The 57,671-nt window shown below is 67.0% G+C and carries 40 protein-coding genes, 1 tRNA gene and 1 pseudogene; 18 read left to right on the top strand and 24 right to left on the bottom strand.

Annotation, left to right across the window (positions count from 1 at the left end):
* Positions 1-369 precede the first annotated feature (369 nt).
* Together AC5P1C_RS32650 and AC5P1C_RS32645 are read left to right on the top strand one after the other, a co-directional pair.
* Positions 370-750, top strand: coding sequence for an MmcQ/YjbR family DNA-binding protein (locus AC5P1C_RS32650; protein ID WP_493869564.1), 381 nt, complete (start codon positions 370-372; stop codon positions 748-750).
* A gap of 273 nt (positions 751-1,023) precedes the next feature.
* Positions 1,024-2,397, top strand: coding sequence for an MFS transporter (locus AC5P1C_RS32645; RefSeq protein ID WP_493869595.1), 1,374 nt, complete (start codon positions 1,024-1,026; stop codon positions 2,395-2,397).
* Here AC5P1C_RS32645 and AC5P1C_RS32640 read toward each other — a convergent pair.
* Both AC5P1C_RS32640 and AC5P1C_RS32635 read right to left on the bottom strand, forming a co-directional pair.
* A complete protein-coding gene (locus AC5P1C_RS32640) occupies positions 2,363-3,277 on the bottom strand; it encodes a transketolase family protein (RefSeq protein ID WP_493869563.1) in 915 nt (304 codons plus the stop codon). The genes AC5P1C_RS32645 and AC5P1C_RS32640 overlap by 35 nt on opposite strands.
* Positions 3,278-3,364: 87 nt before the next feature.
* Positions 3,365-4,093: a thiamine pyrophosphate-binding protein gene (locus tag AC5P1C_RS32635; RefSeq protein ID WP_493869562.1), complete on the bottom strand. Its 729-nt coding sequence runs from the start codon at positions 4,091-4,093 to the stop codon at positions 3,365-3,367.
* A gap of 131 nt (positions 4,094-4,224) precedes the next feature.
* On the opposite strand from AC5P1C_RS32635, the gene AC5P1C_RS32630 reads away from it, so the two are divergent.
* Positions 4,225-4,301: transfer RNA gene (locus AC5P1C_RS32630), tRNA-Pro, on the top strand.
* A 363-nt stretch (positions 4,302-4,664) separates the two neighbouring features.
* Here AC5P1C_RS32630 and AC5P1C_RS32625 read toward each other — a convergent pair.
* The 3 genes and pseudogenes from AC5P1C_RS32625 to AC5P1C_RS32615 all read right to left on the bottom strand — a co-directional run.
* Positions 4,665-5,657 (bottom strand): annotated as a pseudogene (locus tag AC5P1C_RS32625) (tyrosine-type recombinase/integrase); the annotation flags it as partial.
* Between the two features lie 301 nt (positions 5,658-5,958).
* On the bottom strand, positions 5,959-6,195 hold the full coding sequence (locus AC5P1C_RS32620) for an integrase core domain-containing protein (RefSeq protein WP_493869561.1): 237 nt from the start codon (positions 6,193-6,195) through the stop codon (positions 5,959-5,961).
* Between the two features lie 269 nt (positions 6,196-6,464).
* Positions 6,465-7,127 (bottom strand): hypothetical protein, encoded by a 663-nt coding sequence (locus tag AC5P1C_RS32615; RefSeq protein WP_493869560.1) that lies wholly within the window; start codon positions 7,125-7,127, stop codon positions 6,465-6,467.
* Positions 7,128-7,263: 136 nt separating this feature from the next.
* Here AC5P1C_RS32615 and AC5P1C_RS32610 point away from each other — a divergent pair, with 136 nt between their 5' ends.
* Entirely contained in the window at positions 7,264-7,611 is a 348-nt protein-coding gene (locus tag AC5P1C_RS32610; protein ID WP_493869559.1) for a hypothetical protein, read from the top strand.
* 199 nt (positions 7,612-7,810) lie between these two features.
* Positions 7,811-8,602 (top strand): SAVMC3_10250 family protein, encoded by a 792-nt coding sequence (locus tag AC5P1C_RS32605; protein ID WP_493869558.1) that lies wholly within the window; start codon positions 7,811-7,813, stop codon positions 8,600-8,602.
* A 159-nt stretch (positions 8,603-8,761) separates the two neighbouring features.
* Here AC5P1C_RS32605 and AC5P1C_RS32600 read toward each other — a convergent pair whose 3' ends face one another.
* The 5 genes from AC5P1C_RS32600 to AC5P1C_RS32580 form a co-directional block, all read right to left on the bottom strand.
* Complete coding sequence (locus tag AC5P1C_RS32600) at positions 8,762-9,370, bottom strand: hypothetical protein (protein WP_493869557.1); 609 nt, start codon at positions 9,368-9,370, stop codon at positions 8,762-8,764.
* Positions 9,371-9,829: 459 nt separating this feature from the next.
* The gene (locus tag AC5P1C_RS32595; RefSeq protein ID WP_493869556.1) at positions 9,830-11,173 is read right to left on the bottom strand and encodes a hypothetical protein; all 1,344 of its coding nucleotides are present in this window, start codon (positions 11,171-11,173) and stop codon (positions 9,830-9,832) included.
* 83 nt (positions 11,174-11,256) lie between these two features.
* Positions 11,257-12,099, bottom strand: a complete 843-nt coding sequence (locus AC5P1C_RS32590; RefSeq protein WP_493869555.1) for a hypothetical protein — start codon at positions 12,097-12,099, stop codon at positions 11,257-11,259.
* A complete protein-coding gene (locus tag AC5P1C_RS32585; protein WP_493869554.1) occupies positions 12,096-16,667 on the bottom strand; it encodes a PDDEXK-like endonuclease domain-containing protein in 4,572 nt (1,523 codons plus the stop codon). The genes AC5P1C_RS32590 and AC5P1C_RS32585 overlap by 4 nt, the downstream gene beginning before the upstream one ends.
* 452 nt (positions 16,668-17,119) lie before the next feature.
* Positions 17,120-19,030, bottom strand: coding sequence for a TerD family protein (locus AC5P1C_RS32580; protein WP_493869553.1), 1,911 nt, complete (start codon positions 19,028-19,030; stop codon positions 17,120-17,122).
* 328 nt (positions 19,031-19,358) lie between these two features.
* Here AC5P1C_RS32580 and AC5P1C_RS32575 point away from each other — a divergent pair, with 328 nt between their 5' ends.
* Both AC5P1C_RS32575 and AC5P1C_RS32570 read left to right on the top strand, forming a co-directional pair.
* A complete protein-coding gene (locus AC5P1C_RS32575; RefSeq protein ID WP_493869552.1) occupies positions 19,359-20,219 on the top strand; it encodes a hypothetical protein in 861 nt (286 codons plus the stop codon).
* A gap of 976 nt (positions 20,220-21,195) precedes the next feature.
* The gene (locus tag AC5P1C_RS32570; RefSeq protein ID WP_493869551.1) at positions 21,196-21,777 is read left to right on the top strand and encodes a hypothetical protein; all 582 of its coding nucleotides are present in this window, start codon (positions 21,196-21,198) and stop codon (positions 21,775-21,777) included.
* An 880-nt stretch (positions 21,778-22,657) separates the two neighbouring features.
* On the opposite strand, the gene AC5P1C_RS32565 is transcribed toward AC5P1C_RS32570, so the two are convergent.
* The 3 genes from AC5P1C_RS32565 to AC5P1C_RS32555 all read right to left on the bottom strand — a co-directional run bounded on the left by AC5P1C_RS32565 (position 22,658) and on the right by AC5P1C_RS32555 (position 25,788).
* Complete coding sequence (locus AC5P1C_RS32565) at positions 22,658-23,101, bottom strand: site-specific integrase (protein WP_493869594.1); 444 nt, start codon at positions 23,099-23,101, stop codon at positions 22,658-22,660.
* 964 nt (positions 23,102-24,065) lie between these two features.
* Positions 24,066-24,473: a DUF6193 family natural product biosynthesis protein gene (locus tag AC5P1C_RS32560; RefSeq protein WP_493869550.1), complete on the bottom strand. Its 408-nt coding sequence runs from the start codon at positions 24,471-24,473 to the stop codon at positions 24,066-24,068.
* Between the two features lie 151 nt (positions 24,474-24,624).
* Complete coding sequence (locus tag AC5P1C_RS32555) at positions 24,625-25,788, bottom strand: hypothetical protein (RefSeq protein ID WP_493869549.1); 1,164 nt, start codon at positions 25,786-25,788, stop codon at positions 24,625-24,627.
* A gap of 1,854 nt (positions 25,789-27,642) precedes the next feature.
* Here AC5P1C_RS32555 and AC5P1C_RS32550 point away from each other — a divergent pair.
* Together AC5P1C_RS32550 and AC5P1C_RS32545 are read left to right on the top strand one after the other, a co-directional pair.
* The gene (locus AC5P1C_RS32550) at positions 27,643-28,722 is read left to right on the top strand and encodes a tetratricopeptide repeat protein (protein WP_493869548.1); all 1,080 of its coding nucleotides are present in this window, start codon (positions 27,643-27,645) and stop codon (positions 28,720-28,722) included.
* A gap of 222 nt (positions 28,723-28,944) precedes the next feature.
* A complete protein-coding gene (locus AC5P1C_RS32545; RefSeq protein ID WP_493869547.1) occupies positions 28,945-29,154 on the top strand; it encodes a hypothetical protein in 210 nt (69 codons plus the stop codon).
* A 332-nt stretch (positions 29,155-29,486) separates the two neighbouring features.
* Here AC5P1C_RS32545 and AC5P1C_RS32540 read toward each other — a convergent pair whose 3' ends face one another.
* On the bottom strand, positions 29,487-33,254 hold the full coding sequence (locus tag AC5P1C_RS32540) for an NACHT domain-containing protein (RefSeq protein WP_493869546.1): 3,768 nt from the start codon (positions 33,252-33,254) through the stop codon (positions 29,487-29,489).
* 175 nt (positions 33,255-33,429) lie between these two features.
* On the opposite strand from AC5P1C_RS32540, the gene AC5P1C_RS32535 reads away from it, so the two are divergent.
* Entirely contained in the window at positions 33,430-33,594 is a 165-nt protein-coding gene (locus AC5P1C_RS32535; protein WP_493869545.1) for a hypothetical protein, read from the top strand.
* A gap of 868 nt (positions 33,595-34,462) precedes the next feature.
* Here the strand turns inward: AC5P1C_RS32535 and AC5P1C_RS32530 are convergent.
* Positions 34,463-35,386, bottom strand: a complete 924-nt coding sequence (locus tag AC5P1C_RS32530) for a LysR family transcriptional regulator (RefSeq protein ID WP_493869593.1) — start codon at positions 35,384-35,386, stop codon at positions 34,463-34,465.
* A 118-nt stretch (positions 35,387-35,504) separates the two neighbouring features.
* On the opposite strand from AC5P1C_RS32530, the gene AC5P1C_RS32525 reads away from it, so the two are divergent.
* Together AC5P1C_RS32525 and AC5P1C_RS32520 are read left to right on the top strand one after the other, a co-directional pair.
* Positions 35,505-36,332, top strand: coding sequence for an inositol monophosphatase family protein (locus AC5P1C_RS32525; protein ID WP_493869544.1), 828 nt, complete (start codon positions 35,505-35,507; stop codon positions 36,330-36,332).
* A gap of 82 nt (positions 36,333-36,414) precedes the next feature.
* Entirely contained in the window at positions 36,415-37,038 is a 624-nt protein-coding gene (locus AC5P1C_RS32520; RefSeq protein ID WP_493869543.1) for an NAD(P)-dependent oxidoreductase, read from the top strand.
* Positions 37,039-37,306: 268 nt separating this feature from the next.
* Here the strand turns inward: AC5P1C_RS32520 and AC5P1C_RS32515 are convergent, their stop codons facing one another.
* The 4 genes from AC5P1C_RS32515 to AC5P1C_RS32500 all read right to left on the bottom strand — a co-directional run bounded on the left by AC5P1C_RS32515 (position 37,307) and on the right by AC5P1C_RS32500 (position 40,432).
* A complete protein-coding gene (locus tag AC5P1C_RS32515; RefSeq protein ID WP_493869542.1) occupies positions 37,307-37,678 on the bottom strand; it encodes a MerR family transcriptional regulator in 372 nt (123 codons plus the stop codon).
* 285 nt (positions 37,679-37,963) lie between these two features.
* On the bottom strand, positions 37,964-38,236 hold the full coding sequence (locus AC5P1C_RS32510; RefSeq protein ID WP_493869541.1) for a hypothetical protein: 273 nt from the start codon (positions 38,234-38,236) through the stop codon (positions 37,964-37,966).
* A gap of 107 nt (positions 38,237-38,343) precedes the next feature.
* A complete protein-coding gene (locus tag AC5P1C_RS32505) occupies positions 38,344-39,000 on the bottom strand; it encodes a TMEM175 family protein (RefSeq protein ID WP_493869540.1) in 657 nt (218 codons plus the stop codon).
* Between the two features lie 502 nt (positions 39,001-39,502).
* Entirely contained in the window at positions 39,503-40,432 is a 930-nt protein-coding gene (locus AC5P1C_RS32500; RefSeq protein WP_493869539.1) for an alcohol dehydrogenase catalytic domain-containing protein, read from the bottom strand.
* A gap of 364 nt (positions 40,433-40,796) precedes the next feature.
* On the opposite strand from AC5P1C_RS32500, the gene AC5P1C_RS32495 reads away from it, so the two are divergent.
* Positions 40,797-41,201 (top strand): hypothetical protein, encoded by a 405-nt coding sequence (locus AC5P1C_RS32495; protein WP_493869538.1) that lies wholly within the window; start codon positions 40,797-40,799, stop codon positions 41,199-41,201.
* Positions 41,202-41,575: 374 nt separating this feature from the next.
* On the opposite strand, the gene AC5P1C_RS32490 is transcribed toward AC5P1C_RS32495, so the two are convergent.
* The 5 genes from AC5P1C_RS32490 to AC5P1C_RS32470 form a co-directional block, all read right to left on the bottom strand.
* Positions 41,576-42,193 (bottom strand): SGNH/GDSL hydrolase family protein, encoded by a 618-nt coding sequence (locus tag AC5P1C_RS32490; RefSeq protein ID WP_493869537.1) that lies wholly within the window; start codon positions 42,191-42,193, stop codon positions 41,576-41,578.
* A 293-nt stretch (positions 42,194-42,486) separates the two neighbouring features.
* Entirely contained in the window at positions 42,487-43,827 is a 1,341-nt protein-coding gene (locus AC5P1C_RS32485) for a glycoside hydrolase family 99 protein (protein WP_493869536.1), read from the bottom strand.
* 111 nt (positions 43,828-43,938) lie between these two features.
* Positions 43,939-44,685, bottom strand: coding sequence for an SGNH/GDSL hydrolase family protein (locus tag AC5P1C_RS32480; protein ID WP_493869535.1), 747 nt, complete (start codon positions 44,683-44,685; stop codon positions 43,939-43,941).
* Positions 44,686-44,975: 290 nt separating this feature from the next.
* Positions 44,976-46,817: a heparinase II/III domain-containing protein gene (locus AC5P1C_RS32475; protein WP_493869534.1), complete on the bottom strand. Its 1,842-nt coding sequence runs from the start codon at positions 46,815-46,817 to the stop codon at positions 44,976-44,978.
* A 201-nt stretch (positions 46,818-47,018) separates the two neighbouring features.
* The gene (locus tag AC5P1C_RS32470; protein ID WP_493869533.1) at positions 47,019-49,250 is read right to left on the bottom strand and encodes an ROK family transcriptional regulator; all 2,232 of its coding nucleotides are present in this window, start codon (positions 49,248-49,250) and stop codon (positions 47,019-47,021) included.
* 286 nt (positions 49,251-49,536) lie between these two features.
* Here AC5P1C_RS32470 and AC5P1C_RS32465 point away from each other — a divergent pair, with 286 nt between their 5' ends.
* From AC5P1C_RS32465 to AC5P1C_RS32445, 5 genes are all read left to right on the top strand, one after another.
* Complete coding sequence (locus AC5P1C_RS32465) at positions 49,537-50,505, top strand: ABC transporter permease (RefSeq protein ID WP_493869532.1); 969 nt, start codon at positions 49,537-49,539, stop codon at positions 50,503-50,505.
* The gene (locus tag AC5P1C_RS32460; RefSeq protein WP_493869531.1) at positions 50,502-51,431 is read left to right on the top strand and encodes a carbohydrate ABC transporter permease; all 930 of its coding nucleotides are present in this window, start codon (positions 50,502-50,504) and stop codon (positions 51,429-51,431) included. Before AC5P1C_RS32465 ends, AC5P1C_RS32460 begins: the two co-directional genes overlap by 4 nt.
* Before the next feature lie 64 nt (positions 51,432-51,495).
* Positions 51,496-53,121 (top strand): ABC transporter substrate-binding protein, encoded by a 1,626-nt coding sequence (locus tag AC5P1C_RS32455; protein WP_493869530.1) that lies wholly within the window; start codon positions 51,496-51,498, stop codon positions 53,119-53,121.
* Positions 53,122-53,186: 65 nt separating this feature from the next.
* The gene (locus AC5P1C_RS32450) at positions 53,187-56,306 is read left to right on the top strand and encodes an alpha-mannosidase (RefSeq protein WP_493869529.1); all 3,120 of its coding nucleotides are present in this window, start codon (positions 53,187-53,189) and stop codon (positions 56,304-56,306) included.
* A gap of 67 nt (positions 56,307-56,373) precedes the next feature.
* Positions 56,374-57,671 (top strand): glycoside hydrolase family 38 N-terminal domain-containing protein (locus AC5P1C_RS32445; protein ID WP_493869528.1); only part of this gene is annotated, 1,298 nt, incomplete at its 3' end.

Raw genomic sequence — 57,671 nt, 5'->3', positions numbered from 1 at the left:
TGGGGGTGAGACCGATGGCATTCACCGAGATAGTCGTAGCCGTGATCACGACCGGGCCTGCCTATATCGCGGTCTGGTTGACCGCACGCAGGGCGCAGGGCGAACCGGCACAACCGCGGACTTGTGTGCAGCATGCCGTCTGTGAGCAGTGCGAGGGTCGAACCACGACGGACGCCATGTCGGGCCACCCGACGATCTGGGCTCTCGCGACCTGATCCCTCCTCCTTGCCGTACCGCGGCGGGCCCGCCACCTCCGGGGTGGCGGGCCCGCCGTGTCGGCGCATCGCCATGTCGCTGTGTCGATGTGTGGCTGTGTCGGGAGCGGTGTCCGGGGTGCCGCTGTCAGCGGCGTTGGCTACCGTTCTCGGCATGTCTCGAGCTCATGCCAAGGCCCAGGTCACGGGCGACGATGTACGCCGAATCGCGCTGGCCCTGCCGGATACGACGGAGAAGATCGCCTGGAGCATGCCCACCTTCCGGGTGGCCGGAAAGATGTTCGCCACGCTCCCGGAGGACGAGACGTCCATCGCCGTGCGGTGCCCGAAGGAGGAGCGCGACGAGTTGGTCCTCGCCGAGCCGGACAAGTTCTGGATCGCCGACCACGAGGCGATGTTCGCCTGGGTGCGCGCACGGCTCTCGGCCCTGGACACGGCCGAGCTGAAGGACATTCTCGCCGACTCCTGGCGCCAGGCCGCCCCGACCCGACTCCTCGACGCCTACCCGGAGTTGGGCCTCCCGCCGTCGAGCTAGGTGGCGCCGGGAAGACGAGCCAGGCGGCATCGGGAAGACGAGCCAGGCGGCGCACACAAACGGATCGGCCGCTGTCAGTGCCCCGTGGCATGATCCAGGCAGGGGTGGAGGGCGCGGGCTCGCGGGACGACGGGCCGGGCGCTGCCGCCAGGGGAGGGGACTGGGGTGCCGTCAGGGGACGGGGTGGACGAGGGCGCCGGGCATGGGCGCGCGGGGCTTCCGGCGGCGGAAGGGCGGGGCGAGCGCTTCGCGCCCGGCCGCAAGGCCAAGCGGATGGCCGGAGAGCGCAAGGGCATCTGGTCGCGGGACTTCGGGTTCTTCTTCGGCGCGCGGACCGTGGCCAAGCTCGGCGACACCATGCTGCCCGTCGCGCTCGCCGCGGGACTGCTCCAACACGGGCACGGAGCGGGTGCGGTCGGTCTCGCGATGGCCGCCACTACGGTCTGCTTCGCGGGCCTGGTGATATTCGGCGGGGTCTTCGCCGACCGGTTCAGCACTCGACTGCTCATGATCGGCGCGGACGTGGTCCGGCTCGGGACGCAATCGGTCGCGGCGGTCCTCTTCTTCACCGGCCACGTCGTCCTCTGGCAGATCTGCGTGATCGGCGCGGTCAACGGCGCGGCGGGCGCCCTCTTCCAGCCCGGCGTCGCCAGCACGGTCCCGCGCCTGGCCACAGACGTCCAGAAGGCCAACGGCGCGATACGCGTGGCCGAGTCGGCCGCGGCCCTTGCAGGTCCGGCCGTCGCGGGCGTCCTGGTGGCCTTCGCGTCGCCGGGCGCCGTCTTCGCCGCGCACGCGGGGACGTACGGACTGAGCGCCCTGTGCCTGGTGCTGCTCCGGCTGCCGCCCGCGCTGCCGGGCTCGCTCCCGCACAGCAACGGCTTTCGGGCGGATCTGGTGCAGGGCTGGCGGGAGTTCAGGTCCCGCACCTGGCTCTGGGGCGTCATCGCCATCTTCTGCGTCCTGATGATCACGACCACGGGCCCGCTGACGCCGCTGGTCGCCACGCTCGTAGTCCAGGAGCACGGCTCGGGGGCTTACGGCCTGGTGAACTCCGCCCTGGGGGCCGGCACCGTCCTGGGCGGCCTGGTCGCCCTGCGCCTGCGCCCTCGCCGCATGCTCCGCGCCGGCTCCGTCGCCCTGATCGGCTACTGCGCGTTCCCGGCGGCCGTCGGCGCCCAACTCGGCGTCCCGCTGATGGCGGTCGGCGCGGCGGTCGCGGGCGCAGGCCTCTCCTTCTGGGGCGTCATGTGGGCGACGAGCGTGCAGACGCAGGTGCCGCCGGACGTCCTGAACCGCATCCACGCGTACGACGTCGCCGGGTCGATCGCCCTGCTGCCGGTCGGCCAGGCCCTGGCGGGCCCCGCCGCGAGCGCCTTCGGTGCGGAGCAGGTGCTGATCACGGGCGCCGTGACGACGGTCGTGGTCTGCCTGGCCCTGCTCTCGGTGCCTGCGATACGCGGGCTGGTGCGGGTGGACGTGAGGGCGCCCGTCTCGGGCGGGGGAGGAGGGCCCGGACGGGCGAGGGGAAAGACGACTGCGGCTGGACGAGAGCCCGCTGGACGAGGGCGGTCCTCGATACGAGGGGAATCCTCGATACGAGGGGAATCCTCTATACGAGAGCCCGCGCCCCCAGAAAGTCGGTGATCCGCTCCCGCAGCGAGCGGGCGTCGAGCCCGTGCGCGGCCATGTGCTCGTCGACCTGCCCGTAGCGGCGCAGCTCCGCACGGCCGACGCCGAGCCCGAGCACCCGGTGCGGGACATCGGCGAGCGCGTCGTTCGCGGCGGCGGTGGAGGTTCCGGCCAGATAGGGCTCGACCACCACGACATCGGCCACCGCCCCTGCCCCCGTCGCACGCCGCAGTGCCTCTTCGTCGAAGGGCCGCACCGTGGTCGCGTACAGAACGGTGACATCGATCCCCTCGGTCGCGGCCAGTACGTTGTCCAGCATCGGCCCGACGGCGATCACGACCCCTTCGTGCCCTTCGCGCACCGTGTGGAAGCGCGCTCCGTCGACCGGCAGCCCCTGGGTGTTCGACTGCACCGAGAGCCGGACGTACACCTTGTCGTCGCCCGCGGCGACGGCGTGCCGCAACAGCGTCTCGGCCTCGTCCGGGTGCCCCGGTACATGCACGGTCCAGCCGTCCAACGTGTCGAGCAGTGCTACGTCGCCCGGCGACATGTGGGTGAACCCACCGGCGGGCCAGTCGAAGGAAGCGGCGGCACTGACGAGCACACCACCCACGCCCTGATGCCCGAAGTCCAGCTTCACCTGCTCGAAGGGCCGCTCCACGAGAAAGCTCGCGAAGGTGTGCACGACGGGCCGCAGCCCGGCGAGTGCGAGCCCGGCACCGGCCCCGACGAGCAACTGCTCCCGGATCCCGACATTGATCACCCGGTCCGGGTGCTTGCGCTGGGCTTGGGTGAAGGCATCAGCGCCGATCTCGGCGAGGACGACGGCGACGCGCGGATCCTCGTCGAGCAGCCGCGAGACGACGGGGGCGAAGCGATCACGCATGGTGTCCATGACAGAGAAACCTCCGATAGATCTGGTGGGGGTGCGATGGAGAACTGCAGAACCGGCGGGCGGCGCACGGACCCCGGCGGCGGACGCTCAGGCCACCTTGGGCTCGCCCGCGGACCCCTTCGGCTCGACCCGGGTCACGACCACCCGCGGCCGTCCCGGATGCGGGGCGGTGAACGCCGCGTACAGCGCGTCGTGATCACGGCCGTCGACGGTCTCGGCGGACCACCCCGCGGCCTCGAACCGCGCCGCGATCCCGCCGGGCCTGGCATGCCGGGCGGAGGCGTTGTCGATCACGACGGTGTGCAGTTGCTCGAGCCCGGAGGGCCCGGCGAAGGCGATGGCCTCGTGATTGCTGCCCTCGTCCAGCTCCGCGTCCCCGACGAGCACCCACACCCGGGCGTCCGGGAACCCCCGGGCGCCGAGCCCCAGCGCCGTCCCGACCGCGAGCGGCAGCCCGTGCCCCAGCGACCCGCTCCCGATCTCGACCCCCGGCACGAGCACCCGGTCCGGGTGGTGCCCCAGCGGCGATGCGTACGCCCCGAACCCTTCGAGCCAGTCGACGGGAAGGAAGCCCTTGGCGGCGAGGACGGCGTAGTACGCCATGGGCCCGTGCCCCTTGGAGAGCAGGAACCGGTCGCGCCCGGGGTCATCCGCACGCTCGGGTGTGACCCTGAGCACGCGGTCGTAGAGGACCCAGAGCGCGTCGAGGGTGGAGGTCGCGGCGGGCCCGTGCTTCTCGTCGCCCGTCATGCGCCCCATGAGGCGGGACAGGTCTGCGCATCCGTATCCGTATCCGCGTTCCGTTGTCGTCGTCATGACACCGAGCGTGCAACCTCAAGTTCACTCGAGGTCAAGACGGCGCGAAAGGCGTGAGCGATCACTGCTCGGAGTGCGGTATTGTTTCGGTGCGCGTTCGGCCAGGGGAAACCCCCAGGTCACACGGGCACCGGGACGTGGCGCAGCTTGGTAGCGCACTTGACTGGGGGTCAAGGGGTCGCAGGTTCAAATCCTGTCGTCCCGACCAGCTTTTTGCAGGTCGGAGGCCGTTTCTGCCGTGAGGCAGAGACGGCCTTTTCTGTATGTGGTCGTTGGGTGGTCGTAAACCAGTTCCATCGTGCCCGATTGTGCTGCTGGGACTGATTTGGCCTGTGGTGCGGTGGTCGTGATGTGGTCGCGTGTCGTTCTTCGCGGTCGAGGGCGGTAGCGATCGCGTCGACGGCTTGGTGGGCGGTGCGTCGGGTGAGGTGGGCGTAGATGTTTGCTGTGGTGGAGAGCGTGGAGTGCCGCGCTGTCTGGGAGACGGCCCACAGGCTGACGCCTTCGCTGATGGCGGTGGTGACGGCGAGGTGGCGCAGGTCGTGGAGGGTACAGCGGGGGCACCGGCTTGATCGGTGAGGTCGTGGAAGTGGTTGAGGACCCACTCGGGGTGCCAGGGGTGTCCGTCGGTGCGGGCGAAGACGAACTCACTGGCGCGGTCGATGAGGTTGGCGGGCGCAGACAGCGTGTCGTGGCGCTGCTTGAGTACGCGGTGGACACGGGGCGAGAGCGCGACCCAATCGCGGCTGCTGCGGGTTTTCGGAGCGGTCATGACGAGCTGGTTGTTGTCGACGGCGGACAGCGTCGAGTGGACGTAGAGCCTGTTCTGGTCGAGGTAGATGTCGGACCAGTGCAGTGCGAGTGCCTCGCCCCTGCGTAGTCCGGTGCCGATGAGCAGTTCGATGAGATCGGCGAAGTCCGGGTCGTGTGTGTGGCAGTGGTCGAGGAAACGCACGGCTTGGGTGGTGGTCCAGATGACGCGTTCCGTGGGCGCTGGGCGGGGGATGGCAGTGGGCCGGGCGACGTTGGTGGGCAGCCGGTGGGTGCGTACGGCGTCGCCGAGGGCGCTGGAGAGGGTTGCAAGGATGTGCCAGACCGTCTGTCTGCCACGTCCGGCGGCGAGTTGAGTCTGCGTGAAGCGAAGCAGGTGCTCGTAGGCGAGGTCGTCGAGGCGGATCGGGCCGAGTGCGGGGACGAGGTCATTGCGCGTGTAGTCGCGGTAGCGGACCCAGGTGGTGGGTTTGAGTCGTAGTTTCTTACCGGCGAGCCATTCGGTGAGGTAGTCCTCCACGGTCTGGTTGGGGTCGGCACTGATGCCTATGCTGCGGCCGGCGAGGTAGCGGTGCAGCGCGGTACGGGCCTCGTCCGCGGTGGGAAATCCGCCGCGGCGCACGGTGCGGTTGTGCCCTCCGGGCTCGGTGGCGGGGATCTCGACGGCGAAGGTCCAGGTCCCGTGGCCAGGGTTGGCTGCCAGGAGGGGGCAGTGCGTTCCGAGCTGGTGTTTGTGCTCGTCTCGACATCCGCATCGGCGGTAGACGCGCCCCGTGGCGTGGTGTGAGCGCATGGTGATCACTCCCTGCGCAGGGTGGGACACCTGTGCTTTCAGCGTGATCCTTTGGCGCCCAGAGTTCGAGACGAACGACCACGACACGACCACATGCCTTTTGGATGGCTTGTGACCTGCACGGATCCCGTGGCGGGGCGCACGGTGCCACGTGTGCCTCATGGAGGCGCAGGGTGGCCGATGTGGGTACGACTGGACCTCAAGTCGTGCGCGACCTCACGTGGGAGCCGCGTGGACTGGTGATCGTGTGCCGCTCGAAAAGTCATCGCCGGTGGTCAAGCGGCATACCGATACTCGTTGATCAGGCCCCCGAGGGTTCGGCTGCGCAGTGTGCTGCGGCTGCAAGGTGCCGCACAGTGGCGGGATGTTCGCGGGAGTCGCGTAGTGGTTGATTGCGGGCCTGGTGCAGGCGATGCCCGTTGTAGTGCTGCTGGTAGGTAGCCAGGACGTGCCGAGTGTGGGCCTCGTTGAGGGTGAGGACGTGGTTGAGCGCTTCGCGCTGGATGGTGCCGATGACCCGTTCGCAGTGGGCGTTCATCCGCGGAGCCTGCGGGCGCTCGTGAGGATCTCCACATCCTCGGATGCCTCGCCGTACTTGCCGTCGCGTAGCAGGAAGCGCAGCGACTCCCACGGCCCAGTCTCGGGTGGGGTGGGAAGTGACTCCGGTGATGTGCAGGCGCCGGGTGTCGTGTTCGAGGAACGCCGGCGCGTACAGCCTTTGTCCGAGCGCCCCCGTTCCCGCCACCGAAGCGGCCTGACGGGAACAACAAAGGCTCCGCACCGAAGTGCGGGGCCGCAGCGGAGCAATCAGCCCCAGAGTTCCGGGTCTTCGTCCGGGGCGCAGCCCTCGTACGGATCAAAGTCGTCGGGGCCGATACGGTCCCCGGCCACGTTCACGTAGCCGCTCACCCGCGCTCCGTCCTCCCCCTGCCGTTCCCGTCTCTCCTTGAGCCGTTGGCGCCCGCGCCGGTCGAGCATCAGCTCCAGGAGCAGATCACCCGGCACCTGGCCGGGTTCGGCTTCGTGCCACAGGTGGCGCGCCCGCCGGCGCATCGCCGCCTGGAGGCGCAGTCCCAGCACGTAGCGCGAGGGATGCTCCTGGATGTGGGCGACGTCATCGCAGGTGAGGTGTGCGATGTTGCGCTCGTGCGCGGCCCGCTCGCCCTGCGCCCCGATCTTGTCGTTGAGGAGATTGGCGCCCGCCCGGAGCTGACGGACTATCTCCTCCATCTCCACCTGGTCCAGCTCGCCCCTGGGCACTTCCTCGTGCAGGGGCCAGATGTAGGGCTGCCCGCGCGCCCCGCTGCCCTCAGGCGCCTGACTGCGCAACTCCTCCATCCTCGCGCGCACGCGGGGCACGCGGGAGTGCAGATGCCCGCTCAGCCGCTCTTTCAGGCTCTGCTCGGTCTTGCCCACATAGCGGATGCGGTGCGGCGGCCGTGGTTCGAAAAGGCCGTAGACCGTCCCCATGACAGGACGTCGGCGATCTCGAACTCGTTCAGGAACCTGGGGCGTTCAGTCATGTGGGACACCGTACGGGGCACGTACGACAGCGGCTCCGCACCGGTCAGTACGGGGCCGTCGCTATGCGGCATGATCGCCCGTCATGGATCCCGCCGTCACAGCCGCGCTCATCACCACCCCCACCGCCGTCATAGCCGCCTCAGCCGCGGGACGTGCCCAAGGCCGCGGAACCGTGGCCGCCGTACGCCGCAAGGATCAGCGCGAGGCATACGCGCAGTTCGTCATCGACGCCCAGACCTACGCTCGCGATGTCTCCCGGCTGCGCGACATGATCGCGGCAGATGCCACGGCAGCCGGGTTCACCGAACTCGACGCCGAACCGTTGGCCCTGGCCTCCGTGGTGGTCCGACTGGAAGACCCCCGGCACGTCGCCGATCTGGCCCGCGAGATCCAGGAGAACGCCCGTAGCATCCTCTGCCGGTCACCTTGATCTTCCATGCGAAGCCGTAGCTCGTCTGTTGCCGGGGAGAGCAGGCGTAGGTCCGGCACAGCAACGCAAGCCCGCGGCCTGGCCTGGGCTCGGCGGGGTAGGAAGCTGCTGATGTCAAAGCGTGGCCACGTGCGTACGAGGCTCCGTTCCATAGGTCCCGCTGTCGTCGTCGGCTGGGAAAGGGATGAAGGGGAATGCATTGGATCTGGTCTATGTCTCGGAGCGCAAGATCTACGGACGGCTAGGCCTGCGGTCTCCCGCCGCACAGCAGGGCGTTCAGGCGGTGGTGAAGGTTCCGCCGCTGCTTGAGGTGTCGGGCACACGAATGTGGGACGGTCCGGCCGGGCCGATGGCTCCCCACACGCTGGTGGAGAAGGCGAAGCAACGAATCGAGCGGGAGTTCGTACCGGTCGCGTTCACCACGCGCGATCTGCGGGCGAACCAGTGGATCAGTTTCGACTGGGACATGGCCCAGGTGGCCGTCCATGAGGACAGCGGAAGGCCACCTGAGGACGTCGTGCTGTTCGTTGGGCGGGTCCCTGCCGGGACAGCCGGTCAGCCACGCGACCTAGGGATCATGCTGTGTGGGTCAGTGCAGCACCTGCGCACTCAGGTGTGCGCCGAAGGTCGGATGGGCTCGGACACCACATGGCTGCACGATCTGATTCTCGAGGTCGAACGCCGTGAAGAGATCGGTCTCAATGTGATCCCCGAGTTCCTCAACGAGATCATGCCGCAGCGGCGCAGCGCGTATCTCATTGAGGATGCTGCGTTCGGGGTGCAAGGCTGGGTCGAGCGGGACTACCCCACTTCGAGTCGTGGGCGCCTGCGCGGACACGCCATCGTACTGATGGACATCGACAGTCCGCAGTGGTCGCATCGGCAGCTGGTGGCGACACCGTTGTACGTGGAAGCCGTGCGGCCTGAGCAGGCTGAGCGGCGCCGGCGGTTCACCCTTCCCGGGATCGGCAGGCGCCCCCGCACACGCTGAGGTCGGTCGTGTCCCCTCACGTGGTGTAGCGGATCACGTTCCGCTTGTGAATGACGGGTCTGTGGCCTGGGAGTTGGTGCCACAGGGACGTCAGTGGTGTTCGCCGTTACACTGCTCTGCAGGACACGGCCCTGAGGTCCAGTGTCGCCGCTGACTTGGTCAGTGGACCATCAGGTCGTCCCGTGCCTGGTTCTTGATACCGACGATGATGGAGTGCAGCGCGTTGTAGTGCTCCCAGACGCCTTGGTCGAACCTGGAAGACTCTGGACCGTCGGCGGTTTCCCGCTGCAGCATCGCCACCCGGATGCCGGAGATGAACTGTGCGTAGGGTCCCTGAAGTTCTCGGATCTTTCGGAGTACGTCCGGACTCCAATAGAATTGGGCCGCAGCCGCGCTGGCCGGCGGTGACACTACGTCCCACGGCCGGGCGCCGACGAGGACCTGTGCCTTGTTGTGCATCCGCTTTTCGCTCGATGCGGTCCCGAAGTGGATCTCGTCCAGGGTCTGTCCCACATGGTGGAGCCAGATACCGAGGACTTCGTAGCTCTTCTTGAGGTCTTCGCGTGACCGCTTGGCGAGATCGGCATCGCGTTGGAGTTCCTGTTGACGCTCGAAGAGTTGCCGATTGCTTTCAAAGTGCCTATCCATCAGGTCCAGTTGGTGCGCGGTCCCGCGGGCGGCAACGATGTAGCCGATCCGGGTGCCGATCGCCAGGGCGAGGAACACGGTGGTCAGGTTGGCTACGAGGGAGACAGAGTGGTCAGTCACCTAGTCAGTGTCCGCGGCCGATGGTGCGTGCGCTGGGGCATGGTGAAAAATCTGTGTTGAAGCCGAGCCCTGCCATGGCAGGCCTCTTCTCGACGCATCGGTGGTGTGCTGGGTGGCTCGGCAGACGGTCGAGTCGACGTTCACGTCCCTGGTGATCAGGCCTTCCCGTCGGCCTCCGGCCTGGAGTCGGGTGACAAGCTGTTCCCAGGTTTCGGCCCAAGTTCCCCAACTATGGGGTTTGGGTCTGCCGCATTGTCCAGGCTTCTGCCCATGCCCTGCCTGACGCGGAGGGGGATGGCCGATGCCGGTCGAGCCGAGGGAGCAGCGTGGGACGGCCCCAGTCGGGGCCCTCTGAGTGCCGCGTCGGCGGCCGTGGGGCTGATCTCGGCGGCGTTTCAGACCCACGGACCGCAATCGAGCAATGACTGAACGGTGTCCTCGCGTGTGGGGCGGTAGGGGTCAGCGCCGCAGTAGGCGGACGGCAAGCACGGTGCCGTCGGGATGCACGGAGACGGGACCGTTCCAGCGCGGAGCCCAAGTGTCGCGTGGCCAGGAGGACCGTCGTGCGTGGACCTCGCGGCGATACTGCTCCACCTGCCCACCCTCAAGGTGGCGGAAGAGGTCTTCTGCAACTCCGGAGAATGCCTCGACCCGCTTTCGGTTCAGGCGGAAGACGTGGTCGGTACCGACGAAGTCGATGCCGAGGAGCCTGTGTCGTGCGTCTTGGACGCTGTCCGTGGCCGCGTGTGTGAAGCCGGTGAAGTGCCGTTGGCCTTGGCGTTTGGTGAGGTACTGCGCGGTCGACCTGTCATCCCCGGCGAATGCGGTGAGACCAGCTGCGGCGGTGCGGGCCAGGGCCTGCTGGAACCATGCGTAGAGTTCAGGGCTGACTTGGTAGCCGGGCTCAGGCTCGGAGGGTTCGTCGTCCTTCGTGGGTGGCTGGATGCCGGGGACAACGTTCTCATCCTCCAGCGGTTGGTCAAGGACTCGAAGTGGGGCGTCCAGCCAGCCTCCGGTTCCCTCGGCCCCCAACGCGTGCACGGTGAGCGGGCCGTCGAGGGGGAGCTCCGTGCTGAATACGAGGCACGGTGTCTCGTCCCATGCTCCGATGTGTACCGCTTCGACGTGGGTGGAGGCTGAGGCAAGCTGGGTATGAGAGGCGGAGGCGCTGCTGTGGCTGCCCTTGCACGCGATCGGGAAGACACGGGAGGGCTCGCCGGGCCGCCACACCTCGGCGAAGTACTGGGGGCGGTATCGGTAGCCCGACTTCGGTCCCGAGTCTCTGCTGGTCAGGGCCCACCCTGCGCGGAGGGTCGTGTCAGCCGGCACTATCGAGACGAAGTGCTCCGGGTAGCGCTGGCTCAGGAGCCTTCTGGCGAGCGCCAACGCGAAACCGGTGCCGAGTTCTCCGGACTGAAGCGCCTTGTAGTAGTCCGCTGTCTCCCGGCCCTCGGAAGAGAGGGTCATGAAGGTGTCGGCGTTCCCACCCAGAGCCTGGTTGTACTTGAGGCAGCCCCAGTGCTCGGCGAGGCCGCGCCCCGCTCCGCGCCGGGACAGAGTGATTGCCTGCCCCAAGGTGTGCAGGACATCTCCGGGGGTGAGTTGAGTGGATCGGCCGAGGTCCTTTGCGGGTATGGGGCGCAGTTCTGGCTTTCGTCGAAGGCGGTCGAGCTCCTTCTCCTTTCTCTGCGCGTCGTCGTCCGCTGCTGCGGCACTCACCTCTCCGGCAAGCGCCGAGTTCGAATGGATTGAGACGTTCGACGGCTCCGCAAGGTCCCTCAGTACCTCTGCCGTGGGCTTCATCCTGCTCCCCCCTGTGGTCCGTTGTACCTGGCCTGGGTGCCAGGGCCGGTGGTCATGCAGTGGCTCTCGTCCATGCATGGTCGTTATGCGGTGGCCTCGGGTTGGCTGGCTGCGAGGTCGTTAAGCGCGCTGTTCACGACGTACCAAGACACAGTGACCGTGTCGCGGTCGGGGGTGTGCGCCTCACGGAACTCGGCGCGTGGATGGACGAAGTTGCGGTACTCGCGAAGGACCTGGCTGAAGCGCTCGACGTCTACGTCGATCCAGCCCGCCTTGTGGCAGATGTCGATTAGAGCTTTGAGGCCGATGAAGTCGGGGTTTTTGTTGCCCAGGAGGGTGGCGTCGCGTTCCTCGATCACCGTGAGCATGACACCTTCGAGGAGGCTGCCCAGCATGATGATGGCCGCGACGTGCGCGCCGTTGCCGTAACAGGTGCGCGCTTCGTCCAGGCGACGCTGGAGCAGTGCGGCAATGCGCGGCTCACTGATGATGTCGGCCATGGTGGCCTTGAGCGCGACGGGCGCTTGTTGGCCCGGGTGCGCCATGGCCGGGTCGCACACGACAACCCTCGGTTTGCCGCCGGGGTTTTCCAGGCGGAAGCCTTCGTGGATGAGGAAGGTATTTACCGCGTTGATTACGGTCGGCAGGACGTCGGGCTCTTCAAGGTATTCCCGGGCGTCGGCCAGCCTGAGGAGTACCTTCTCCAGCTGGTCGGGATCTTCGCGACGTCCCATGAGTTGCTGGAGCGCCCACTCGCCGCGGTATTCGCCGTCGTACTCAGGGACGTTGCGCCACCCGGCGTTCTCCAGGAACTGGGCGATCTCGAAGCCCCTGCGGTAGTAGAGGTGGTCGTCGCCAAGGATGACGCGGGCCAGCTCCTTCAAGGTGTTGCCATCGAGTGGCTTCAGAACGGGTTCCTGAGTCATGCGGCATCCTCCGTGGTGGTGTTCTCGGTGATCTGCTCGTCGTCCGTACTGTCGTCGTCGGCGAGGTCCTCATCCGAGGAGAGGTCGAGCGGCGTCCATGCGGGGTGGGAGTCGACTGCCGATGTGGCCCCTGCACGCTGCGGGTAGTTGGCTGGGCGGATGTCCTGGCGGTCGAGCTCTTCCCACAGCTCGAGGAGAGCGGCGTCGGGATCGAAGCGGAACTCGCTGTCCCGGAGACGCCAGAACGCCCAGCCAACACGCTGCAGTTCGCGGTCACGCCGCTGGTCGTTCTCGATCTGCTCCCGCGTGGCGCGATGGAACGGGTCGCCGTCGCACTCGACGGCGAGACGGCCGCGGGCTCCGACAACGACCAGGTCGATGCGCTTGCTGCCCGCCGGGAACTGCGGGACTACGTGGTAACCACGCTCCTTGATCTTCAAGTACACCTGCTGCTCGAAGAGCGAGTCGAACGGGGCCCTTCGCACATCGGGCAGCACTGGTCCGATGGCGTCCGCGGCCTCCAGCGCGGCCGGCGGGTTCTCCATGTACGTCAGGAGGTTGAGCCGCAGGTCGTGAGGCTTGAGGCGGTCGGGCGGGACTGAGTAGAACAGCCACATCTGGTCCTGGGCTCGGCTGGCGGCGACGTTATACGCCTGCTGTTCACTCTTGGCTCCGCCCGCGGCACGCGACGGGTTCGTCACGACCATGGACAGCAGGATGACGTGGCGCTCGTCGCCCTGGAACGAGGCCGCATTGCCTACGCGTATCCGGTGGCGCTCGCGCACGGTGGCAGGCAGTTGCTGCTCGATGAGGGTTTCCAGGAGCTTGGTCTGCCCGAAGCCCTGGAGCACGATGACTCCCATGGTCTTGTCCCGGTAGGCCTCGTCCTCGACCAGGCGGGTCAGGCAATCGACGATCGCCTCGGCCTCCTTGGGGTTGTGAACACGGCTGTCACGGCCCGTGGCCACGGCGTCTTCGACGAAGTGGGTGCGCAGCGGGTCGAGCCGTTCGCCGCCGTACTGGCGCAGGGGCAGCAGCTTGTTGTCGTAGAAGGTGCTTGAGGACCAGTTGATGATCTCGGGCACGCAGCGGAAGTGCTCTTCGAGGCGGATCACCTTCGGGAAGAAGGTGGACAGCAGCTGGTAGAGATTGGTGTGCGGCGTGTAGAGCTCCCGCAGTCGGGAGGGCATGTCCGGCAGGTGGGCGGCCAGCTTGTCCTGAATGGCCTGGAGACGGCCCTTGCCGGTGACGGCCGGCGCGCATTGCTTGTCGTCACCGACGACGATCACGCGAGGAGCCAGCCACATGAGGAACAGCGCGTCCATGCCGGCCTGGCTGGCCTCGTCGACGATGACGACATCGAAGGCATCCTGCTTCGCCTGCACCATCTCGGCGACCTGAGGAATAGGCATGACCCACGCGGGAACCGCGCCCTGGGCTATGGACATCGCGTCGCGCGCCGCCGCTCGGAAACGGCTGGCGTGCCGCCCTTTGCCCTTGCCGTAGGAGGCCATATGCGTCCGGTACGCCTGCAGCGCCGAGCGCTGCTCCTGCGTCATGCGCTCCAGACAGTGCAACCTTCCCCAAGCCGCAGCGAGTTCGCCGGTCACGTACTCCAGCCTGGCCTCGTGCTCGCTCAGGTCACCCTCGAGCTGTCGTTCCAGACCGGGTGTGCGCTGCCGACGCACGAACTGGGAAGCCTTGGCCCATGCCCAGGCTTGCTCCAGTACACCCAACTGCTCCTCCCAGGCGAGAGCGTCAGGACTGTCCATGAGGCGGCCCGCGAGCAGAGGGTGCGCGGCGCGGAGAGCACCCAGGAGGTCGGCGCACCGACGCATGTGGTGCTCCCGCCGGTGTGCGGAGGTCAGGTCCTGCAATGCCTCCGCATAGGCATCCGCGTTCTGCGACCGAAGGGCCTGCACCAAGGCCATGGCTTCCGCGGACGGGTGTGTCCCACTGACCGGCGTACGCAGGAACTCGTCCCAAGCGGCCAGCTTCTGGGTAGCTTCATCGGCGGCACGTCGGCCTGCCAGAGCGGCCCCGGCAGCGGCGAGGTCCCGCCACGATCGGCGGGAGGTGATCGTCAGGCGTACCCCGTGACGTACTAGGAGCTCGTCGATGCGCTCCCGAGCTGAGCCGAATGCCTGGATGTGCTCGAGGCGGTCTGACCGTGCGGTCAGTTCGGCCAGTCGTACCTCCACGTCCCCGGGGGCGATCGCGGCGCGCACCTGCTGCCAGCGCGTGGCCGCGCCGGTGAGCGTGACATGGGCCTGGAGGTGCACCAACACGGCATCCAGCTCCTCAGCCGTCTGCGGTGCATGCCCATCGACGGTGCAGGAGTCCAGCAGGTCCTGGGCATTCCTTTGTGCCTTGCCCGGAAACCGGGGGCGCAGCGACTTGCCCGCGGCCAGGTGATCACGGAGCGCGGCCCCGGCTGTCACCATCTGCCCCGCATTCTGCGCGGTCAGCTCCTCGGGTACGGACACCATGCGCAGGCCCAAGGCGTCTACAGCCCGGGAGACTTCACGGATCTCGGCCGTGGCGGCGGCCACTCGCTGCCACAGCGCGAGATCGGACCGGGACAACCGGTCGGCCAAGGCTCGGGTGATCCACGAGTCCGGATCCCACCGCGCGGAATCCGTGGGCACACCCAAGTGATGGAGGGCTGTCACGCTGGCGTCGAGCAGCGAAGCCAACTCCACGGTCACGGAGGAATCGAGACTGGCGAGTTCGTCGCGGATCTCGATCGTTTCCATGGACAGGCCGTCGTCGCTGAGGCAACTGGCCACGAAAACGTCCGCGACGTGCTCGGGCGAGGGCAGCTCGTCAGGTGGGGGAAGCGCCCCGCCCACGCGTGGTTCGCCCGCGCCGTCGCGCAGCAGCAGGAGGAGTTCCTGGGCCTGCTCGCCGGTCAAGGGTGGTTCGTCCTCGGCACTGTCCGTAAGAGGGCCGATCCATCCGTACCTCTTGGTACCGGCATGCACGCGTTCCACGATCTCGGCGAGCGTTCCCCCGTAGCCCGATGCCACATTCCGATGCCGGTACTCGGCTTCTCGGAGGGAGATCACCTGTTCAGTGAGAGTGTCGATCCGTCCCCGTACCTCGTCCCGTTCACCGGAGAGGCGTTGGATGTCGGCGCGCAGTTCGTCAGGGTCACTGGTGGCTACCTGGTCGGTGAGCGCGTTGATGGTGCGCTCCAGTTCCCCCGCGCCGTCGTGGCGCGTGGAGCTGAGCAGCAGGACGCACAAGTCCCGTACCGCAGAGGGGAGTTTCTCACGCAACACGGTCAGCGCCTGATCGCGGGCGCTGGTGACGAGCACCCTCTGTCCTTGGGCGAGCAACGCGGAGACCAGGTTGGCGATCGTGTGGGTCTTGCCCGTGCCCGGAGGCCCTTGGACGACTACGCCAGTATCGTGCTCCAGGCGCCCGAGCACACTGCGCTGCTGTGCGTTCGTCTTGCCCGGGAAGAGCGGATCGTCGCCGAACAGCGGTGCGGTCTCGCCTCCGTCCCAAGCAGTGCGTTCCTCGGAGTTGAGCGGCAGCACCATCTGAGCAAGGCCGAGCGGCGCGTGGCCCTCAGCAGCGACTGTCTCAGCGATCTGGTCGTAGAACCGCAGCAAGGAGTTGAGGTTACGCGGGCGCACGACCAGGGCGGGGGCGTATGTGAGCCGGGCTCCTTGCTCCGGCGAGCGTGGCGGCTCCCACTCCGCGCTGAACCCCATCGGGCGTGTGGTCGCCCGCTCCTGCCACTGCGCCAGTTGTTCGAGCGTTTCGGGGCCCAGCGGATGCATGGCCCGAGCGGTGAGCTCCTCCGAGAGAGCGGCCCCGCGCTCGCGCACCCATCCGTCGTCGCTGTCCAGGAAGTCCTGGTCCTCGAGGCGAAGGGCGCCTTCTGGCGACAGCCGCACCGTGAGCCTCGCCGTGCGGCGGTCCACCGACGTCTCCGCGCGGTGGGTGAACAGGTGTCGGTGCAATACGTCTTCGCTTGGGTCGACCCACGTCAACAGGCCGAGGGCCAAGACGAGTTCAGTTTGGTCGTCCTCTTGGGCGAGTCGCTGATGCCATGCATAGATGCCGTCGTAGAGCTCGCGCAAGGGTCGATCCGCGCGCTCCCGCTCTGCCCACCTGCGCCATCGCTCCAACCATGTGCCGTACGCCCGGAGAGCGTCACCGGCCTCTTCGCGGCGAAGGATGCCTTCCTCTCCCCTGCGTTCCTCGGCGACTGAGACACGTACGAGCTCGTGCCCTGGGCCCTCGTCTGCGAGGGGTGGGTCACCACCGTCCGGGTCCAGGCAACGTGCCGGTTCTACCCAGCCGTCGAGCGACGCGGGCAGATCAGGTGGCGCAGTCTGCGGAACATGGTCGAGCGACAGCAACAGGCCGTCGTCACGTGGTGTCGGCCTGCGGACCGCTTCCGGCAGCCGGGCCAACCACACGCGTTCACGGCTACGGTCGTCACGCTGACGCTGGTGGCTGCTGTGGACCACGTCGCGCAGGAAGTTGACCAGCCCTGCTGTCTGTCCGATGACGTCAGGGTCACTCGCGTGGCGTCGCGGAACGTTCACCATTCTCCTCCCGGCTGCGGACGAACGTTCCGGAATGAGGGTCGTTCTATGCCGCAGCAACGGGCTCCGGCGAGGATGGCCGGATTCACTCGCGCATTTAGTCCCTGTGCACGCTGTCGGGTGGATGGGTCCTCTTGAGCCGATCGGCCTGGGGGCAACTCGTGTAGCAGAGCTGCATAACGTGCCTTCTGCACAGGTTGAAGCTGGTGAGGAGAGACCGGCTGGCGGATCTTGGTCGCCGATGACGTCAGGGGTAGCAAGCTCTGCTCGTGGTCTGGGCGGCCGAGCAGGCGATGGTTACTGTCGGCAAAGGATGGTGACGGTTCGTGGCGCAAAAGTGGATGCTGGAGCGGGCGTCGGGAGGAGGGCGCGACTCCTCGAGGCGCCCTTTCCGGTCGGTGATGGCCTGCCCGCGGGTGCAATTGGTTGATGCTCGGCGGGATGACGCCGCAAGCTCAGTCGGCGATGTCGACGCCGTAGCTGCGCGCGAGGGCGTCGAGGCCGTGGTCGTAGCCCTGGCCGACGGCGCGCAGGCGCCAGACCGGGCCTCTGCGGTAGATCTCCGCGAGCAGCATGGTGCGTTCCGTGGTAGCGGCGTCCAGAGTGGCCCGGGCGAGCGGTGATCCGCTGCTGCCGGGGGCGGTACCGATCTGGATCGCGCCGACAGTTCCGAAGGTCGCGGAGCCGTCGATGGCCGCGGCGACCACCACCTTGCGGCTCGCGGGCGGCAGGGACGCGAGGTCGACGGCGATGGACTGTTCGGCAGGACCGCCGGTGAGGAGCCGCACGGTGCCGGCGGGGCTTTCCGGGGCGCCGTAGAAGATGAAGTCCTCGTCGAAGGTGACCTGTTCGTCCTCGTCGAGGATGAAGGCGACGAGGTCGATCTCGCAGTCGGCCTGCGGTGCCCAGCCGGCTGTGACGTACCACTCGAGCGCGGATGTGGCGTGTGGCATGGGCAGGTCGATGACACCACCCCTCGGCATCACCTGCGGCTCCTGCGGTCGGGCAGTCGCCGTGTCCTGATCGGTGGTGGTCGGGGAGTTGAGCCAATGCGGATCGTGCACCGGGAGTTCAAGGGCGGTGATGCGCCTCATGCGCCGGTCGCTGTCCCCGCCCACGAGCAGCACGATGTCGGTGACGCTGGCGGACAGGTTGATCGCCGCCGACCCGCCCAGCTCGACGACACGGGTGCGAGCCGCCACGGCATCGGCATGGACCCCACCAAGCACAAGCACCCGGTGTCCGACCAGTGGCATGTCCAGAGTGGCGCCCAAGGGCTCTGGTCGGCGAGTAGCGGGGATGGGTGCACCGGGGGAGGCCGAGGGAAAGAGGGCTGCTTCTGGGGTGACTGCGGCAGGGGCATGGGAGGGCCTCGGTTCCACGGACCCGACTTGTATCGCTTCAGGTTCGGTCACCGGGACAACCGCAACCGTGGTCGTCGCCTCATGAGTTGTCCCGGCCTGTACGTCGGCCAGCAACCGCAGGAAGGTGTCTTCATCGATGACAGGTACGCCTTCGGCGAGCGCGCGCCGGGCTTTCGAGGACTGCGACGCCGGCTCGTTGGTGACCAGCGCGCTGGTGTGCCGGCTGACAGAGGTCATCATGTTCAGCCCGGCAGCCACGGCCCGCCCGATCAGCTCCGCTCGTGCGCGGGAGGTCTCCCCGGTTATCGCGATCTTCATCCCCTGCTGCAGTGGCCCGCCGGGAGTAAGCCGTCCCGGATTGCGGTAGCCGCACGGAGTCTTGGGAGGCCTGGGCGTGAACTGGGACTCCGCCCGAGGAGGGCAGTTCACCAACGGCAACGGGAGGTCGAGCCGCGCTGCCTCTCGCAGTGACGCCCGCAAGATCCCCGCAAGCACCAGGGTGTCGTCCAGAGCGTCGTGCGCCTGCTGCTGCGCTACGCCGTAGTGGGCGGCCAGGGTGCCCAGCTTCATGTCGAGCGTCGGCGGATCTACCTGACGGTTCAGGGCCAGTGTGCAGAGCCGCTGGGACACCGGCAGCCACATGCGCGCGCGGGCGAACTCGTAGGCCAGGAAGTCGTAGTCGAACTGTGCGTTGTGAGCGACCAGGACCCGGTCCTGGAGCATCGCCGCGATCCGCCCGGCGACCTGATCGAACGTGGGCGCGCCCCGCAGCCGCTCGACGGTCAGCCCGTGTACCTCCACGGGCCCCGGGTCGCATCCCGGGTTGAGCAGCGTGGAGAACTCCCCGGTCTGCTCGCCGTCCGGACTGATCGTCACCACCGCCACGGACAGCACCCGGTCCCTCCGGGCGATGAGCCCGGAGGTCTCCACGTCGACCAGCGCCCAGTCGCGCGCGTATTCGCGCGTGGTGGGGACGTCGAAGGAGGCGGAGGCGAGACTCATAGCGCCAAGGATGATGCGGTATGTAGTCCTCCTTCAATCTGCATGCCGATTTGCCCCGATATGGTGACGCGCAATGCTCTTCAGTCACGTCTGCGTTCGTTGCTGAATGGGGTGCGGCCGCGGAGGTGGGCAGGGTATCGATGGAGATAGACATCAGGTACGAGTTCCGCGGGAGAGGCGCCAAGGCTGCGACTCGTTCTGACACTGAGGGACTACCGAGGGGGAGTTGGCGGCTGACGAAGCCGCGCGCTGGCGGCTTACCTCGACTGAGTGCGATTCCCCCTGCCGTTCCCCCTGTGGCACAGAGGGATTCGTGGGAGGGGTGTTGATGGAGGCAGGAGAGTTCTGGGCGCACCGCGCGAGGGCACATACCCCGGTTGCCAAGGTGGAAGTGCTTCGTCTCGGTGCTAAACGTCCGCCGCGCGTCAAGGTCCGCTTTACAGCGGACGAGGACGAGGGCCGCGAGGCATGGGTGCCGCGCTCGCAGTTGCACGTTCCGTGGGAGCAGACCGACCGTTGGCTGGCCGAAGAACGCCGCTGGAAAAATTTAGCAGCGGCCACGCCGCCGCGTGATGTTCCCGAACGCCGAGCCGTAGACACCGTTTTCGAATCCTGCCCCTGGGGCGAATTGGTGGACGTCGGTTATTCGCGACACGACGATGGCGTCTTGTACGTACACGATGTGACGGCGTTTGCCGATGCGCTGGGTGAGAGCACAGAGTTCTTCACGAGTGATCCGTTGACGACGGTTCATGCTGACGGAAGCGCACAAGCGCCCTGGCCCGTGACGCTGGCGTGCGCCCGTAAGGGTGCCGTCCTGCACGCAGAGCGCGTCATGGCCGATGTAGAGCGTGCTGAGCGGCAGGCAGGGCGGGAAGCCATCTATGGCTCGTACACGCCGGGCCGAGGCAAGCGGGAGGGCCATTATTTCAGCCCGGAGGTCTGCGCCGAGGTCGACAGGGAGTTCAAGCCAGCGCGCGATCTTGTACGGCAGTGGTGTGGTGCGCCGGCTGCCGAGGCGTACGGCGAACTCCGTGTACTGCGTGCCGAGGTCGTCCGGCTCGGCAGGATCGTGGAGCAGGCTGTCGGCATGCTTCGCCAGGTCGGCAGGGGCAAGGACGCCGCGAAGATCGAGGCCCAGTTCGAGATTCCCGTTGCGGCATTCCGCAGGATGGAGCTGCCCGACTGACCGTCCGTGGGCCGATATTGACTTGGAGACGGCCAGGACGCCGTCCGCAGCACGCGATCGGGAGACAGGTATGGCCAAAGCTCCACTCAACGAGCAGCAGATGCACGTGCTCCGCTGGGTAGTCGGCGGCTGTCCGGAGGGAGTATGGGGCGAGGGCGACTTCACCTACAAGACCCGTGCTCAGGCGCTGCAGAATCGTGGACTGGTGAAGATCTTCAGGCGGCGTGGCGTGTGGCGTGCCGAGGCCACGGCTGCGGGTCGGCACTACCTTGAACACGGGGTCCACCCCGCGCCCACGGCGCGGCATGAACCCGCCACACGAGACTCCGCGGGCAAGACCAGGTCTCGGGGTCCGGTCAACCCACGGCCCAGGCCGGCGGGGAACTCCGCCTCCGGGAAGTCCTCCGTCTTCGGAACTGAGGCGAACGCCACGCCCAGAGTGCATGCGACGGCGAAGCAGCCTAAGAAGACCCTCGGCGAGCAGCTCATTGATGGTGTCCTGGCCGCTGGCGGAACGCTCGTCACCAAGGAGGCGTACGGGCCAGGAGCTCCCAACTGGTCGGCCCGGATCAGGTCCGCGCAGCGATGCGGAAAGCTGCCCGCAGGGAAGGAACTGGTGCATCGTTGGCGGGCCGGTGGCCACGAGATAACCATCCAGAACATTCCGGCGTGGAAGCTGGCGGTCCTGGACCCGATTCCGGTTCCGGAGCGACTCCACAAGCCACATGCTGTCGTAGCTGCACTTCGGGCCGGGGAACCCGCTCTGGGCCTGAGCAGGTCGGTACAGCCGCGAGCGCTACGCCTCGTACAAGCCATGGTTGCCGAGGCGCAGCGCCGAGAGCTCCAGGTTCAGCTCACCGCTGACGGCCGCCGAGGGCACTACTCACGCCGCCGGGATGCAAGCCTCTTCACTATCACGGCACAAGGTCAGCCTTGCGGTGTCTCTCTCGGGCAGGAGCAGGACCGAACGGAGCATGTGCCGACGGCCAAGGAACTCGCTGATGCCCAGCAGTTCTCCTGGGTCAGGATCCCCAAGTATGACTACGCGCCCTCCGACCGTCTCACCATCACGCTGAGCGGAGGAGCCCCCCATCGGCAGTCGGCATGGAAAGACACGCCGGACCATCCGTTGGAAGACCAATTGCCGGAGATTTTGCAGGAAGTGGACCTGCGCGGACTGGCTGCTGAACGCAAACGGGCGGAGGAAGCCGAGCAGGCCCGGCTCAAGCGCCTGCATTGGGAAGAGGCAATGCGGCAGGCCCGGGTCGATTACGCCGATGCATTCCGCGTCCGTGTGCTGGAACAGCACGAAAAGGCATGGCAGCAAGCCAGACGGCTGTCCACCTTCCTAGCTACAGCAAGCAAACGGATCGAAGCCATGTCAGCTGGCGCAGAACGTACCGAAGCTGAGGCGTGGCTGTCCTGGGCGTCCGATCACGTCCATTCAATCGATCCACTTAATCAGGCACTTCGAATTCCCAAGGCGCCCGAGCCGCGGCACAGCGACCTGGAGCCCTTCCTGCGCGGATGGAGCCCGTACGGGCCTCAAAGCCGCTGAATTCCCTTTCGAATCGAGGGGGCCTGGAGCCCATCACGCAGACGTGGGAAGACGTAATGCTCTGTGGAAGTGGCGAGCAACTGAGTGGGGGAGGTACTGCTGGGGCGGTGTTCCCACTGCTGATGCTCTAGAGGATCGCTGGGGTTCGATTTGCCAAGGGGTGTCCGGGTGGTCGGAGTCTCAATGTCTTCACCGGCTAGCGCTCGTCAGTCAGCATGAGGCATGGTGCCGCGAGCGGTGCGCAAGGGAGACTGAAGACGCCCAACGGACGTGAACGTGCGCCGAAGGCTGGTCTGCTCCGGCGATCGCATGGCCGGAGAGGCGAATTGACGCATTGAGCGGACGCGTACGGTCGTGAGCGGCCTCGAGTTGCTCCCAAGAGCATCCAACTGCGCGGTTCAGGTGTGTAGTTCCGCAAGTTGCATGGTGGTTGCTGCAGAAGTCCCTCTACGGCGAGCTAGGACCTTCGAGTCCTCGACCGGGAGCGACCGCACCGCTGGGGGTCAAGGGGTCGCAGGTTCAAATCCTGTCGTCCCGACTATTTTAGTCGGTTAAATATGCAGGTCAACGGCCGGTTCGGATCTTTTCGAACCGGCCGTTGTCTGTTTGACCGGCAGAAAACAACTTTACTGATCGGCGCTCCCAAAACCGAACAAGTCCAGTGCGGCGGCGGTCGTGGGGCGCGTCTGTGCAGGTAGCCGGGGTGGAGGGGCCGGGTGGCTGTTCGATGGTCGGCATGTCTGGCGGGTAAGGGCCCGGAGGGCTGAATGGGTGCTTACGGCTGCTGAAAGACGCGGGTGTCCAGTGGTGTGTCGGGGATCAGCATTGTTAAATGCGTGGAATTGCCCGATGGGCCCTCTTTTCCTGGGGGTAATTCCGACTAGTGCTGGGAGCCTGTGCTCCCAGGAGTCCGATTTCGGCGTTCGATCCTTTGAGGCGCGTGTGGTGTTCGTGGTGCGGAGCGCTGCCAGTGTTGTGGGGTGCCGGGGGTGGGGTGGCAGTTGCCGTTGAGGTAGTCGGTGAGGGTGTGTCCGGCGGTGGTGAGGTGGCGGATGCTGGGGTGGAGGTAGCGCTGGGTGGTGGTGATGCTGTGGTGTCCGGCGATTTGCTGGAGGACGTGGAGGGGGACGCTGGCGTCGGCCATCCAGGTGAGGGCGGTGTGGCGGAGGTCATGGCGGCGTAGGTGGGGGAGGCCGAGGCGGGTGGTGACGTCGTCCCAGTGGGGGGCGCGGCGCAGGCCCGCTGTGGTGGTGCGGCCACCGGCGGGGCCGGTGAACAGGCGGGCGTCGGGCGCGCCCCGCACTGCTATGACACGCGCGGTGATGAGTGGGCGGAGAGGTTCGATGAGGGGGATGAGGCGGGCGCGTCGGCCTTTGGTGGTTTTGTCGACGAGGCCTCCTGGTGCTGGGGTGGTCTGTCGGCGCGTTCCATAGCCAGTGGGGTGGGTCGATGTCGCGGACGCGGACTCCGGAGATTTCGCCGATGCGGGCGCCGGTGCAGGCGGCGAAGATCACGGCGTCGCCCCAGCCCGGGTAGCGGTGGTGTGAGGCGTTGGTGAGGGCGTCGGCGAGTCGGCGGAGTGTGGTGAAGTCAGGCAGGGCGAGGCCACGCGGTTCGGCTTCGATGTCCTGGGTGTCGAGGTAGAGGCGTTGCCAGCCTTTGAGGGGCCCTGGGGGTTGGGTGAGCCAGCCGTCGCGGGTGGCTTGGCGGCAGATGCGGGCGAGCATGGCGAGGGTGTTCTTGATGGCGGAGTGGTGGTGTCCGGCGTCGGTCCAGGTGTGGATGGCGCGGTCTCTGGTGCCGGGGGGGGGTGAGGTGGTCGATGGGGAGGGTGCCGAGGTGGGCAGGATGCGTTGGTGCCAGGCGGCGAGGTAGGCGCCGCAGGTGGTGGGTTGTAGGCCGGTGAGCGCGACGTCCATGACGCGGGCGCAGTAGCCCGCGAGGGAGGGCGCGTCGGGGAGGTAGGGCGTGGGGCGCTCCGCGAGCTGGGTCAGAGCGGACAGCAGGGCGCTGGCGAGGTCCGGCAGTGCGGCGGCGGGATGCCGGCCGGGAGGCGACAGTTGGGGGAGGGCAGTTTCGGGAGTCGTCGGCTTGGGGTTGGAGGGCTGCTGCAGAGGTGAGGTCATGGGCGCAGCGTCGGTGGTGCACAGTGCTGCGGCATCTGGTGTGGTGGCGGCTCGCGGAGGTGCAGGGCTCGTTGCTGAGGGCCTGAGGCCGGGATGGCAGCGCCTGGGCCCCGGCTTCAAGGTCGTTTATGGAGTGGTTTCCGCGGCGCCGGCCGGTCGTTTCTACCTGCTGCCCTGCGCGCTCTCATAGGCGGCTAGTTCCTCGGCATTGCCGATGAAGGCCGGGCCGAAGTGCGGTGGCAGGCGATCGACGACCATCGCAGCTGCAGTTGCTGCGCTGTCCGTCTCGGCGATACGCGGGCTGGTCCGGCTCGGCCCTTCGACGTAGTAACGACCGTTTCCCAGTGCTCCGATGTACGGGATGTCCCAGGTGTAGCGTGCCTGCGTGCACCTGCTGAAGTGCAACTCCCACATACCGGTCCAGGGGAAGAGTTGACGAAGCAGCGGCTCGGCATGCGCCACCAGCGCCAGCTCAGCAAACGGGGCGAACAGCGGCGATTCTTCCGGTCGGCGAAGTTCGCCCGCAGTCGTCAGGACCTGGTGCCAGGCTGCTTCGACGGTATTGGTCATACCGTGATTGTGAGGGCCCTGTCGCCCTGTCATCAAAGGGCACCTACAGGCAGTTCATGGCCTGATACGCCAGCATGAACCCAGCGACCAGGAGTGGGATCTATAGGTCCGCTTGCGCGGATGCGTCTTGGGCCTGCACTGGAGCAGGAGATCAACTCGGCTCGGCTTCCCCCTCGTTCGGTTCGTCGTCTCCAGCCGGTGTCTCCAGAGCGTAAGGGTGCACGTAACGGCCTTCGTTGAAGGGCCTGAACCAGTCAGCGAGCCCCATGGGGGCGATCCTCAGTATCTCGCCGACGGGACTGTCGTCGATGCCGTCAGTTGCGTCGTCGTAGAGCCACTCGTGATCCATGTCCTCATACACAAGGTCGGCGAGGCAGTCGAGGGCCTGCTCGACGCCGTCGGCGAGGAGGCCGAACGTCTCCAGGCAAACCTTGGCCTCATTGAGGAGGAGGCGCAGCGCCAACTCCTCGGCGACACTGCTGAGCTGCGTGAATGTGCCGTGGGTGAACCGCGTGGTCATGGCGATCACCGTGACCAGGAAGCGGCGCGCGAACTGTTCGTCATAGCGCAGGGCGTAGCGGCTGGGCAGGTCTTCCAGGTGCCACAGCACGTCCTCGCACTCGGCAGCGTTGGTGTCGCCTTCCGTCAGGGTGCGCACGTCCATGAACAGCTGGTCCACCATCACGTCCGTGGCCCAGATCAAGGCTCCGGCGGCCAGCTGCGCGTCCTTGTCCAAGGTGCCCTCGTAGGTACCGAATTCCTCGTCTTCCCGGTCCTCTTCGGTGATCACGCCGAACATCTGAGGCCCGAAGGCTTTGAGCTGGTGCGCGAGGGACAGCATCTGTCGGCGAACCTTCGCGGAGTCCGCGGCGATCTCCTCCGGGCTCGGCGCAGATGTCTGAGGCGGGGCCAGGTGTGCCCGGCGTGCCGTGAGATCCATTGGTGGGGCATCCGGGCCTGAGGCGGCGTCCAAACTCTCCTGCGCAAGATCTGGGTGGAGTTGTACCTCGCACTTCTCAACGCTCCAAGCGGCCAGCAACTCCGTACGTTCCAGCAGTTCTTCGACGAGGGCACGAATGGCCTCCTCGGCGATCTCCAGCGTGGAAGCGTGAGCGAAGATCTTCAGCAGCGCGCCGCCCGGGTGGACAGCAACGACGGACTCGGCGAGCTCCACCTCCATTCCGTCCGGGCCCTCGATGCTTTCCACAGCGTCGAGCCCCTGCTCTAGGAGCGCGATGGCTCCAACGCGGTGCAACTCGTCCATCTCCGGAGCGCCTTCGGCTATCTGGGCGTCCACTGTCACGACATACGTCATGCCGTCAGCTTCGCAGGACCGGCCCCGGCTGCGGGGCGGCTATTCGGAACAGCGTGAATAGTTCTCCGCGAGAGCCCGAACGGGTCTGTGGTACTCGCGAGATGAACGACGGCGTCTGGGGCGTCGAGGAAGGGCCGTCTACGAGCTGACGCGAGCGAGCCCGCCACCGAGGAGTGACCGGGTAGGAGGCGGTGGTCATGGTCTCGCTGGATGAGGAGCTGAAGGTGCGGGAGGCGGCGGCTCGCCGGGATGGGGCTGCGGCAGACTGTTGGTGATCCGTGCGGGCCCCGAGGCGAGGAGCCAACTGGTGAACACCCCTAGACAACCCGATCTGTTGATCCGGTTCGCCCTTGACACTCTTGGGGAGCGCAATGCGCACCACGAGTTCGAGCAGCTCTGCCTGGACGTGGCTCGTCGGAGACACGCGAGCAATCTGATGCCGGCGACCGGCCCGGTGAGCAGCGGAGGCGATCAGGGCCGGGACTCGGCGTCTTGGCCTGCACGATTCAGAAGAACAACGTCCCCTGCCAAGATCAGAAGGGATATGGCGTCGATCTGCGGCCAGGGCAGCCCCGTACAGCGCGTGCTGTACTTCACGGTGGCCCCGGTTAATACCAGCACGTGACACACGCTGGAGGGCGAGGCGCGCGATACCCACCGGGTTGAGCTGGACATCGTCGATGCGGCCCTTCTGACGCAGTTCCTGACCGATCCCGACCTTTACTTCCTGGCCGAGCGATATCTGGGCCTGCCGCCGCTGCCGGGCAGGAGTGAAGCGTCCGTCAGTGACCTGTCAGTGGCAGTGCCCGAGGACTCGGTCGAGCACGGGATCCGCGGGCGGGATGCACTGCTGACCGAGTTGGAGGAGCTGGTAGTTCATGCTGGCGGCCGGTTGGTCTTGTGCGGGGTGGGCGGCAGCGGCAAGAGCACAGTCGCGCTGGCGCCTTCGCGACGGGTCGCCGCCAATCGGAGAGTCTGGTGGGTCAACGCCACGACTCCGGCCGCCTTCGTGGAGGCACTGCGTGAGGTTGCCGTACAAGCAGGGGTGGAGCGTGTCGTTGCGCGTGACGTGTGGCGCAACCATGAGGCAGCCCGGGATGTGTTGTGGGACGCTCTGAACAACGCGAACGCCGGACGCTGGCTGCTGGTCGTCGACAACGCCGATGACCCAGCGCTGGTGCGGGACTGGATCAGGCAACCGTGTCGGGGAACACGGTGGTAGTAACAAGCCGCGACCAAGACCCCAACTCTTGGTGGACGGCGGCGGCGATCCACCCTGTCGTCCCGATCTCCGAGGGGCAGGGCGCCCGCGATGCTGCGTGAATTGGCGCCTGATGCGGGCCCCGAGAGCGAGGCAGTGCGGCTGGCGCGGCGGTTGGGCGGCCTGCCTCTCGCCCTGCCGCTCGTGGGTAGGTATCTGGCGATGACCAGCAGTAACCTGATGCTTCCTGAGTCGAAGGCGCCTCGGACGTTCGCGGCGTGCTGGGAAGCGTTGGACGCGGAGTTCGTTGAGGCGGTCGCAGCATTGCCGCACGATCCACACGGCCCACTGGCCAGTACGTGGGAGATGTCACTGGATCTGCTGGAAAGGCAGGGCACGGCGGCCGCGCGGCCGTTGTTCCGGCTGATCGCGTTCTTCGCGCCTGAGCCGCTGCCGGCCACCCTGCTCCGTAGGAGCGTGCTCGCCACCGTGAACGATTTCGCGGGATTGTCGTCCTCTGAGCTTGATGCAGCCGTACGTGGCCTACTGAGGTGTGGCCTGCTGCACCGCCGGCGCTTCGAAGGGGTCTGTTGCTGCCGCACTGTGCCCACGCCGCGGCAGACACGACGCATGCTGCCGCACAGGAGCACCAGATGCGCGGCGAACTCGCGGCGCGGGCGGCGGTGTACGCGCAGCAGTCAGGTCAGTGGGCAATGGCGGAGGAGCAGCTCAGACATGCTCTGACCGTGTACGCGCGAAGCACCTCCGACAACGCCTCCGAGACCATCCTGGCGACTAGGCACAACTTCGCCTTGCTGAAGTGCGATCAAGGCCGTCGCGACGAAGCGGAGGCAGACTTCAGTGATGCCCTGCGAGCAGCGATCCGGGTCCTCGGTCCAGATCACGAAACCACCTTGACCACGCGCCACGAACTGACCCGCATCTGCCGTCAACGGGGAGACTTCACGGGTGCGCATGCGGAGTTTTCAAGACTCGTTCCGCATCTGACCGCCATCCTCGGGCCCGAGCACCTGACTACCCTCGCCGCACGCCACGAACTCACCAGAGCACTGCGTGGCCGGGGAAACCTCGCTCAGGCTCACAGCGCATTCGAGCAACTTCTCGACGACATGACGAGCGCGCTGGGCGATGCATCTCCCACGACGCTCGCCGCTCGCCACGAACTGGCTGACCTGCTCCTCGAACTCGGGGAAGGCGAGCAGGCTCTCAACGAGTTCGTGGCAACACTCCACGGAGAACAACTGACGCTAGGCCACGATCACCCAAGCACCCTGATCACCCGGCACAACCTCAGCTACGCGCTTCTAGATCTGGGTCTGTTCGACGAGGCGGAGACCGAGCTGCGTGACATTCACGCGACATGGGCCCGTATCGCCCCGCGAGGGCACACGTCCTCCCACCACGCTCAGGGCACTCTCGATGGGCTGCTCATCGCGACAGGAAGGCCCGACGAATCCGAGGAACACTTCCGAGCGGCGGCCGAGGCGTTGGCGGAATCGATTGGTCCCGTACATCCAGAGACGGTCCACGTGCGCCTGGGTCACGCCGAAAGCCTTCGTCTGCTCGATAGATATGCTGAGGCCGTGGCCGCGCTGCAGTCCCTGTTGGCCGCTCTCCTCGCCTCCCATGACACCAGCCATCCCAGTCTGTTCGTGCTACGTCGGCGCCTGGCTGAGGCGCAGAGCAACGTCCTGGACCCGGGGCACCCCTGACACCTTGAGAACCCTCAGCCAGGCCGCAGCGGTCGCCCTCCGGCAGGGCCAGGTCGGCCTCGCCTCCCGCGAACTAGGGCGTTTCTGACGGATATCCGCGGAAGAAGGAGCGCCGTGCGGCGAATGGGGGCGGCACCCCCTGCTCGAGCGAAGCCGAGAGCTTGGGGGAGCGTGCCGGGCGACGCGACGCCACGGAGATCCGTCAGAAGCTCCCTAGTCGCCTTGGTCGAGCCGTTGGCCTCACACATCGGTAGCGACGACGAGGACACCTTGAGCGCACGCCTGAATCTTGCCTACGCGCATCTACTCCTCGACGAACTCGCCGAGGCAGAACGGCAGCTGACCGAGGTCATAGTGGCATACGAGAACGGTTGCCGCCCCTCGGACCAGCTGCTGGCCTCCGCAAAGGACCTGCAACGTCAACTGAGCTGAATTCGCACTTAATTGGCAGTGCGAGTGTCGACGTCGGCGATATTCCCAGGTGACCTGTCGGTGGGATTCCCCACTCCCTCAGTTCCCTCCGGGGCAGTCCTGTCAGTCCGGCTGTGCTTCAGGGGTGCCGATGGAGCGTCCATGGTCTTGCACTTCGCGGCGTCCTTCGGCCTGGTCGCGTGGGTGACGGAAGGCCCTTCCCGGGAAGACGACGAACGCCTCGGTCGCCGTGTTGTAGTTGACGTACACCCCCTGTCGAAGCGAGGTTCGCGGCCATCTGCTCCGCCAGATCTTCGGCGTCGCTCTCGTCGGCGGCAAACTCTCACCGGTTGTCAGGCCCTTGGCGTGGGGGGAGAGGCTGGTCTGGTCGAATCCGGCTCGGCGAAGAGCTCCCCTCGGGCCGGTGATCGTGTGTCCTGCCCGTCGGCTTCGGAGGTGTTACGCCATGCCTCCAGTACTTCTTGGAGGGCTTTCAGGAGGTCGGAATTCTGTACGAAGCGGCTGAGAAAGGCGGCATCGCTCGCTCGCATCCGTGGGATGTCCGTGGCGTGCAGGCGGAGCAGGAGTGGCTCGGCGTGCGTGCCGAGCCACTCCTGCGTTCCCAGTTCATTGGCCAGTCGCAGCAGCCCGATGATCAGCCCTGCTGACTGTGCTTCGGTGGGGAGTTCGTTGAGCAGCGCAAGTCCGTGCTCCAACGTGGTCGTCGCTGGCGCCCATTCGCTCTTCGCCCAGATGTGTGTGCTTCCGGCTTCCCTCAGCATCTGCTTCAGCTGGTCCTCGGGGCCGTGGAATTGCGTTGCGTAGTGGCGGATGTGGCCAATGAGGGCTTTGAGTTCTGGTGCGCCCTGATCAGGAGGCAGTCGTTGCAGTCCGCGGATCACGTACTCCTCGAGTGTTGGCCACAGCTCGGCCCACAGCGTCCCGTCGACGTCTGCTCTCAGCCGGAGGATCTCGACGAGCAAGGGTCGAAGAGTCTCCTCGGGCAGTCCGTGGGCGTCGTGGACGACCTGGCGGACAAGGATGCCTGCGACGGGCTGGCGTTCGTGTTCGGGCAGGTGGCGTAGCAGCTCAAGGACGTCTGCATAGTGGGAGGCGAGTGGTGTTCCCGGGGGCCGGCACAGCAAGGCGATGAGGGCGTGCGCACCGGAGACGGTGTGCTGTTCTTTGTCGATGCGGTACGTGCGCAGGGTGTTCGGCATGGTCCGTATCAAGGGAGACAGTGCGTGAAGTACGTGCTGCACGTCCGCGTCGCACAGGAGGGACAGGCGTGTGGTCAGGTCGCCGGCGTCCACCCCGCGCGCGTCATGGTAGGCGGCAGGCCCCAGCACGTCGTGACGCAGGACCCAGGAGACGTCGTTCGCGAGCTCTGTGGTTCCTTGAAGGGACAGCTCCAGGTCGACGGAAGGGCCGCGGCTGTCGCCGTGTTCTTCGGTGGTGGGGGAGGGGGCGATCCGCTTCACCGAGACCGAGTGGGCGAAGGAGTCCCAGGACGCCTCACCGAACTGAGATCGCCAGAACTGTGCGTACCGCCACCACCGATCCACGGGGTCCGCGACCGCCAGGAAGTCCGAAGCCCGGACACTGCCTTCGACGACGAGGGAGAGAAGAAGCAGGTTCGCTTCGTAGGTGGCATCCCGTTCGGTACGTCTGCGCACAGCTGGGGTGTAGGCGGGTCCGGATGGTCCGCCGTGCCCAGCTCGTTCGTCCGCGCGGAACAGGTGACGGAGCAGCCGTGGCAGTTCGCCGCTCCGGCGCGGTCCCCCTGGGCCGGCCAATTCCCGGAAGTACTCGACGACGTTGGAACGGTCGGTGAGCAGAACGAACGAGAGCAGACAGCGGAGCACATCGTCGTCGTGTTCGCGTGCCGACGGCCCTTCCGCGGTTTCTCGAATCCGGTGCAGTTCGTCGCAGACGAAACGGGCGACCAGATACTCGCCGAATGTCGCGTGCAAGAACTCGTACGAGCGCAGACACTCTTCGGCAACCACGGCCTGTGCCTCGTGCACGAAGAAGAAGCGGCCGAACAGCAGGGCGGAGTCTGCTACGCCCAACAGGGCGCTGAGATCGCTGTCCGCCTCGCTCGTGGTGAGGCTCTGTCTGCGACGGTTGAACATGCCGAAGGCGATCGCGCCCAGCTGCCTCAGCTCCTTCTCGACAGCTGCCGTCTCTAGAGGAGGTGGCAGTTCGTCGTTGTGTTTGACGACCTCACGCCGGATGAACTCCACCAGGATCCGCTCATACAGATTGACGCGCCGGATGTCCTGTCCGCCCAGGCGGCGCAGCGGGTTACCGGTGGCGTCGTACAGGGCGAGCAGGAGCAGGAGCAGTGAGTGGCGGGCGAGTTCCCGGTATGGGCGGATCACGTCCCAGGTCAGTGGCACGACGTCGTGCTGGGTGAAGTAGCGGCGATTGGTGATCTGCCACACTTCCAGCCAACTGACAATGCGTGTGTCATCGAAAGGCTCGAGGCGGAGGACCGTTGCAGTCAGGGGCGTCAGCACCTGGTCGGCGACCACGGTGCGGCTTGTGACAACGAAGGCGACCGGCCGCCCCAACTCGTGCTCGCGCAGCTGTAGTTGCTCGATGCTCTTCAGGTACCGCCATTGCTTGCTCATGTCGAGGTGCCCCGCACCGGCCTGGATCAGCTCGTCGAGACCGTCCAACAAGACGACCCGGACGACCTCGCCGGTCGGTAACGCGTCCGACCACGGCGCGCGGTTTCCGGTTGACCGGTGCACGGCCCATTCGAGTTGTTCCTGGACGTCGAGCTCGGCAGGAACGTGTCGGAGCTCGACGTGGAGGCAGGAGAATTCCGACTGTGGCAGGCGCGCGGCCATGAGCTTCATGAGCAGTGACTTCCCGGAACCCGGGTGGCCGAGTATGAGCAGGGGTGACTGCGTTGCCTGGTGGCCGAGCAGGTGCGCGGCGAGAAACCCGGCGATGTCCTCACTGAGCGGTTGGTCGTCCCACCAGGTGTCGGACGACAACTGCCGGTCGGCGGCGCGTCCAGCCATGCGAAAGGCCGGGTTGACGTAGCCGGCTGCGAGGGAGGGAATCGCCGGTCCTGACCCGTCGGCGGCGGAGATCGGTGCTCTGAGGAGTTCGCGCTGCCGTGCGGTGGGAGGATCGGCGTGTGCGAAACCGCCTAGGAGAACGCCGAGTTCGATGAGGCCGACACGGTCGGCCGTGATCAATTGGCGGTTCGCCTCTTCGTCGGGGTCGAAGGTCTCGGAGGTCAGGCGCAGTTCCGGGCAGTTCCAGGTGACCGCGGAGTGAAGGACGCCGTAGCGGTGCAGGGCCAACCGTGCCAGTTCTTCGGGCGGGGCTCCGTTGAAGCCGGCGAAGACCATGAGGTCGGCGGATGCCGCGTAGGCGGCTGCGATGTCTGCACGGAGTGCGGACGGCGATCGCGCACGGAAGGAGCCCGGTACCACCCGGCCGAGCTCCTCGGTCACCTGCGCCCGGAGGTCCATCTGCGAGGTCGTCTGCGGATCGCGTGCGGAGCCGAGATTGCCGACCGCGTCGCAGAAGGCGCCCACGAGCAGGACAATATCCGCCGCGCACAGCATCGCTGTTCTCGCCGTGCCGCGGCAGGCACGGACCCGTGGTCCGAAGCCCTCGAAGAGTCCGGACAGTTCGCCGGGCCGAGCACCCACCAGGTCGAGCGGCCCGAGTATCTCTGCGCCGATCCCCTCGAAACCGCCCCGGCGGCCTGTGAGGGCCTCGACGGCGGATTCGAAGTCGGACGGGACGGTCTCCGGCAGCTCGATGGGTAGTCGCTCTTGGGCAGGCCTCGGCGGTCGGCGTCTCCGACCCTCTTCCGTGGACTGAAGTTCTGCGTGACGTCTGCGCCACCAAGCAGGGTCCAGGATCATGCCGGGTGGAGGGTGATCCCCTGCCTGGCGGCGGCAGTGGTTCACGATGGCCAGGACCTCGTCCAGCTGTGGTGGCCTGGCACGCTGACCGGTCAGGAGCATGGAGACGGCCGCGTCGCTCCGGTTCAGAACCCGCGCGAGTTGCGTCTGCGCGACGCCGCAGCCGCGCACGGTTCGGCGGAGCGTGGCGCAGAAGTCCGCCACGGCGCCCGTCGCATCCCCCATCAGGCACCTCGCTTCGCTTTCGCCGACTTCGGGAAAACCGCGGTCAGCGTATGCCGTGACCTGCGCTGAAGTCTTCAGCTTCAGAGTTCTTCAGTGACTGCCCCTTCGAGGGCTCAGCCGGATCACGCTGGGGATCCGGCCGCACGAGGTGGTCGCTCGACAGGGAGGAACGTGCATGCGCCTGCTGACTTCGCACACGATTGTGCTGGTGGCCGTGATGTTCACGGCGCTCTTCATCGGGGTGGTCCTGCCGGCTGTGTGGTCATCGCGTCCGGCTCGCCGGCGTGCCGCGGCCGCGGTGTTGGGCCAGATCCTGAGGGTCGTGCGGCGGTCTCGCTGAGGTGTCGTGCCCGATGCGTAGGCCACGCAATCCAGGATGAGAATGAACAGGGCTGAAGCAGGGTTGGGTGACAGGGGGCACGTGGCCAGGTGGGCAGGTGTGGTTGAGGGAAATCCGTCTGGCCCCCAGGGGCGCGTTACTGGTGGCAGCGTCATGCAACAGCGCCGGGCGTGGGGCTATGGCGAGTGGTAAGTGGGTCATTGATCGACAACTCATGGTGCCTCGGAATAAGAAGAGGATTGACGGCGCGACATAAGCACGTACCGTAGGAACTAACTAGCAACTTCTGTCAGAAGCGCTGAACTGTGAACCTTCGGCGTGTAGTTCCGCGAACCGCCCTGCAGTCGCTGGGAGTAACTCGCAACTGGGGGTCAAGGGGTCGCAGGTTCAAATCCTGTCGTCCCGACGGAAACGTCGCAGGTAGGGGCCATCTTCGGGTGGCCCCTACTTCGTGTTTGGGAGCGGGGAGCCGCTCCCTGTGCTCCCTGGGAGCGGGAACAGGGTTCGGTGTCCTGCCTGGTGGTGCTGGAGTGAGACCCAGGAATCCGAAACTGCCCGGGGAACTGGCGCAACCGGCGGCAGGCCCGGCTGCTGCCGCGCCCTGGCCGCAGCGCCAAGTCGGCCCTCGGCTGCCGACCGGTTCGACAGCAAGCGGCTTCTCAGCCTCCCGGGCGCGGGCAAGGAGGCCCGCTGTTTCACCGGCGAGAGCTGAGGGAGGTTCTCAGCCGGCCTGCGGCAGATGACGCGCGTGGCTGCACGCGTCAGCTTGTGGGTGCCCGAAACGCGGCCGAACTACGCGACCTGCATGTATTCGTGAATGACAGCCCACGGCTCCGCCCTCGGCAAGACCCGCCGCGTCGGCTCCGCTCTATTCGGTAGCCGGCGCGGGTGAGGAGCCGCATGCGCGGTGTAGCGCCTTGCGGGCGTGTGCGCGGAGCCACGCGTGTGCGGGGTCGTTGTCGTAGCGCTGATGCCAGGCGAGATGGATCGGGATGTCGGGCATGGTCAACGGCAGGGGCCGGGTGTGCAGGCCGAGGGCGTTCAGGTGGGGGCGGCTGATGAATTCGGGGACGGCTGCGAGCAGGTCGTGGTGGCTGATGAACTGCAGTGCTGTCGCGTTGGTGGGGGTAGCGGCGACGACCTGGCGGGATTTGCCGTGGGTCTCCAGTTCGTCGTCGATGGGGTCCCGCAGTCGCCCGCGCCGCGAGACCGTGATGTGTTCGGCCGCCGCATAGTCGGCCAGTGTCATCTCTCCAGTGGCCAGCGGGTGTTCGGGTCGCATGGCGAGGATGAGCCGGTCGTGGCCGACGATCTCGTGCCGGAGTTCAGGGGTGGAGGGTGCGCTGGACCCCGCTTCCAGGTCGATGTCTCCGCGCCGCGGGTCGCGGATGTCGCTGCTGGCTTCCGCAAGGAAGCGCAGACGGATTCCCGGGGCTTCGGCTTGCGTCGACTGCAGTAGTGCCGGGCCGGCGGCAGCGGCCAGGGCGTCGTGCCATTTCAGGATGAAGGTGCGTGTCAGGGACGTCGGGTCGATTTCCGCGCTGGGGGAGAGCAGTTGGTGGGCCTGCTGGACGAGGTCGTGCACTGACTCGCGCAGAGCGATGGCCCGCGGGGTGGGTGTCATGGTGCGACCGGTGCGCACCAGGATCTGATCGCCGGTGGCCTTGCGGATGCGGCCCAGAGTCCGGCTCATGGCCGGAGTCGATACGTGCAGGCGACTTGCGGCGGCTGTCACGCTGCCCTCTTCCAGCAGCGCATCCAGCGCGACCAGCAGATTCAGATCCAATTGCATACGGGTAAACCCACCTTTAGCTAGATTGCATTTGAAGTTAATCATGCCCGCTCGTAATGTCGAAAGCGAGCAGCCGAAAGGCCGCGAATCCCCCCTCTTTTCGTATGGGAGTTTTCCGATGAGTGCGATTCCTGCCCCGAACAGTGCCGATTCCTCCGGGCTTGCTGCCGTCCTCGACGGCGCCGTCGCCGCGGTGAAGGCGGGCGGTGAGCACCTGCGCAAGCGGTACAACCTCATGGCCCGCCCCGGCGACCTCGAAGAGATCGTCCACGACATCTACGCGAACGACGAGGCCGTCCTGGCGGTCATCAAGGAGCCGCTGCTCGCCGTGCGGCCGGGTGCGCAGTGGGCGGAGGACGAACTGGCCGGCGGCGCGCTGCCCGCAGGCGAGTGGTGGGTCGTCGACACCGCCGAAGGCAACATCAACCACATTCACGGCATGAGCGAGTGGTCGGTGACGGCCACCCTGGTGCGGGACAACACTCCCGTCCTGACAGCTGTCCACGTACCGCTGACCGGTGACCTGTACACCGCCGTCCAGGGCCAGGGCGCCTTCCTCAACGGCCGGCGCCTGCAGGTCTCCGCCAAGAACGACCTCAAGGCCGCGCTGGTAGGCACCGGCCAGGCCAAGCCCGGCGAGAGTGAACAGGCGCTGCGCCGCATGGGCGCCTCGGTCACCGCCATGCTGCTCAGCGCGCTGGTCGTGCGCGCCTCAGTGCCCGCCACCATGCAACTCATCCACGTCGCCGCGGGGCGCATGGACGCCTTCTGGCAGTTCTCCGACGTGCGCTCCGGTCTCCTGCCTGGCGCCCTGCTCGTCGCCGAGGCCGGCGGCACGGTCACTGACACCCGCGGCGAGTCGTGGACCCTGTCCAGCCAGGACTTCCTGGCCTCGGCCCCCGGCATCCACACACGAGCGGTCGATGTGCTGACCGGCCTGAGCTGACGGCCACGCCTCGCGTCCGCTCCGCCGCCCGGGGCCACCGCACCCGGCCCCCCCTACCGCATTGCCACCCCTCGGAGACACGATGAAGATCGCCGTACTCGGTTCCACCGGCCAGACCGGCCGCCTGGTCGTTGCCCGCGCACTGGAACGCGGACACGACGTCATGGCCCTCGCTCGCCGACCGGACCAGATCGACACCTCGCCCGCCGGCAACCTGAGCACGGTACAGGCCGATGTCACCCACCCCGAAAGCGTCATGAACGCCGTCGCCGGAGCCGACGTGACCATCAGCGGCCTGGGCATCACCAAGGAACAGGACCCCGCCATCCTTTCCGACGGCGCCCGACTGATCACAGCGGCAGCACCGCGCGTCATTTGGCTCACCTCACTGGGCATGGGCGCCACCCAGGGAGCGCTCGGCCGCCTCAACGGCGCGCTCCTCAAGCGCATCCTGCGCCACGAGTGGGACGCCAAGGACGTCGCCGGACGCGCCGTGCGCAGCGCGGGCGGCACCACCGTCTACGCCGGACCCCTGACCAACAAGCCGTACCAGGACAACGGACGCCTCATCCAGGCCGAGGACTACACGCCGCGCATGATGCCCCCCATGGCGCCGCGCGCCGGCATCGCCGCCCTCATGGTCGCGGAAGCCGAAACCCCGCACTTCGCTGACACCGACACCATCGCCCTGTTCAACGGCCACTGAGGCGCCAATTCCTGCGTGTCGGTCGTCAGCGGACTGACCGCCCGACGCCTCCATCGGGCACCCGCACGGTGCTCCCCGCCCGCCGCGGAGCACCGACAGCGCTTCAGCCTCCCGACGCGCGAACGCCTTCTTCACCGAGCACGGCATCACCGTCGAACGTGTCCTGACCGATAGTGATGCGGCCGACGAGAGCCTCAAGTCGTTCGCCCACATGGCCGTCCGACCACGACCCGCTGGTGCCCGACCGCTCGAAGACGCGGCTGCGCTCCTACTCACTGACGTTGTTGAACCCCTTGCGCAGGGCACAGAGCGCTTCCAATTGCGAGGCGGTGCGTTCGTGGAGTCGCTGGAGCAGTGCGATACGGCCGTCCAAGGCATTGACTGCCTGGATGTACTCGGCCTCCTCCAGCGCCTCGTAGGTCTCCGCGTCACAGACCGCCCGCACGGTGGAGGTGATCTCGCTGAGTGTCAGACCATAGTCGAGCAGGGTCTTGATGTTCCGCACCCGACGGGCGTCGCTCTCTCGGAATTCCCGGTATCCGTTCGGCAGGCGCGTAGAGCGCAGGAGGCCTGCGGCCTCGTAATGGCGAATCTGCCGAGGGGAGGCGCCGGAGATCTCTGCCAGTTCGCCGATCTTCATCACAGTCCTCCCGAAGTGACCTTGACCTTGACACAGATGTCAAAGTCTACGCAGTGCCCAGCGAGAAGGGCATAAATGTTGGCCTTGCCGTATGGGGATCCCTGCCGAGTGGCCGACTACCGGCGGCTTCTCCCGAACACCCCTACGACACGGGAGACATCAACATGTTGAGCGTCGAGTTCGACCGCTTCGGCCCGCCGGAAGTCTTGGAGGTGCGGGAGCGGCCAGAACCGCTGGCGACCGCCGAGCGTGTCCGGGTACGGGGCCAGGCTCGTACCGTAAATGTCAGATTCGGAGCTCCGGCGCGGCGACGCCCCAGAGCGCCTGCACGAACTCGGCCTTGCCTTTCCCGCGGTGCTGGGCTGGGACTTCGTGGGCACGCTTCTCGATCCAGCTCCGGGCCTTCCGGTGGGCTTTGTGGCTCCGCTCCCGTCGGGTGCCGATCCACTGCGTGCCGTCGTACTTGGGATGGACGGCCTGAGCGGCGCGCAGGCCGCCGACCGGATGGGACCGATCGAGGGAGCGAAGATTTCCGCTCGCACCACGGATCGGGCGCACGGCACTCGACGTGACCGCTGCGTTCCGGAACTACCGTGGGCGTATCTGCGTCGGCACTGCTTGCCTGTTCTGATCCAGGGTCTGGTGGGAGGTACACCAACCTGAACTCAAGCGGGGCCACCAGCGGCCGGGGTGCGGTCGGATGACCGGGGATCCCGGAACAGCAGCCGCGCTGGGATGGCTAGCAGCCACCAGTACTTGGCAGCTGTTGGCGAGGCGAATGCGACTGGAATCGATGTGGCGAAGACAAGAGCCATGACAGTAGAGCGTCGGAGTGCCATCTTGAGCTGCGTTGGCGAGCCTTCCGGTGACGCGAGTGTCGGCCTCACCAACACACGGCTGTACATCCCACACACGAGTGACACGGCAAGTGCGATGGATGCGGCGTAGAACCAGGTGGCTGTGCCCGTTCCGCCGTATTCGCTGATCAGCCGTGTCGGAAAGGGCAGGGCTGCCACCACTGCGAGGAGAGCGGCGTACAGATACAGCAGGCACAGGTCGAGCGTTCCCACCAGGCGGAAGAACGCGTGTTGAGCCACCCAGAGCACACCGATGACAGCGAAGCTCAGTAGATAGGCGCCGATCGCGGGAACGGCGGCCCGGAGGGCCTCTGGCACCTCTGAGTCGGCGAGTCCTTCGGGAACGGTGATGTCCAGTGCCAGCAAGGTAATTGCGATGGCGAAGACCGCGTCACCGAGCAACGTGATGCGCTCTGGCTCTACGGCGACGTTGCGGCGGAGCAGGCCGCGGAGTGGGTTGTGCACAGGGAAGAAGCACCAGATCGTCTAGATGGCGGGTAAGGGGGCAAGGAGGGAGGCCGAACCAGTCATCTTCACCATATGCACGCGCGACCCTTTCTGGACGACGATCTGAAGGGCCGCAGCGTTATAGGTACGAACCCTGCGCACGGGAATGGGCTGGGGCGGCAAGGGGGCGCTGCTCGCGGAATGTACCCGGGCTTCGTGGTCCTGTCGGAGGACGTGTTCCGGGTGGCCCGGCGCATCCGAGAGGTCGCGGTGGTGGCGACCGTGGTGGCACGAGGGCCGGCGTACGGCACGGGCGAACTGCGCGAGTGCCCCGGCTGCACGGGTGCTGTACATCGCGGGCCATCTGCGCGGCCGGCCCGGCTCCGACGAGTTCGCCTGGTGGATGACGGCGACGCGGCGGATCGTGCGATGTCGGCCTTCAAAAGCTGACGGCGGTCTTGGAGGTCGACGGGGCGACGGGGGGAAGCCGACCGCGACCGCACGGCGCCGGTGGCCGCGCTCAGGAGACCAGTACGATCTTGGCTCCCTTGAGACCACCGTGCTCGAGACGCTCGTGAGCCTCGCGTGCCTGGTCGAGCGGCAGGGTGTCGGCGATGCGCACATGGTCGACGAGACGCGTCTTCAGCAGTTCGGTCAACCGGGGGGAGTCGGCCCCCACGACGACTTCCTCGACTGTGACACCGCGCTCCGGCTTGTTCTCATCGAAAATGTGGATGGAGACGAAGCTGCCCCCGTCCTTCACCGCCCGGATGATTTCGGGGCCGGCGATCGCGGCGTTGAACACTGCGTCCATCCCGCCGGGCACCGCTGTGCGTGCGGCTTCCGCCATCTCTGCCGCTGTGCCACGCGGGATGACTCCCCGGCAGCCCAGGGCGCTCAGCGACTCGTCATTCGCGGAACCCGTCACGTAGACGTTCGCGCCTTGATCGGCGGCAACAATGGCGGCACTCATCCCCACGGGCCCGCTCGCACCGACCACGAGAATGTTCGCCCCGTCGAGGGGACCCAGCCGATCGGCCGCCTGCGCGCCCGTCAGTGCATTCATCCCGAGTACCGCCGCACGCCCCGGGTCCACACCGGACGGCAGCACGGCCACCCAGTCCGGCTCGACGCTGATCACCTCGGTGTAGGTGCCGCGGCCGGCCTCTGACCCGATCCACGGGACGAAACCGACCACGGCGGAGCCGGCCGGAACACGCGGCGTCGGATCGAGGAGTGTGCCCACGAAGTCCCAGCCCAGCACGGCGGGATAGACGATGTTCGGCAGCAGCTCCGGGTAGTCACCGCGGCGGAGCTCGAGGTCGCTGACGTTCACCGAGCGCACCTGCACACGCACTCGGACACGTCCAGAGATCGGGGACGGCTCGGGGCGCTCACGCACTCGCAGTACGTCGGTCGTTCCAAAATGGTCGAACTCTACGCTGAGCATCTGGGGCTCCTTCATTATCAGGTCACAGGTGGTGGGGGGAGACTCGAAAACGGCCCCAGGGCGCAATCAGGCATCGGCCGTGCCGCCCGGTCTGCGTGCACCTGGTCGTCGTGCCGCAAACCTAGGGCCTGTCACTGATGTCAAGGTCAAACCGTCAGCTGACTGAATGGACGTGTCAGTGAGAATCGGAGACTTGGCGCGGGTGACAAACTCCTCACCTCGGCAGACGCGCCACTGCGCGGCGGCCGCCTGTTCGCCCGCAGGATGCGGAACATCCGTACCTTGCTCGAATACGGCCTGACCCTCCCAGAGATCACTGCCACGGTGAGCGCGGTGTGCGATGCGGATGCCTGCGCCGCCACGGATGACGGCGAATACGCCGAAGGTGCCCTCGCGCGACCATCGCATCACCTTCCTCGAAGAACTCCACGACTGCACCGCCCGCCAGCTCGAGGCCCTGCGCGTTCTATGTCGAGGCTCGGGGCAGGTGGCGGGCCAGCTTCGGGGAGAACCGCTCCAGGTGCTCGCGCAGGGCGTCCTCTGGGCGCCAGGGATTGCCAGCGGGGCGGGGGCCAGGCGGGGTGCCTCGACTGTTGATCTTCGGCCTGATGCCGCGCTTGCGGATCAGGCGTCGGTGCGTGTCGTAGCCGCAGTCGCCGAGCATGTCGCCTGGGCCGCGGCCTTCCGTACCGCGGACGCGCGGGATCGCGCCCAGCAGGGCCTGGGCCGGGTGGCATTGCAGGTTGCCGGTCGCCTGCGGTCGCTGTGACCGCTAGCGCGGCGCGGTGCCGACCGACGATCACATGGTGTCTGCTGCCTGCATGGGCGACGTGCGCGGTCGACTGGCGAAAGACCGGGGCAAGCCCTCTGAGTGCCCGGCTCCGGGAGTTGTCGATCGAGCGGTCGTCCATGTAGAGGAGGTCGGCTCAGCGGAGCTCGACCAGCAGCACCTTCCGGCGCCGGCGCCGGATCCCGGTCCACGGTTCAGTCCCGCAGCCGGTGACAGGCCGTGACGCCGGAGCAGTCCCCATCTGACGTGGCACGTCACCCGATTGTGTCACCGAGCAACGCGATGCGCTCTGGCTCGACGTCGAGCCAGAGCGCATGCAGTGGAATGGGCCCAGGGGAGAGGCGCCATGACTCTTATGATGGGCAGGCGAGTGGATATCGGAGCGGGGTCAGCGCGGCCGGAACCGAGCGCAGAGCGGAGTACCAGACGGCGGCCATTTTCTCGTGCCCGGCCCGGTTTGGGTGGACGGCATCGGCGAGGTCGTTCGTTGTCATCGCGTTGTACATGTTCACCACGTGGACGTGCTGCCCCTTCTGGGCCACGATCTGAGGAATCGCAGCGTTGAAGGTCCGGATCCTGCGCTCGCGTCCTGGATCAGGCTGGGGCGGGATGGTGGAAACGAAGATCTCGCAGTGCGGCTTGGTAGTGCGGATGCGTTCGACCAGGGTGGAAAGTCGTGCCGGCGCGTTGTCGACGTCGTAATTCTGATTTATGTCGTTCGTGCCGATGAGCAGCGTAACGGTGCGTGGATCGCTCTGCTGCAGCCACGAGCTGATGTGGGCGTCCAACTGGTCGATGCGCCAGCCGGAGTGGCCTTCATGGTGCCGGGAGCCGAGCTCGGCGGGGCCGTTGGTCATGGATCCGACGAAGTCGATGTCATGCTCGTCGGCGGTCAATCGATGCCAGAGAGCGACTCGGTAGCCGCCGGGATAAGCGTTGTGCCCGTCGGTGATGGAATCGCCAAGAGGCATGATGCGTACGCTGCGTTCGGTGGGCAGGGCGCTGGACGTGGCTGTCCCGTCAGGGGCCGGGAATATGTGCATGGGGCTTCTCAATGTGAGTTGAGGACGATGTCGTGCCTTGCGGTGCGTCGGACCGAGCTGGACCTTGACTGTAGGACGCCGCGCAGGCACGTCGTGGAGTGTTGCTTCGCAACCGGGCTTTGCGGATTCGGAACGGCAGGTGCCTACGGGATTCACGACCTTGCGTGGAGGTGTCCCCTCACCCTCACGCAAGTTGCCTTCCGCCCGCAGCTGCTCGCGAGTCAGCCGACGGGCGGGATCGGGACGGTCGGAGTGATACCGGTCGAACCATTGATCATCTTGGTTGCCGCGCCCGCCAGGCGGAGGTAGAAGTCGGACGAGAGGTGCGTGCCGTCGGCGTCGAGAGTGAGGAAGTACTGGTTGGTGGGGATCATGGACTGGTCGGTCGCGGCGGGACCGATGGCCGTCGCCTCGTCGTACTCGTCGAACATCGCGATGAATGCGGAGCGAGTGCCGCATCGAGCGACCGCCACGGCCTGCTGCCACATGAAGTCCCCCGACTTGCGCGGGATCTCATTGCGTGGTGCGCCGCCGTCCTTCCAGTTCGACCACGCAAAGCCCGGGTAGATGACGGGCTGGTAGTCCTGGCCGTTCTCCTTGAGCTGGGCCATGTCGTCGTTGAACTGCTGCTGACTGACGGTGGGGTTGCCGACGTTCCACGGGGACACCATGTCGAGGGCGGCGTAGACGGGGCCGAAGCCCGGTTTGGCATTGGAGTCGGTGCGCCAGCCCCTCGGGACGCCGCCTATGACGTAGATGCCCTTGCTCTTGAACCAGTTGATGAGCTCGATGCTGCTGTCCACGGTGCCGGGCCGGTTGGTGAATCCGAGGCCCCACAGGTGGACTACGGGCTTGCCACCCTCACGGGTATAGGACGGGGAGTCCGGAAGGTGCAGTGAGCCGTTGATGGTGTTGGTCCAGTCGTTCTGGACCGTAGAGACCAGGTTTGCATCAGTGAGACCGCTGATGTCGTACTCGATGTAGAAGCCGCGGCCGGACTTCTGCGCTGCGTCACGAGCCTTGCTGTGAATGTCGTTGCGCTGCTTGAGACGGGGCTGGCCGACCGCGCTGATGTCGCTGCCAAAGCGCTGGAGAGCCGCGCCGTCGATGCCGTACTGCTGCATCCAGCGGAAGTGCTGGTCGATCACGGCCGTCGAGTACGAGCTGAACAGCTGCGCGGGCTTGCCGTTTCCCAAGTTGGCGTAGCCGGTCTGAGTCAGTGAGCTGGAGGGGTAGGCCGACGTGTCCGGATAGAGCTCGAACGTCTGGTTGTCGGGAGAAGGCGTGGTGCCCTTGGACCAGTGTGTCCAGGTGTTGATCGGGGAACCGTCCCCGGCACAGACGAACCAGCCCTGGTAGCCCACATAAACCTTGCCCTTGACGGCGGCGGCCGCCGCGATTGTCTTGCGGCGCTTGGGGGCGGGCCGGTCATCGGAGGAGTTGGTTGGCTGAGCGTCGGCAGGAGAGATGGAGTTGACGCCGGTCCACACCGCCGCAGCTCCTACGCCGAGTGCGCCGGCCCCGCGCAGGAAGTTTCGCCGGGCATGCTTTGGTTCGGTCATTTTGACTCCTTGGACGTTGTGAGGGAAGGGGAGGACAACAGGGGGCCCGCAGGGCGGCCGAGGCCGTCTGCGTGGGGAGCGTGGCCGCCGGGATGGCTGAGAGAGGTGAGCTCAGCGGGCGTTGGCTGTTTGCCGGCGAAGCGGGGTCAGGGAGGCCGGAACCGAGCGCAGAGCGGCGTACCAGACGGCGGCCATCTTGTCGTAGCCGGCCTGAGTGGGGTGAATGCCATCCGCCAGGTCGGCAGTGGTCAGCGCGTCGTACATGCGCACCAGATGGACGCGCGATCCCTTCTGCGCGACGACTTGGGGGATCGCGGCGTTGTACGCCCTGACGCGGCTTTCGAGCGTGGCGTTGGACTGGGGTGGGACCGTCGCCACGAAGAGCTCGCACTGCGGCTCGGCTGCGCGGATGTGGTCGATCAGGGTGGAAAGCCGGGCGGGCGCGTTGGCGATGTCGTGATTCTGGTTCAGGTCATTGGTGCCGATGAGCAGCATGACGGTGCGTGGATCGCTCTGACTGAGCCAGGAGTTGATGTTGGTGTCCAACTGGTCGATGCGCCAGCCGGAGTGCCCTTCGTGGTTGTGGTCGCCGAGCTCGGCGGGACCATTGCTGAGGGAGCCGACGAAGTCCACGGTGTAGCCGCCGGCCGCGAGGCGCTGCCAGAGACCGACGCGGTAGGCCCCGGGGTACGAGGTGAAGCCGTCGGTGATGGAGTCACCGAGCGGCATGATGCGGACACCGCCGTTGGACTCCCCGGGGGCGTCGTCGGCAACGGCGCGGACCTGCGGCAGTGCGAGGTCGGCAGCGACTATCGCGCCGCCGAGGACGAACGTGCGTCTGGACAGAGCTGCGTGCATGAGAACTCCTGCCGGGACCAACGAAATCGTGAACGTGGGCGCGCCGCATTCATCAGACGCGGGACAGCGCCTCAAGTACCGAGCGCCTGGGAGCAAGAGAATTCATTGGATTGCTTTACGTCAATACACGCAGCGTCCTCGACCCGCGGAAATATGCGGATGGAAACCTAGTTACCTTCCACGAGGTTGCACGTGCGGTGCTGCGTGAACTGGCACAGGGCGGAGCCTCAGGCTTTGAGGGGCGAACATGCGTGAGCTCCTCGCCTTCCCGGCGCGGGCAGTAACTACTTTTACAAGGAGGGCCGGAGTACCTCGGCCACGAGCTTGTGCCGCCCGGTGAGTGAGGGAGTGTGCGCGGTGAGCACGAGCCGGTGGACGACGGCCCCCCAGACACGAGTGAAGGCGGGATCGGTCAGGGAAATCGTCTCCGCCTCGGCGCCGAACGCCGCAGAGTCCCAACTCAGGGTCAGGCCGCGCCCCGTTGCGGGTGTGACGGTGGCCCGGCCTCCGGGCAGCACCAGCAGGTCTCCGCTGACCAGTAGATGCAGGGCCAGGGAACGGGGCGGGGCCGCGCAATCCCAGGAGTCGTCGATCTCGACGCGCTCGTCAGCGCCCCGCACGAGCCGAACGGTCCGCAGCCATGCCTTGAGCCCGGACTGGGGCGGGTAGGCAGGGGCGAGATCGCAGGTCATTTCATCGGTGTCCTCCGAGTGGTGGGAGGAGACGCCGGTGGCGCTGAAGTCGGGACCAGGTGTCTGGCAGAGCCCATTGACGACGGGCACGTTGTGATATGCGCTGGTCATCGACCAGATTCCGTAGCGCTCGGTGCTGAAGGTCTCCCTGCGATAGGTACCCACTCCGACATCGATGAGCAGCGGGCGGGCGTCCACGGCGACGATGAAGGATCCGACGTCGTTGTGGTTGTGGCTCTCGTCGTTGTGGCCTGCTTTGGCGGCCAGGAGCAGGCCGCTCGTGGTGCCTGGCGCAGTGCGCGCCACCAGGACCTGAGTGTCGGGCAGCCAGGTATGCGAGGGCAGTGGGAATTCGGTGGGCCTGACGGTGTGCCACTCCGTGTCGAGCAGGGCGTCCAATGTACGGCGCAGATCGAACGGCGCATCCTCGGAGGGCAGCGCGGGTTCGGCCTCGTCGCGTAGGGCTCGGGCATGGGCGGCAACCTCTGGCTGGGCAGTGCGCCGACCGTAGCGGAAGAGTATGGCCGGTGCGGTCTCGCGCGGTCGGGCAGGGCCGTCCGCGAAGTTGACGGCCCAGCCGTCCCCGATCCACGTGCTCACGGGATAACGGGCGATGGCGCGGATCAGGGGATGGGAGAACACGCCCGCGTCGGTGCCGAGCAGGGAAGTGAGGGTTTCAAGGCATTCGAAGAGACTGGCACCGGCGCGCCACCAGTAGTGCGGGCCCTCGTCGCAGCCGCCGTCTCGCGGATGGGCCTCGAGATAGTTCTCCAGTCCCTGGAGGATGCGGCCCATCAGGGCCGTACGTCGGTCGGAGGATTCCTCGGTCAGTGCGGTGGCCATGAGCAACTCGGAGTGGATCCAGGGGTTCCAGTTGTTCAGTTTGGCGGTCGTTCCGTCGTACCAACCCCATTCGTCCCGCTCCAGGTAGGGCCGCAGGACACGGGTGGAGACCTCGTGGCGCAGGCGGTGACGGATCACCGGGTCGATCAGATCGAGCTCGTCGCCCGTGACCGCGTCGGTGAGGGCGAGCAGCACGGCTGTACCCGACGCCCCGAGGTCCAGGGTGGGTCGGTGTGGGTCGGGGAGCCGGCCGCGCCGGGAGTCCAGGACCCGGAAGTCGTGGGCGGGCCAGGCCCACGTCGTCTCCTCGCACAATGCCCACACGCCGTCCATCACCTCGTCGAGGAACGCTGCCCGACGGCTGTCGGTGTCGGGGCACAGCGCGACGGCGAGGACTGCCCAGCCGAGCCGGGCCCGCCGGGCGAAGGCTGGAGTCTGGTAGTCCCAGCGGTCGCCGTCGCGAGCGAAGCGGGCGAACAGCGAGGCCGGCAATGCGGGCCAGGGATCGCCGAGCGAGGCGCCTGCCTCTTTCAGGACACGCGGTCGGGCATGGGAAGCGATCGCCTCCCATGCGCGGTGGTCCGTGGAAGCCGGCACGGGCCTCCACCGGCCTATGGGCGGCATTCGTGACGTGATCAAGGAGGGTGGGAACAAGCGCGTGAGGCGCGGAAATCCGTGATCGGATTCGGTATGCGGGCCGGCTTTGACCGGTGGCCCGGACGTGCCGGGCGCGGGGTGCTGTGACGTCATGGTCTCTTCCCTGGGAGGTGCGGGTATCGGGTGGGGGCTTCTCGTGCTTCAGGCACCGGTGCCGCTGTGGGTACGCAGGCGTGGAGCGAACGCCGTATGGAAGACCCCTGCCGCGGCACCGACTGCGGCGGCGGAACCGCTGAGCGTGGAGTAGGTGACCCGGACCGGGCGTACGCGCCGGGCGATCGGAAAGCGGTTGACCGCGGCAGAGATCTCGGTCAGATACAACTCCGCGATGCTGGGTGGGACAGCGGGCCCGCCCACGACCATGAGGTCGGTGTCGTACAGGTCGGTCATCGCGACAGCGCCGCGGGCCACGACGCGCGCGACTTCGCGGATCGCGTCGGTGGCTCGGACATCGCCGTCGGCCGCCGCCGAACACACCGCATCGTAGGTGAGTTCACCGCCCGGGCCGGTCATTCCCGCCGCCGCGGCTCGGGTGACCACGGCGGACATGGGCGCGCACTCGGGCACCATACGAGGCCCGCCGTCGGGCGACACCTGGTTGAGGGCGTAGGCGGTCAACTCGCCGAACTCGCCCGCGTTTCCTGAAGCCCCGCGATACACGTCGCCGTTGAGGAAGGCTCCGCTCCCGGCCCCTGCTCCCAGGTAGAGGTAGACGAAGTCGGCGCTGCTCTCGCCCGCTCCCAGCCACTGTTCGCCGATCGTGGCTGCGGTCGCGTCCTTCTCGAGAATCACCGGCAGGTTCAACATCCGGCTCAACTCGTCGCGTAGTGGCACTTCGTTCCACCCCGACCACAGTGGTAGGTCGAGCAGGACGCCCTTGTTCACGTCCAGCGGGCCGGGCACGGCCACGCCGACTCCGAGCAGATTCTGCCCCAGAGGAGCGACCTCCTCGACGGACTGCATGGTCGTGCGGGCCATCCATTCCAAGCACGGCTGGGGTGCCCTGTCCGGAGTGACGGCCAGACAGTGCTTGGCCCGTACGTTGCCGCACAAGTCGACCAGCACGACCGTGATCATCTCGGGGTCTATGTGGATGCCGATCGCACAGGCCGCGTCCGGCCGCAGCCGGAGCGGAACGCGGGGCTTGCCGGTGCCGCTCGAGCGGCGTGCGTCTGCCACGAGGATGCCGGTGGTGAGCAGGTTCCGGGTGATCCGCGAGACCGCCTGGGGGGTCAGGCCGGTGCGCTCGGCGATCTCGATCCGGCTGAGGGAGCCCGCGACTCTGACGGACTCGATCACCAGCTTTTCGTTGAACGACCCCAACGCCAGTTGGTCGAAGGCCCGGTGGACGGCGCGTCTGCGCACCGTCGTCGTCTCAGGCGTGGGACGTAGCCACCAAAACGGAGAGCCTGGCTCCTTCCTGGCCTGCTCCCGTGCCGCGTCGGTCAGTGAATCCAGTGCCACGCGTGCCGACTGGGGCTGATGCTGCAGCTCGAGTTGGGCCAACAGACAGACAGTTGCTGCCCATCCCATGGACGCGGGAGCCGCGTATCGCGTGGCTCCCGCCGGAAGTCCGGCGGGATCAGCCGGTTCGCCCCAGACGATGACGTGGAGGCGTCGCCCCGTCCAACGTGCGGTGAGCGGCGGCGGGATGACCGGACCCGGGACGCCTTGCACGGCCCGGGGCGTCGCGCGGCCGGTGTGTGTGGGGGCAGGCTGCGAATCTGTGACGGGGAGCTTGACCGTCGTGTCCGTGTCGTCCTCGGGACGCACTCTCCGCATCACGGCGCTGAGCGCCGCATATCGCATCTGCCGTTCCTCGGGAGTCGCGGGCTTGGTCCCCGACGGCGCCGTGCGGACGGCCTCGGAGATGATGACGAAGGATGAGCCGTCCGGCTGCACGCACGCGGCGAGCAGCTCCAACTGGCGGCAGGGCAGCGCCGGTTTCAGTGGCAGCACAGCGGGAGTAACAGCTGCTCTGTGCCGTACCTGCCAACGCTGCCAGACTCGGCCGAGCGCGGTGTGCGAGAGCCCCAGATGGTCGGCGAGCGCTCGGGCGGACCAGGCTTGCTGGGGCTGCGGCGGCCCGGCAAGTGTCGCCGCGACGACATCGGCTTCGTCTATGCGAGCGGGTCGCCCGCTGCGCGGCCGGTGCTCGAGCCCGGACAGGCCGTGGCTTGCGTAGCGCTGGCGCCAGGCGGTAACCGTCGGCCGTGAAACCCCGAGGTTGCGCGCGCTCTCGGAGACGGACAGCCCTTTCGCCGCGTCCCGCAGGATCGCGCTTCGGACGGTCCGGTCCTCTCTGCCGACTGCCCAGGCGCTGATTTCGGCCAGCTCGTGATCCGACAGTGACAGCTCACTCGACTTCGGCATGGTCTCTTTTCCGCCCTCACTTGTAAAAGTACTTAGTGGCCAATTCCAGGGTCTCGACACGTTCGATTGCGGGTACTCTCCGTGCCCTCTCAGGGGGTCAGCCACCTGGCAGAACGCGCTTTCAGCGCTTCTATCAGTACACCTTGCACATACGACCTGCAACGGTCTGTGGTGAACCCGAGCGGTCGCGGGCATTGACGTCACACAATCCACGAGATTTACATAGGTCTCGCCGGTCGAGATGCGAGCGAGATTGCCCATCTTCCGGGGAAGGGGTTCACACGATATGACGATGCTGGATCGGCCGGTCCGTCGACCGGGCGCAGATAACAAGCCACGCCGCCGTGGCACAGCCCGGCCGCGACACCGCCGCGACAGGGCGCTCTTCTGGTTCGCCGTTCCGGGGACTGTTCTTCTGCTGCTTTTCCACTACGTACCACTACTCGGCAACGTCATCGCCTTCCAGGACTACCAGCCCTTCACCGGCATCGCGCACAGCCCATGGAGCGGCTTCGGCAACTTCAAGATCCTCTTCAATGGTGACCCGGCCTTCGTCCACGCGCTGATCAACACACTTGAACTCACCCTGATCCAGGTGGTGTTCGTCTTCCCGCTGCCGATCGTGCTGGCACTCCTGTTGAACAGCATGGTCGGCGAGCGGCTCAAGAGCATCGTGCAGAACGTGCTCTACCTGCCGCACTTTCTGTCCTGGGTGGTCATCGTCGCGATCTTCCAGCAGATGCTTGGCAACGGTGGCCTGTTGAACGTGTTCCTCCAGGCACACGAGATGGGTGCCTGGAGCATCATCGGCAACCCGGATCTGTTCAAGGAACTGTTGACGTCGCAGGTGATCTGGAAGGACACCGGCTGGGCCACCATCCTCTTCCTCGCAGCCCTCTCACGCGTCGACACCGACTTGTACGAGGCAGCCGCGGTGGACGGGGCGAGCCCGCTGCGGCAGACCTGGCACGTGACGCTCCCGGCGCTGCGCGGCCTGGTGATCCTGCTGTTGATCCTCCGGCTCGGCGACGCCCTGAGCGTCGGCTTCGAGCAGATCGTGCTGCAGCAGACGGGTCTGGACAGGAACACCACCGAAGTGCTGGACACCTACGTCTACAACAACGGCCTGATCGCCGGGCAGTGGGGGGTCAGCGCGGCCGTCGGTCTGGTCAAGGGGCTGGTCGGGGTGGCGCTCGTGCTGGGTGCGAACAAAGTCGCCCATCTTTTCGGCGAGGAAGGCATCTACCGCAAATGACCACACTCACCCCGGTGCGCCGCAGGCCGGCACGCACCTACAGCGCCATTCCGGGCCAGGCCCCCGGCACGCCGGTATGGCGTGCCGCCAAGTCCCTGATCCTGCTGGTGTGCGTGGCCTTGGTGGCGATCCCGTTCGTGGCGGTGCTCTCGACCTCGCTCGCCGGCGCCGCGCAGATCAACGAGACCGGCGGGTTCGTGCTGTGGCCCGATCACCCCACACTCGACTCCTACCGGGCCCTGCTGGGCGGCGGCCTGGTCTCCCGCGCCATGCTGGTCAGCGTAGGCATCACCCTGGTCGGGACGCTGATCAGTCTGGCGGCGTCCATCGGTCTCGGTTATGGCCTGAGCCGGCGGGACGGATTCGGGCAGCGGCCCATACTGCTGCTGCTCGTCCTCTCGCTGTTGTTCGTTCCGGGCCTCATCCCCAGCTACCTGCTGGTCAAGCAGCTCGGCCTGATCAATAGCTACTGGGCGCTGATCCTTCCCACCGCGGTGAACGCGTTCAACGTCATCGTCCTGCGTTCCTTCTTCACGAGTCTGCCCACCGAACTGATCGACGCCGCCCGCATCGACGGCGCGGGTGAGTGGCGCATCCTCACCCGGATCGTCCTGCCGCTCTCCAAGGCGGCAGTCGCGGTCATCGGCCTCTTCTACGCGGTGTCGTACTGGAACGCCTTCTTCAATGCGCTCGTGTACATCAACGAGTCCGCGAAGTGGCCCCTCCAGCTCGTGCTGCAGACCTATGTGGTGAACAACGCGGCGCTCGGCCAGGGCCAGACCTCCGATCCCGGTGCCGCGCTGCCGCCCACGGTGGCGCTCCAGGCGGCCATTCTCGTCCTGTCCATCCTGCCGATCACCGTCATCTTTCCCTTCCTGCAACGGCACATGACCAAGGGCGTGATGCTCGGTGCGGTCAAGGGCTGACCTCGCCCGGACCCCGGCCGCTCCCGAGCCATCGATCACCGCACAGAAAAGAGAGGGATCTCCCATGGGTGCGCACCTCACCCGCAGGAACGTTCTCCTGGCAGGGCTCGCCACGGCTGCAGTTCCCGGCCTCGCGGCGTGCGGCGACGGTGTCGCCGCACCACCGCTCGCACAGAACGGCGACGTGACACTGCCGGATTACGTCCCTTTCCGGGGTGTACAGCCGGACTTGAAGGCCACCAAGGCCGGGGTGCTGGGCGGCTACTACCACTACCCCAAGCACCCGGTGGCCGCGGCCCCCGACGGCCCGCCGGCCAAGGGGCCGGCCATCGATGTGATGACGTTGACTTTCACCCCCGTGCCGCCTCCGGCATCAAAGAACCCGATGTGGCGCACGCTCAACGAAAGCATAGGCACGGACCTCAATTTCGAGATCGTGCCGGTGGCGAACTACCCGGTCAAGTTCGCCCTGACCGTGGCGGGTGGCCAGCTGCCCGACGCCATGCTGGTCCTGCCCACGGCGCCCCAGCAGCCGGCCATGCTCAACGCGCTGTTCGAGGACCTGTCTCCGCACCTGTCCGGCGACGCCGTACGCCGTTACCCCTATCTGGCGAACATCCCCAGCAGCTCCTGGCAGCCCATGGTCCTCGCGGGTGGTCTGTACGGCCTGCCGATGCCCCGCGCGAACAGCGGTTCCGCGATGCTGTACCGGGCCGACATCATGAAGCAGAAGGGATTGGACCCGGAGCCGAAGTCGTTCAAGGACTTTCTGCAGCTGTGCAAGGACGTTTCTGACCCCAAGCATGCGAAGTACGCCGTCGGCGACCCGCGCACCACCCTCTTCTTCGTCCTGGAGATGCTGCACGGAGCGAACTACTGGAGGGAGCGCGGGGGACGGTTCACGTGGTTCCTGGAGGAGAGCGACATCCTGCACCAGGCCCTCGACGCGGTGCGTCAACTGGTCAAGGCGCACACGTTCCACCCCGACGGATTCACCAGCATCGGAAAGTTCAAGGACTGGTTCGGCAACGGGCAGATCGCCATCAATTTCGACGGTCTGTCCGCCTGGAACCAGAACCTCATCCAGTACGGCGCCACCGACCCGAAGTTCGACATCGACGCGATGCTCGCGCCGGGATACGACGGAGGCAAGGGATCGCACTGGGCCGGCCAGTCGACCTTCTCGATGCTCTCCCTGAAGAAGGCCCCCAAGGAACGCATCGAGCAACTGCTGCGGGCTTTCAACCTGATGGCCTCACCGTTCGGCACCGACCACTACCTGCTGCGCAAGTACGGAGTGGAGGGACACGACTTCTCCTTCAAGGCGTCCGACCCCGTGCTGAATCCGACCGGCGTGTTGGACACCGGACTGCCCACCCCCTTCACCACGGACGCTCCGCAAGCCATCTACTACCCACCGGATCCCGAACCGGTACGCCGTCAGCACATGTTCCAGCGGCGGGCGGTCGACGTTCTTGTGCCCGACGATTCGTACGGCTTGTACTCGGAGACCAATGTGACGTTCGGGCAGACCGCCCGCGAAGAGATCATCGAGGGCCCCCTGAAGGGCTACATGAGGGGCAACGCCAGCTGGGGCGACGTCACGGACGCCGTGAAGCACTGGCGCGTGACCATTGGCGACAAGATGCGCGGCGAGTTCGAGCGTAACTGGGCGGGCCTGCACGGATAGACGGCTCGCGCCGCCGCTACGCAGACCTACGAAGTTCTGAACCACCTCGGAGAAGGATCCACACTGTGCACGACGACCGCGGGATGACCGAAGCACGAATCCGTAAGCTCCTTGAGCGGGTCCTGCGTCCCGCTCTCTACAGCGCCACCCGCCCCCTGACGCTCGCGGCCTGGCACGTCGACGGCGAACCGGTGCCGTTCACCGAGGCGCTCGGCGCATCGTACGAACCGATGCGGATCGGCGAGACCTGGGGCAGTCCATGGGCGACCACATGGCTCAAGGCCACCGCCGACATTCCCGCCGAGTGGGCGGGCCTGCGCGTGGAGGCCGTCTTCGACCTCGGCTTCGACCTGGACCGCGGGCCCGGCGGGCAGGCCGAGGGATTCGTCTACCGCGACGGCTCTCCCGTTCAGGGCCTGCACCCCTACAACCGGAGTCTGCTGCTCAGCGGGAACGCGACCGCAGGCGAGAGCGTCGACCTGATGGTGGAGCTCGCAGCCAACCCCAATATCTCCGGGAGCCAGGCACGCGGCACCCACCTCGGTTCGCGTGAGACCGCGGGCGACGCACACCTCTATCAGCTCAGGCAGGCCGAGATCGCTGTACGCGACGAGGACGTCTGGCATCTCATTCACGACATCGAGGTGCTCGATGAGCTGATGCGGGAGCTGCCCGAAGGATCCTCGCGGCGCCACGAGATCCTGTACGCGCTGCGACGGGCCGCCGATGCCCTGAACCCCAACGACATCTCCAGCACGGCCGCCGTGGGGCGTCGCCTGCTGTCCGATGTCCTGTCCCGCCCGGCGCACGCCTCTGCCCACACCGTCGCCGCGGTCGGCCACGCGCACATCGACTCGGCCTGGCTGTGGCCGGTGCGCGAGACCATCCGCAAGTGCGCGCGGACCTTCACCAACATGACCACGCTCGCCGCGGAGTACCCGGAACTGGTCTTCGCCTGCTCCTCGGCGCAGCAGTACGCCTGGATCAAGGAGCGTCATCCGGAGATCTTCGAGCGCATCAAGAAGGCCATCGCCGCCGGGAACTGGGCGCCGGTCGGCGGCATGTGGGTGGAGGCGGACGGGAACCTGCCAGGCGGCGAGGCCCTCGCACGCCAACTCGTGTACGGCCGACGCTTCTTCGCCGAGGAGTTCGGAATCGAACAGGAAGGGGTGTGGCTGCCGGACTCCTTCGGGTACAGCGCGGTTTATCCGCAACTCGCCAAACTGGCCGGAGCGAGCTGGTTCCTCACCCAGAAACTGTCCTGGAACGAGACCAACCGCCTGCCGCATCACACGTTTGCCTGGGAAGGCATTGACGGCTCCCGCATCTTCACCCACTTCCCGCCCGTCGACACCTACAACGCGGAGCTGACGGCAGGCGAACTCGCCCACGCCGAAGCCAACTTCGCCGACAAGGGACCGGCAAGCCGCTCGCTCGTCCCGTTCGGGTACGGCGACGGAGGCGGCGGCCCGAGCCGCTCCATGCTGGAGAGGGCGCGCAGGCTGCGTGACCTGGAGGGCTCGCCCCGTGTCGAGGTAGGCCCACCGAACGCCTTCTTCGAGGCGGCCCGTGACGAGTACGAGCAGCTGCCGGTCTGGCGCGGCGAGCTCTACCTGGAGAACCACCGCGGCACCTACACCAGCCAGGCCCGCACCAAGCGCGGCAACCGCCGCTCCGAGGCACTGCTGCGCGAGGCCGAACTGTGGGCCACCACCGCGGCCGTGTACGCCGAAGCCCCGTACCCGTTCGAGCGGCTGGAGTCGATCTGGCGGAATGTGCTGCTCAACCAGTTCCACGACATCCTCCCCGGTACCTCCATCGCCTGGGTGCACCAGCAGGCCGAGCAGGTGTACGGCGCGGTGCGCGAGGAACTCGAGGAGGTCATCGCTCACTCGACGGGCTCGCTGGAACAGGCGCCTTCAGGGACCTTCCTCAACGCCGGACCCTACGACCGCTATGAGGTGGCGGTGCTCCCACCGCACCCCGACGGTGCCGCGCCTGCCGACATTACGGGCGGACAGCGGCTGGCCGACGGACGCCTGGCCGTGCTCGCCGACATCCCCGCGCTGGGCTCCGGCAGCACCCTGACATCGCCCACCACCCCCGTCACCGCACGCGCCGAGGGGGACGGATTCGTGCTGTACAACGGCGCGCTCACGGTGACGATCGACGGCGACGGTCTGGTGGCGTCCGTGTACGACCATGGCGCAGGCCGTGAGGCGATTGCCCCCGGAACCGTGGGCAACCTCCTTCAACTGCACCCCGACGACCCGAACGTGTGGTCCGCCTGGAACATCGACCCCCAGTACCGCGACACCGTGCACGACCTCCGGGAGGCCGAGACGGTGACCCTCGCCGACAGTGGTCCGCTGCTGGCCGCCGTCCGTGTCGAGCGCAGGTTCGGCTCTTCGATGGTGGTCCAGCATCTCGAACTAGCTGCGGAAAGCAGCCAGTTGACAGTGCGGACGGACATCGACTGGCAGGAACGAGACACCGTACTCAAGGCCGCCTGGCCGCTCGACGTCCATGCTGAGGAGGAGAGCGCGGAGATCCAGTTCGGGCACGTACGACGCCCCACACACGAGAACACCAGCTGGGACGCGGCACGTTTCGAACTGTGGGCCCACCGGTGGATCCACGTCGGAGAGCGCCACTGGGGAGCCGCGGTCCTGAACGACTCCACCTACGGCCACGACGTCGGCCGCGACACCCGCGACGACGGCGGAACCACCACGACCCTGCGCCTGTCCCTGCTGCGCGCCCCGCACAGCCCTGATCCGGAGGCCGACCGAGGGCGGCACACCTTCACGTACGCGCTGCTCGTGGGCGCCGGGATCGAAGAGGCGATCGCCGGGGGATACGCACTGAACCTGCCACTCAGGCCTGCGCCCGCCGCGCTGCCCGCGCTGCTCGGCGTGGACAGTACCGATGTAGTGGTTGAAGCGGTGAAGCTGGCTGACGACCGCAGCGGCGACGTGGTGGTGCGCCTCTACGAAGCGTGCGGGGGAGCGGTGACCGCAACCCTCACGGCGAACTTCCCGATCGTCGGCGTCAGCGACTGCGATCTGCTGGAAGTCCCGCGAGAGGAACTGCCCCTGGCCGCCGACGCAGGGTCCACGGCATTTCGCATGCGGCCCTTCCAGATCCGCACCCTGCGGCTGCACCGGACGCGAGAGAGCGTGTAGGCCCCGGCCCCTCGCCCCCGACCGCTGATCAACTCCGCCATCTCGTCGCAACAGGAGACCCTCTTACATGCACGATGACCGCACCCTGGTCGAAGCACGCCTGGAACGCGTCCTCAACGAACGCATCCGGCCGGCGATCCATCCCGTCACCGCCCCACTCGCCGTGGAGATCTGGTCCACCCAGGGCGAACCGGTCCCCGTGGCAGACGGGCTGGCGGCCGCCACACGACGCATTGCCCCCGGCACCCCATGGGGGGCACCTTGGGGGACCAGCTGGTTCGACGTCTCGGGCGCGGTCCCGGCCGCGTGGGCGGGCCGCACCGTCGAGGCCGTCCTCGACCTCGGCTTCACTCCCCGCACCCCGGGGTTCCAGTGCGAGGGTCTTGTGTATCGTCCCGACGGCACTCCGGTGAAGGGCCTGCATCCGCGTAACAACCACATCCGCGTCGGCTCTCCGGCCACCGGGGGAGAGCAAGTCCACTGGCGCATCGAGGCTGCCTCCAATCCCGATTTGGAAGCCGGCGGCGTGCCCTTCCAGCCGACACGGATGGGCGACCGGTCGACCGCGGGCGATGCGCCGCAGTACGTGCTCGGCGAGATGTGCCTGGCCGTCTTCGACGAGACCGTATGGAACCTGGTCATGGATCTGGAGGTGCTCGGCGAACTGATGGCCGAGCTACCCGTGGAGGGGGCCCGCCGCTGGGAGATTCTCCGAGCCGTCGGCCGCGCCCTGGACGCCGTCGATCTCGAGAATGTCAACGGCACCGCTCAGGCCGCGCGCGACGAACTGGCCGTGGTGCTCGCCGCGCCCGCCGTTCCCGCGGCCCACCGCATCAGCGCGGTCGGCCACGCCCACATCGACTCCGCGTGGCTGTGGCCGCTGCGTGAGACGGTCCGCAAGGTGGCCCGCACGGCGTCGAACATGACGCAACTCATCGAGGAACAGCCCGAGTTCGTTTACGCCATGTCCCAGGCCCAGCAGTTCGCCTGGATCAAGGAGCACCGGCCCGAGGTGTACACGCGGGTCAAGAAGGCGGTCGCCGACGGGCGGTTCGTGCCGACGGGCGGGATGTGGGTGGAGTCGGACACCAACATGCCGGGTTCGGAGGCCATGGCCCGTCAGTTCGTCCACGGGAAGCGGTTCTTCCTCGAGGAGTTCGGCATCGAGAGCGACGAGGCCTGGCTCCCCGATACCTTCGGCTTCGCGGCAGGGCTTCCGCAGATCATCAAGGCCGCCGGGGCCACACGCCTGCTCACACAGAAGATCTCCTGGAGCAAGACCAACAACTTCCCGCACCACACCTTCAACTGGGAAGGCATCGACGGCACCCGCATCTTCACGCACTTCCCGCCCGTCGACACCTA

Source organism: Streptomyces sp. A18, assembly GCF_059026065.1.
The sequence above is the reverse complement of the archived record's forward strand: the minus strand, read 5'-3'. Positions and strand labels throughout refer to the sequence as shown.

Coding starts and splice junctions, on each gene's coding strand:
- AC5P1C_RS32585 (WP_493869554.1), bottom strand. CDS start 16,667: ATGGTGAACGTTCCGCGACGCCACGCGAGTGACCCTGACGTCATCGGA.
- AC5P1C_RS32495 (WP_493869538.1), top strand. CDS start 40,797: ATGACGGCGAATACGCCGAAGGTGCCCTCGCGCGACCATCGCATCACC.
- AC5P1C_RS32525 (WP_493869544.1), top strand. CDS start 35,505: ATGAGTGCGATTCCTGCCCCGAACAGTGCCGATTCCTCCGGGCTTGCT.
- AC5P1C_RS32575 (WP_493869552.1), top strand. CDS start 19,359: ATGGAGGCAGGAGAGTTCTGGGCGCACCGCGCGAGGGCACATACCCCG.
- AC5P1C_RS32520 (WP_493869543.1), top strand. CDS start 36,415: ATGAAGATCGCCGTACTCGGTTCCACCGGCCAGACCGGCCGCCTGGTC.
- AC5P1C_RS32610 (WP_493869559.1), top strand. CDS start 7,264: ATGGATCCCGCCGTCACAGCCGCGCTCATCACCACCCCCACCGCCGTC.
- AC5P1C_RS32515 (WP_493869542.1), bottom strand. CDS start 37,678: ATGAAGATCGGCGAACTGGCAGAGATCTCCGGCGCCTCCCCTCGGCAG.
- AC5P1C_RS32485 (WP_493869536.1), bottom strand. CDS start 43,827: ATGACCGAACCAAAGCATGCCCGGCGAAACTTCCTGCGCGGGGCCGGC.
- AC5P1C_RS32460 (WP_493869531.1), top strand. CDS start 50,502: ATGACCACACTCACCCCGGTGCGCCGCAGGCCGGCACGCACCTACAGC.
- AC5P1C_RS32560 (WP_493869550.1), bottom strand. CDS start 24,473: ATGACCAATACCGTCGAAGCAGCCTGGCACCAGGTCCTGACGACTGCG.
- AC5P1C_RS32595 (WP_493869556.1), bottom strand. CDS start 11,173: ATGAAGCCCACGGCAGAGGTACTGAGGGACCTTGCGGAGCCGTCGAAC.
- AC5P1C_RS32465 (WP_493869532.1), top strand. CDS start 49,537: ATGACGATGCTGGATCGGCCGGTCCGTCGACCGGGCGCAGATAACAAG.
- AC5P1C_RS32620 (WP_493869561.1), bottom strand. CDS start 6,195: ATGAACGCCCACTGCGAACGGGTCATCGGCACCATCCAGCGCGAAGCG.
- AC5P1C_RS32500 (WP_493869539.1), bottom strand. CDS start 40,432: ATGCTCAGCGTAGAGTTCGACCATTTTGGAACGACCGACGTACTGCGA.
- AC5P1C_RS32535 (WP_493869545.1), top strand. CDS start 33,430: ATGCGCCTGCTGACTTCGCACACGATTGTGCTGGTGGCCGTGATGTTC.
- AC5P1C_RS32550 (WP_493869548.1), top strand. CDS start 27,643: ATGCGCGGCGAACTCGCGGCGCGGGCGGCGGTGTACGCGCAGCAGTCA.
- AC5P1C_RS32490 (WP_493869537.1), bottom strand. CDS start 42,193: ATGCCTCTTGGCGATTCCATCACCGACGGGCACAACGCTTATCCCGGC.
- AC5P1C_RS32455 (WP_493869530.1), top strand. CDS start 51,496: ATGGGTGCGCACCTCACCCGCAGGAACGTTCTCCTGGCAGGGCTCGCC.
- AC5P1C_RS32540 (WP_493869546.1), bottom strand. CDS start 33,254: ATGGGGGATGCGACGGGCGCCGTGGCGGACTTCTGCGCCACGCTCCGC.
- AC5P1C_RS32640 (WP_493869563.1), bottom strand. CDS start 3,277: ATGGACACCATGCGTGATCGCTTCGCCCCCGTCGTCTCGCGGCTGCTC.
- AC5P1C_RS32555 (WP_493869549.1), bottom strand. CDS start 25,788: ATGACGTATGTCGTGACAGTGGACGCCCAGATAGCCGAAGGCGCTCCG.
- AC5P1C_RS32470 (WP_493869533.1), bottom strand. CDS start 49,250: ATGCCGAAGTCGAGTGAGCTGTCACTGTCGGATCACGAGCTGGCCGAA.
- AC5P1C_RS32615 (WP_493869560.1), bottom strand. CDS start 7,127: ATGGGGACGGTCTACGGCCTTTTCGAACCACGGCCGCCGCACCGCATC.
- AC5P1C_RS32480 (WP_493869535.1), bottom strand. CDS start 44,685: ATGCACGCAGCTCTGTCCAGACGCACGTTCGTCCTCGGCGGCGCGATA.
- AC5P1C_RS32650 (WP_493869564.1), top strand. CDS start 370: ATGTCTCGAGCTCATGCCAAGGCCCAGGTCACGGGCGACGATGTACGC.
- AC5P1C_RS32530 (WP_493869593.1), bottom strand. CDS start 35,386: ATGCAATTGGATCTGAATCTGCTGGTCGCGCTGGATGCGCTGCTGGAA.
- AC5P1C_RS32645 (WP_493869595.1), top strand. CDS start 1,024: ATGGCCGGAGAGCGCAAGGGCATCTGGTCGCGGGACTTCGGGTTCTTC.
- AC5P1C_RS32590 (WP_493869555.1), bottom strand. CDS start 12,099: ATGACTCAGGAACCCGTTCTGAAGCCACTCGATGGCAACACCTTGAAG.
- AC5P1C_RS32635 (WP_493869562.1), bottom strand. CDS start 4,093: ATGACGACGACAACGGAACGCGGATACGGATACGGATGCGCAGACCTG.
- AC5P1C_RS32580 (WP_493869553.1), bottom strand. CDS start 19,030: ATGAGTCTCGCCTCCGCCTCCTTCGACGTCCCCACCACGCGCGAATAC.